At 64.2% G+C, this 57,671-nt stretch carries 53 protein-coding genes and 3 tRNA genes (2 of these 56 running past the window's edge); 30 read left to right on the top strand and 26 right to left on the bottom strand.

The features are described from left to right. The 3 genes from nusG to L1277_RS11975 form a co-directional block, all read right to left on the bottom strand. A protein-coding gene (gene nusG, locus L1277_RS11965) for a transcription termination/antitermination protein NusG (RefSeq protein ID WP_253376649.1) crosses the window boundary here: on the bottom strand, window positions 1–607 show its 5' portion. It extends 392 nt beyond the left edge of the window; 607 of the gene's 999 nt are visible here — the first part of the coding sequence; it begins with the start codon at window positions 605–607; the stop codon falls past the left edge of the window. Window positions 608–687: 80 nt separating this feature from the next. After that, a complete protein-coding gene (gene secE, locus L1277_RS11970) occupies window positions 688–963 on the bottom strand; it encodes a preprotein translocase subunit SecE (protein ID WP_253376650.1) in 276 nt (91 codons plus the stop codon). Window positions 964–1,005: 42 nt separating this feature from the next. After that, a tRNA-Trp gene (locus L1277_RS11975) sits at window positions 1,006–1,078 on the bottom strand. Window positions 1,079–1,473: 395 nt separating this feature from the next. On the opposite strand from L1277_RS11975, the gene L1277_RS11980 reads away from it, so the two are divergent. From L1277_RS11980 to L1277_RS11995, 4 genes are all read left to right on the top strand, one after another. Further along, complete coding sequence (locus tag L1277_RS11980; protein ID WP_253376651.1) at window positions 1,474–2,412, top strand: sugar phosphate isomerase/epimerase; 939 nt, start codon at window positions 1,474–1,476, stop codon at window positions 2,410–2,412. 9 nt (window positions 2,413–2,421) lie between these two features. Continuing rightward, entirely contained in the window at window positions 2,422–3,384 is a 963-nt protein-coding gene (locus tag L1277_RS11985) for a 3-hydroxyacyl-CoA dehydrogenase family protein (RefSeq protein WP_253376652.1), read from the top strand. A gap of 18 nt (window positions 3,385–3,402) precedes the next feature. Beyond that, window positions 3,403–4,173: an SDR family NAD(P)-dependent oxidoreductase gene (locus L1277_RS11990; protein ID WP_253376653.1), complete on the top strand. Its 771-nt coding sequence runs from the start codon at window positions 3,403–3,405 to the stop codon at window positions 4,171–4,173. Window positions 4,174–4,375: 202 nt separating this feature from the next. Continuing rightward, a complete protein-coding gene (locus L1277_RS11995) occupies window positions 4,376–5,746 on the top strand; it encodes an MFS transporter (protein WP_253376654.1) in 1,371 nt (456 codons plus the stop codon). A 479-nt stretch (window positions 5,747–6,225) separates the two neighbouring features. Here the strand turns inward: L1277_RS11995 and L1277_RS12000 are convergent, their stop codons facing one another. The 5 genes from L1277_RS12000 to L1277_RS12020 all read right to left on the bottom strand — a co-directional run bounded on the left by L1277_RS12000 (window position 6,226) and on the right by L1277_RS12020 (window position 10,991). Continuing rightward, entirely contained in the window at window positions 6,226–6,945 is a 720-nt protein-coding gene (locus L1277_RS12000; protein WP_253376655.1) for a GntR family transcriptional regulator, read from the bottom strand. Continuing rightward, window positions 6,938–7,771 carry a triose-phosphate isomerase family protein gene (locus tag L1277_RS12005; RefSeq protein WP_253376657.1) on the bottom strand — a complete coding sequence of 278 codons (834 nt, stop codon included), beginning with the start codon at window positions 7,769–7,771 and terminating at the stop codon, window positions 6,938–6,940. The genes L1277_RS12000 and L1277_RS12005 overlap by 8 nt, the downstream gene beginning before the upstream one ends. Next, entirely contained in the window at window positions 7,771–8,229 is a 459-nt protein-coding gene (locus tag L1277_RS12010) for a ribose-5-phosphate isomerase (protein ID WP_253376659.1), read from the bottom strand. Before L1277_RS12010 ends, L1277_RS12005 begins: the two co-directional genes overlap by 1 nt. A gap of 28 nt (window positions 8,230–8,257) precedes the next feature. Beyond that, entirely contained in the window at window positions 8,258–9,997 is a 1,740-nt protein-coding gene (locus L1277_RS12015; protein ID WP_253376661.1) for a dihydroxyacetone kinase family protein, read from the bottom strand. A 79-nt stretch (window positions 9,998–10,076) separates the two neighbouring features. After that, on the bottom strand, window positions 10,077–10,991 hold the full coding sequence (locus tag L1277_RS12020) for an NAD(P)-dependent oxidoreductase (protein ID WP_253376663.1): 915 nt from the start codon (window positions 10,989–10,991) through the stop codon (window positions 10,077–10,079). 122 nt (window positions 10,992–11,113) lie between these two features. Between L1277_RS12020 and L1277_RS12025 the strand changes: the two genes are divergently transcribed. The 7 genes from L1277_RS12025 to L1277_RS12055 all read left to right on the top strand — a co-directional run bounded on the left by L1277_RS12025 (window position 11,114) and on the right by L1277_RS12055 (window position 16,855). Further along, window positions 11,114–12,583 (top strand): four-carbon acid sugar kinase family protein, encoded by a 1,470-nt coding sequence (locus tag L1277_RS12025; RefSeq protein WP_253376666.1) that lies wholly within the window; start codon window positions 11,114–11,116, stop codon window positions 12,581–12,583. A gap of 120 nt (window positions 12,584–12,703) precedes the next feature. Beyond that, the gene (locus tag L1277_RS12030) at window positions 12,704–13,273 is read left to right on the top strand and encodes a TetR/AcrR family transcriptional regulator (protein ID WP_253376667.1); all 570 of its coding nucleotides are present in this window, start codon (window positions 12,704–12,706) and stop codon (window positions 13,271–13,273) included. 93 nt (window positions 13,274–13,366) lie between these two features. Then, a complete protein-coding gene (locus L1277_RS12035; protein ID WP_253376668.1) occupies window positions 13,367–14,206 on the top strand; it encodes an alpha/beta fold hydrolase in 840 nt (279 codons plus the stop codon). Between the two features lie 90 nt (window positions 14,207–14,296). Beyond that, window positions 14,297–14,740, top strand: coding sequence for a VOC family protein (locus L1277_RS12040; protein WP_253376669.1), 444 nt, complete (start codon window positions 14,297–14,299; stop codon window positions 14,738–14,740). A gap of 9 nt (window positions 14,741–14,749) precedes the next feature. Then, a complete protein-coding gene (locus tag L1277_RS12045) occupies window positions 14,750–14,950 on the top strand; it encodes a hypothetical protein (RefSeq protein ID WP_253376670.1) in 201 nt (66 codons plus the stop codon). A 94-nt stretch (window positions 14,951–15,044) separates the two neighbouring features. Then, complete coding sequence (locus L1277_RS12050; RefSeq protein ID WP_253376671.1) at window positions 15,045–16,496, top strand: NAD(P)/FAD-dependent oxidoreductase; 1,452 nt, start codon at window positions 15,045–15,047, stop codon at window positions 16,494–16,496. 41 nt (window positions 16,497–16,537) lie between these two features. Then, on the top strand, window positions 16,538–16,855 hold the full coding sequence (locus tag L1277_RS12055; RefSeq protein ID WP_253376672.1) for an EthD family reductase: 318 nt from the start codon (window positions 16,538–16,540) through the stop codon (window positions 16,853–16,855). 42 nt (window positions 16,856–16,897) lie between these two features. Here the strand turns inward: L1277_RS12055 and L1277_RS12060 are convergent, their stop codons facing one another. Further along, the gene (locus L1277_RS12060) at window positions 16,898–18,382 is read right to left on the bottom strand and encodes a helix-turn-helix transcriptional regulator (protein WP_253376673.1); all 1,485 of its coding nucleotides are present in this window, start codon (window positions 18,380–18,382) and stop codon (window positions 16,898–16,900) included. A 162-nt stretch (window positions 18,383–18,544) separates the two neighbouring features. Between L1277_RS12060 and aceA the strand changes: the two genes are divergently transcribed. The 5 genes from aceA to L1277_RS12085 all read left to right on the top strand — a co-directional run bounded on the left by aceA (window position 18,545) and on the right by L1277_RS12085 (window position 23,959). Next, a complete protein-coding gene (gene aceA, locus L1277_RS12065) occupies window positions 18,545–19,846 on the top strand; it encodes an isocitrate lyase (protein ID WP_253376674.1) in 1,302 nt (433 codons plus the stop codon). Window positions 19,847–19,873: 27 nt separating this feature from the next. Next, window positions 19,874–21,544, top strand: a complete 1,671-nt coding sequence (gene aceB, locus L1277_RS12070; protein WP_256481677.1) for a malate synthase A — start codon at window positions 19,874–19,876, stop codon at window positions 21,542–21,544. A gap of 168 nt (window positions 21,545–21,712) precedes the next feature. Next, on the top strand, window positions 21,713–22,153 hold the full coding sequence (locus L1277_RS12075; RefSeq protein WP_253376676.1) for a VOC family protein: 441 nt from the start codon (window positions 21,713–21,715) through the stop codon (window positions 22,151–22,153). A 55-nt stretch (window positions 22,154–22,208) separates the two neighbouring features. Beyond that, a complete protein-coding gene (locus L1277_RS12080) occupies window positions 22,209–23,408 on the top strand; it encodes a pyridoxal phosphate-dependent aminotransferase (RefSeq protein WP_253376677.1) in 1,200 nt (399 codons plus the stop codon). 92 nt (window positions 23,409–23,500) lie between these two features. Beyond that, the gene (locus L1277_RS12085) at window positions 23,501–23,959 is read left to right on the top strand and encodes a VOC family protein (protein WP_253376678.1); all 459 of its coding nucleotides are present in this window, start codon (window positions 23,501–23,503) and stop codon (window positions 23,957–23,959) included. Here L1277_RS12085 and L1277_RS12090 read toward each other — a convergent pair whose 3' ends face one another. The 5 genes from L1277_RS12090 to L1277_RS12110 all read right to left on the bottom strand — a co-directional run bounded on the left by L1277_RS12090 (window position 23,960) and on the right by L1277_RS12110 (window position 27,542). Next, window positions 23,960–25,081 (bottom strand): UDP-N-acetylmuramate dehydrogenase, encoded by a 1,122-nt coding sequence (locus L1277_RS12090; RefSeq protein ID WP_253376679.1) that lies wholly within the window; start codon window positions 25,079–25,081, stop codon window positions 23,960–23,962. Between the two features lie 6 nt (window positions 25,082–25,087). Then, window positions 25,088–25,507, bottom strand: a complete 420-nt coding sequence (locus L1277_RS12095) for a MaoC family dehydratase (protein WP_253376680.1) — start codon at window positions 25,505–25,507, stop codon at window positions 25,088–25,090. Continuing rightward, a complete protein-coding gene (locus tag L1277_RS12100; protein WP_253376681.1) occupies window positions 25,504–25,950 on the bottom strand; it encodes a MaoC family dehydratase N-terminal domain-containing protein in 447 nt (148 codons plus the stop codon). Before L1277_RS12100 ends, L1277_RS12095 begins: the two co-directional genes overlap by 4 nt. Before the next feature lie 44 nt (window positions 25,951–25,994). Then, window positions 25,995–26,654 carry a DUF937 domain-containing protein gene (locus L1277_RS12105; protein WP_253376682.1) on the bottom strand — a complete coding sequence of 220 codons (660 nt, stop codon included), beginning with the start codon at window positions 26,652–26,654 and terminating at the stop codon, window positions 25,995–25,997. 111 nt (window positions 26,655–26,765) lie between these two features. Continuing rightward, a complete protein-coding gene (locus tag L1277_RS12110) occupies window positions 26,766–27,542 on the bottom strand; it encodes a sulfite exporter TauE/SafE family protein (protein WP_253376683.1) in 777 nt (258 codons plus the stop codon). Window positions 27,543–27,689: 147 nt separating this feature from the next. Between L1277_RS12110 and L1277_RS12115 the strand changes: the two genes are divergently transcribed. From L1277_RS12115 to L1277_RS12125, 3 genes are all read left to right on the top strand, one after another. Further along, window positions 27,690–27,884 carry a ferredoxin gene (locus L1277_RS12115; RefSeq protein ID WP_253376684.1) on the top strand — a complete coding sequence of 65 codons (195 nt, stop codon included), beginning with the start codon at window positions 27,690–27,692 and terminating at the stop codon, window positions 27,882–27,884. Between the two features lie 2 nt (window positions 27,885–27,886). Next, window positions 27,887–29,089 carry an FAD-dependent oxidoreductase gene (locus tag L1277_RS12120; RefSeq protein ID WP_253376685.1) on the top strand — a complete coding sequence of 401 codons (1,203 nt, stop codon included), beginning with the start codon at window positions 27,887–27,889 and terminating at the stop codon, window positions 29,087–29,089. Between the two features lie 546 nt (window positions 29,090–29,635). Continuing rightward, window positions 29,636–29,809: a hypothetical protein gene (locus L1277_RS12125; RefSeq protein ID WP_253376687.1), complete on the top strand. Its 174-nt coding sequence runs from the start codon at window positions 29,636–29,638 to the stop codon at window positions 29,807–29,809. Here the strand turns inward: L1277_RS12125 and L1277_RS12130 are convergent. The 5 genes from L1277_RS12130 to L1277_RS12150 all read right to left on the bottom strand — a co-directional run bounded on the left by L1277_RS12130 (window position 29,800) and on the right by L1277_RS12150 (window position 34,825). After that, a complete protein-coding gene (locus L1277_RS12130) occupies window positions 29,800–30,771 on the bottom strand; it encodes an NAD(P)-dependent oxidoreductase (protein ID WP_253376688.1) in 972 nt (323 codons plus the stop codon). The two genes, L1277_RS12125 and L1277_RS12130, sit on opposite strands and share 10 nt — an antisense overlap. Beyond that, complete coding sequence (locus L1277_RS12135) at window positions 30,768–33,434, bottom strand: alpha/beta fold hydrolase (RefSeq protein ID WP_253376690.1); 2,667 nt, start codon at window positions 33,432–33,434, stop codon at window positions 30,768–30,770. The genes L1277_RS12130 and L1277_RS12135 overlap by 4 nt, the downstream gene beginning before the upstream one ends. Further along, on the bottom strand, window positions 33,431–34,495 hold the full coding sequence (locus tag L1277_RS12140; protein WP_253376692.1) for a 3-oxoacyl-ACP synthase III: 1,065 nt from the start codon (window positions 34,493–34,495) through the stop codon (window positions 33,431–33,433). Before L1277_RS12140 ends, L1277_RS12135 begins: the two co-directional genes overlap by 4 nt. Window positions 34,496–34,646: 151 nt before the next feature. After that, window positions 34,647–34,720 (bottom strand) — tRNA-Met (locus L1277_RS12145). A 33-nt stretch (window positions 34,721–34,753) separates the two neighbouring features. After that, window positions 34,754–34,825: transfer RNA gene (locus tag L1277_RS12150), tRNA-Thr, on the bottom strand. 108 nt (window positions 34,826–34,933) lie between these two features. Here L1277_RS12150 and L1277_RS12155 point away from each other — a divergent pair. Then, the gene (locus L1277_RS12155; protein ID WP_253376694.1) at window positions 34,934–36,205 is read left to right on the top strand and encodes a serine/threonine-protein kinase; all 1,272 of its coding nucleotides are present in this window, start codon (window positions 34,934–34,936) and stop codon (window positions 36,203–36,205) included. Then, entirely contained in the window at window positions 36,202–36,750 is a 549-nt protein-coding gene (locus L1277_RS12160) for a hypothetical protein (RefSeq protein ID WP_253376695.1), read from the top strand. The genes L1277_RS12155 and L1277_RS12160 overlap by 4 nt, the downstream gene beginning before the upstream one ends. A 6-nt stretch (window positions 36,751–36,756) precedes the next feature. Here L1277_RS12160 and L1277_RS12165 read toward each other — a convergent pair whose 3' ends face one another. Then, window positions 36,757–38,016, bottom strand: coding sequence for an acyl-CoA dehydrogenase family protein (locus L1277_RS12165; RefSeq protein ID WP_253376696.1), 1,260 nt, complete (start codon window positions 38,014–38,016; stop codon window positions 36,757–36,759). Between the two features lie 165 nt (window positions 38,017–38,181). Between L1277_RS12165 and L1277_RS12170 the strand changes: the two genes are divergently transcribed. From L1277_RS12170 to L1277_RS12190, 5 genes are read left to right on the top strand one after another with little or no spacing between them, the layout of a single operon-like run. Beyond that, window positions 38,182–39,825, top strand: coding sequence for an ABC transporter substrate-binding protein (locus tag L1277_RS12170; protein ID WP_253376697.1), 1,644 nt, complete (start codon window positions 38,182–38,184; stop codon window positions 39,823–39,825). Continuing rightward, window positions 39,803–40,810 (top strand): ABC transporter permease, encoded by a 1,008-nt coding sequence (locus L1277_RS12175; protein ID WP_253376698.1) that lies wholly within the window; start codon window positions 39,803–39,805, stop codon window positions 40,808–40,810. The genes L1277_RS12170 and L1277_RS12175 overlap by 23 nt, the downstream gene beginning before the upstream one ends. Next, window positions 40,807–41,661, top strand: a complete 855-nt coding sequence (locus L1277_RS12180; protein ID WP_253376699.1) for an ABC transporter permease — start codon at window positions 40,807–40,809, stop codon at window positions 41,659–41,661. The genes L1277_RS12175 and L1277_RS12180 overlap by 4 nt, the downstream gene beginning before the upstream one ends. After that, a complete protein-coding gene (locus L1277_RS12185; RefSeq protein WP_253376700.1) occupies window positions 41,658–43,409 on the top strand; it encodes an ABC transporter ATP-binding protein in 1,752 nt (583 codons plus the stop codon). The genes L1277_RS12180 and L1277_RS12185 overlap by 4 nt, the downstream gene beginning before the upstream one ends. Then, the gene (locus tag L1277_RS12190; protein WP_253376701.1) at window positions 43,406–44,848 is read left to right on the top strand and encodes an LLM class flavin-dependent oxidoreductase; all 1,443 of its coding nucleotides are present in this window, start codon (window positions 43,406–43,408) and stop codon (window positions 44,846–44,848) included. Before L1277_RS12185 ends, L1277_RS12190 begins: the two co-directional genes overlap by 4 nt. A 58-nt stretch (window positions 44,849–44,906) precedes the next feature. Here the strand turns inward: L1277_RS12190 and L1277_RS12195 are convergent, their stop codons facing one another. The 4 genes from L1277_RS12195 to L1277_RS12210 all read right to left on the bottom strand — a co-directional run bounded on the left by L1277_RS12195 (window position 44,907) and on the right by L1277_RS12210 (window position 50,602). After that, window positions 44,907–46,748, bottom strand: a complete 1,842-nt coding sequence (locus L1277_RS12195) for a glycoside hydrolase family 13 protein (RefSeq protein WP_253376703.1) — start codon at window positions 46,746–46,748, stop codon at window positions 44,907–44,909. Window positions 46,749–46,757: 9 nt separating this feature from the next. After that, window positions 46,758–47,678 (bottom strand): sugar ABC transporter permease, encoded by a 921-nt coding sequence (locus L1277_RS12200; RefSeq protein WP_253376705.1) that lies wholly within the window; start codon window positions 47,676–47,678, stop codon window positions 46,758–46,760. Beyond that, entirely contained in the window at window positions 47,678–49,300 is a 1,623-nt protein-coding gene (locus L1277_RS12205) for an ABC transporter permease subunit (RefSeq protein ID WP_253376707.1), read from the bottom strand. The genes L1277_RS12200 and L1277_RS12205 overlap by 1 nt, the downstream gene beginning before the upstream one ends. 81 nt (window positions 49,301–49,381) lie before the next feature. After that, a complete protein-coding gene (locus tag L1277_RS12210) occupies window positions 49,382–50,602 on the bottom strand; it encodes a maltose ABC transporter substrate-binding protein (protein ID WP_253376708.1) in 1,221 nt (406 codons plus the stop codon). 275 nt (window positions 50,603–50,877) lie between these two features. Here L1277_RS12210 and L1277_RS12215 point away from each other — a divergent pair, with 275 nt between their 5' ends. From L1277_RS12215 to L1277_RS12225, 3 genes are all read left to right on the top strand, one after another. Then, a complete protein-coding gene (locus L1277_RS12215; protein ID WP_253376709.1) occupies window positions 50,878–52,578 on the top strand; it encodes a glycoside hydrolase family 13 protein in 1,701 nt (566 codons plus the stop codon). Between the two features lie 97 nt (window positions 52,579–52,675). Beyond that, window positions 52,676–53,413: a VIT family protein gene (locus L1277_RS12220; protein WP_253376710.1), complete on the top strand. Its 738-nt coding sequence runs from the start codon at window positions 52,676–52,678 to the stop codon at window positions 53,411–53,413. Window positions 53,414–53,524: 111 nt separating this feature from the next. Beyond that, window positions 53,525–54,382, top strand: a complete 858-nt coding sequence (locus L1277_RS12225; protein ID WP_253376711.1) for an SDR family oxidoreductase — start codon at window positions 53,525–53,527, stop codon at window positions 54,380–54,382. Window positions 54,383–54,522: 140 nt separating this feature from the next. Here the strand turns inward: L1277_RS12225 and L1277_RS12230 are convergent, their stop codons facing one another. Then, window positions 54,523–55,857, bottom strand: coding sequence for an APC family permease (locus L1277_RS12230; RefSeq protein WP_253376712.1), 1,335 nt, complete (start codon window positions 55,855–55,857; stop codon window positions 54,523–54,525). A gap of 196 nt (window positions 55,858–56,053) precedes the next feature. Between L1277_RS12230 and rfbB the strand changes: the two genes are divergently transcribed. Beyond that, window positions 56,054–57,052 (top strand): dTDP-glucose 4,6-dehydratase, encoded by a 999-nt coding sequence (gene rfbB / locus L1277_RS12235; protein WP_253376713.1) that lies wholly within the window; start codon window positions 56,054–56,056, stop codon window positions 57,050–57,052. Between the two features lie 59 nt (window positions 57,053–57,111). On the opposite strand, the gene L1277_RS12240 is transcribed toward rfbB, so the two are convergent. Beyond that, window positions 57,112–57,671, bottom strand: the 3' portion of a protein-coding gene (locus L1277_RS12240) for an inositol monophosphatase family protein (RefSeq protein ID WP_253376714.1). The gene runs 256 nt beyond the window's last position; the window shows 560 of its 816 coding nt (coding positions 257–816); its start codon lies beyond the right edge, outside the window — the gene reads right to left on this strand; the stop codon is at window positions 57,112–57,114.

The following is a 57,671-nucleotide window of genomic DNA, read 5'->3' on the forward strand; positions in this document are numbered from 1 at the left end:
CGGGGATACGGACGCGCGTGACCATCTTGCGCTGGCCGTTCTTGATCTCGACAACATCTTCCATCGGCACTTCGACCTGGTAGATGAAGTCAGCGACGTCGAGCGATCCCTTGCGCTGCTCGATGTTCGCCTTGACCTTGCGCTCAAAGCCGGCGTAGGAGTGAATGACGTACCACTTGCCGGGCATGCTGCGCAGTTCGGCGCGGAATGCGTCGTACGGGTCAACGTCTGCGGGCTCCGCGTCGGGCTCTTCGCCCTCGTACGGAGCGACATCAGGCTCAAACTCGGCCTCTTCCTCGCGCTCGATGTCGACTGAGTCTTCGATAGCGAGTGCAGCAGCCTCAACTTCAGCGGCTTCATCAATCTCGAGTGCATCGTCAACGACGGCGTCGGCCTCGGGGTCAACGGCATCGGTCAGAGCCTCGACCTCCTCGTCCACGTCTTCTTCGTCGCTTGCAACGTCCTCGATGTGGAGTGCCGTGTGCTCAGCAGCGTCGACGGAATTCTCCTCGGCGGCGAGTACGTTGCCCTCCTGGGCCTCGTCGGGTTCGCTCGACTGCTCAGCCGCTGTTGCCCAGTCGACGTCGTCTAGATTTCTCTCCGACACTTAAATCTCTTTTCTTTGGCTCTCGTCTGGCCGTGCGCTCGGCCACGTTGCGCTTGTTGAAGTTCGAAGGATGCCGGTGGCTAAGCCGCAGGCGTGCCGAACGTAAAGATCACAGCCCAGCTGAAGACCTGGTCCAGACCCCATACCAGCGCCATCATGATCACGACGAACACGAGCACAACGCCGGTGTAGCTGAACAGCTCTTTGCGGGTCGGGGTGACGACCTTCTTGAGCTCAGCAACAACCTGCTTCAAAAACAGAATGATCCCGGCGAAGGGTCCGCGCTTGGCAGCACGTTCCTTCTTCGCTGCTGCGACGATTTCCTCGCTCGGTTCGTCGATAACTTTTCGGGCCACCTGGATACACCTTTCATGTGCCGGGGTGTGAACACCGACGCGCAGGGCGGACAGGACTCGAACCTGCAACCTGCGGTTTTGGAGACCGCTGCTCTACCAATTGAGCCACCGCCCTATGACCGGATCCCCGGTCACAGGAGGAGAAATCTGACGAACTGATGAGAACCGCACTCCCCCAGCGACTGACTACTCAGCACTCGGGAAAATTGGCGCAAAAAAGCTTGGCAGATTTCAACTACCTCTTCCAAGTGTACAGGCCGATTCACTCAGCGCCAACCTGAGCCCTGAGGGCCGTTTCGAGTACTTGTCAGCCAGTCCTTGCAACCCCGTTGACAGCCACGTCGTCGCCGGGTTGGCTGCCCGGGACGGCCCACGTGGCCGCCTACTCGCGTCGGTCGACAGCGGAAGGTGGGTCTTTACATCGATCGGAACCACGCGTACTCTTTCCTATAGGATATTTGGTAGCTGCGAACGATGCAGCGACACCCCGAGAAAATGCAATGGAGCAACATGCCGATTGAGAAGCCCAAGTACACGGCTGAGACCTGGCCCATCGCCACCTGTCTTCACGCCTTCCCGCCGGTGAGCAAAGAGGGTGTCGCTCTGCACGACGCTCCCGCTGAGGTTTGGGACGACATGTTCGCTCAGATCGAAGACGTCGGATTCAACCTCGCCGAGCTCGCCGACAGCCATGTGCGCCCCGCGGACCTCGAGCCGTCGCGTCGCGATGAATTCCTGTCAATCGCCAAGTCACACGGCGTCGGAATTCCCTCGGTGCACCTTCAACGCCAGAGCGTCATCATGCCGGGCCACGAGGAGAAGAACCTCGCTTATGCCCACCGCACGATCGACGCCGCTGCCGAATGGGGCATGGAGGTCTTCTCGACCGGCCTGCACCAACCGTTCAGTGACGCGCAGAAGAAGGCCCTGTGGTTCTGGACCGCCGAGGGTCCCAAGGATCCCGATGACCGCGACGTGTGGGACACGGCCGTCAAGCGCATCCGCGAACTCGGTGAGCACGCCGCATCGGTCGGCCTGCCGCTCTCGCTCGAAATGTACGAGGACACCTATGTCGGCACGGCCGACAGTGCCGTCCGGTTCGTTCAGGACGTCGGACTCGACAACGTCGGCATCAACCCCGACGTCGCCAACCTCATCCGCCTGCACCGTCCGGTTGAAGACTGGCGCGAACTCTTCGCCAAGACGCTCCCCTACGCCAACTACTGGCACGTCAAGAACTACACCCGCGACGAGGCCGCGGACGGCAGCTGGTACACCTCGGTCCCGTCGACCATGGAAGCCGGCCTCATCAATTACCGCCAGGTGTTCCGCGACGCGATGGAGCTCGGCTACAACGGCATCATCCTCGCCGAGCACTACGGCGGAGACAGCCTCGGCATGTGTGCCACCAACCAGAAGTACATCCGCTCGCTTCTTCCCAAGGCCTAGGAGACAAATATGACCAACCGCATCATCGCCATCGTCGGCTCCGGATACATGGGTGGCGGCATCGCACAGGTGCTCGCCCTCTCCGGCGCCACCGTCCGTCTCGCTGACATCTCGGAAGAGATTGCCACGAAGAACTACGAGCGCCTCATCGAGGAAGCCCGGCAGTTCGTTGCAGACGACCTGTTCCCCGCTGACGCCGTCGAGCGCATCCAGAAGAACGTCTCGCCCGCAGCGTCCATCGAAGAGGCCGTTGCCGACGCCGACTTCATCGAGGAAGCCGTTCCCGAGAAGATCGAGATCAAGCACGCCACTCTGAAGCGCATCAGCGAGGCGGCCCGTCCGGACGCAATCATCGGATCGAACACGTCGACCATCCTGATCAGCTCGCTCGCCGAAGCGGTCACGAACCCCTCGCGTTTCCTCGGTGTTCACTTCTCGAACCCCGCACCATTCATCCCGGGTGTTGAGCTGATTCCGCACGAGGGAACCGACTCCGCGGCCATCGAGGTCGTTGAGGAGATCGTTCGGGCAACCGGCAAGGAAACCGCTCGCGTCAAGGACGCCACCGGCTTTGTGCTCAATCGTCTGCAGTATGCGCTCTTCCACGAGGCAACCCAGCTCGTCGAAGAAGGCGTCGCAACTCCTGAGGACATCGACACGATCGTCCGCACGACCTTCGGATTCCGGCTGCCAGTCTTCGGACCGTTCGCTATCGCTGACATGGCGGGTCTCGACGTCTACTCGTTCTGCTATGCCTCGCTGCAGACCCGCTGGCCCGAGCGCTTTGCCACTCCGGATTCCCTCAAGGAACTCGTGGACGCCGGCAAGTTCGGCACCAAGAGCGGCGCCGGTTACCTCGATGTTCCCGCCGACCGCACGGCCGAGCTCATCGCTTACCGCAACAAGGCGTACGTGGCCATCAAGAAGCTCATGGATGAGCTTGGCCCAGCACCCATCCACTCCTCCAACTGAACGATCGGATCAGAAGCCATGGCAACACCTTTCCCTGAATCCCGTTCCGTCATCCTGACGGGCGCTGCGTCGCCCCGCGGAATTGGCCGTGCGTCAGCTCACTACCTTGCTGAGCAGGGCTGGAACATCGGCATCATCGACCTGGACGCTGACGCCGCGGCAGCTGTCGCTTCGGAAATCGCTGAGCAGCACGGCGTCGTCGCCGCGGGCGCTGGCGCTAACGTTGCGGACGAAGCTCAGGTTCGTGCCGCTTTCGACCAGCTTGAAGCCGCACTGCCCCAGGTCGTCGCGCTTGTGAACCTCGCTGGCGTTTCCTCCCCCGTCCCCTACCTCGAAGTGACCGCGGAGGAATGGAACCGGGTTATGGGTATCAACATGAACGGCGTCCACTTCGCGACCCGTCGCGCCGTCGAGTCAATGGTCAAGAACGGAGTGGGCCGCGTTGTCAGCTTGTCGTCCGTTTCCGCCCAGCGTGGCGGCGGCACCTTCAGCAAGACCGTTTACTCGGCGGCCAAGGCTGGCGTCATCGGGTTCTCCCGCAGTGTCGCTCGTGAGCTTGGCAAGGACGGCATCACCGTCAATGTCATCTCCCCTGGCCCCATCGACACCGACATCATGGGTGGAACGCTGACCGACGAGCGTAAGGAAGCCATGGCCGCAGATGGCGTGCTTCCCCGCATCGGAACTCCGCGGGACATCGCAGCGGCCATCGCCTACCTCATCAGCGAGGACTCCGGATTCGTGACGGGCCAGACCCTGAACGTTGACGGTGGCCTCTACATGCACTGAGGTCGGTGACATGACTGGAGCAACGGGTCCGTGGTCCAAGGGCCGCATCCTTTTCCTCGTGCTGGGCATCGTCTGTGTGGGCATCGGCATTTGGCTGATCGCCCCGAGCGTCATCGGCTGATTCTCCGTCCTATTTCTTCCACCCCACCCGGTTTTTCTGCCGGGCTCCCCCTGTTGATCATTTCCTCAAAGGAGAGAAACATTGTCCGCATCCACCCCCTCTGTCGGTGTTGACCCCAACGCCCACAGCCCGGCTCTGAAGTCGGCGATCGCGAAGGCATCGAAGCACCTGATGCCGATGCTCGTGATCCTCTACTTCGTGGCCTTCCTTGACCGGACGAACATCGGCTTTGCCGAGGACGCCCTGGCAATGGACCGAGGTATCTCGCAGGGCGCATTCGCGCTCGGCGCCGGTATCTTCTTCATCGGCTACGCGATCTTCGAAATCCCCAGCAACCTGTTGCTGAAGAAGTTCGGCGCTCGGTTCTGGCTGGCTCGCATCGCCATCACCTGGGGCATTGTCGCAGCAGCCTTTGCCTTCACAACGAACGACACGATGTTCATCATCCTGCGGTTCCTCCTCGGTGTCACCGAGGCCGGACTGTTCCCCGGTGTCATCATGTTCCTGGCGGAGTGGTTCCCCAACAAGGTGCGCGTGCAGATGTTCGCGATCTTCTACCTGGCCCAGCCCTTCTCACAGATGATCGGCGCCCCGCTCAGCGGTGGGCTGATCAGCTTCGGTGACACTGTGACGCCGTGGCACGGCTGGCAGGTCATGTTCTTCACCGAGGGCATGCTGGCGATCCTCGCCGGCATCGCCGCACTCTTCTTCCTTGTGAACAGTCCGCAGAAGGCGAAGTTCCTCAACCAGGAAGAAAAGGATGCCTTAACAGATGTCATGGCCAGGGAAGACACCGTCCGTACCGAAGACGGCCCGTCAGGCATCTGGCGCGCGATGTCGAGCTGGAAGGTGTGGTACTTCACCATCATCTACTTCTGCCTCCAGATCGCCGTTTACGGCACCACGTTCTACCTCCCGCAGCAGGTCTCCGGCCTGATCGGTCAGGACGTCGGCTGGCAGGTTGGACTTGTCTCGGCCATCCCGTGGCTCGTCGGCCTCTTCGCCTGCTACATCGTCGGGAGGAACGCATCGACCATCAGGTTCCGTCGCAACTGGGGATCGCTGTTCTACATCTTCACCGGTCTCTCGATCTTCGGTTCGGCTTGGGCTGGCGCGAACAACCTGCCTTTCGTCGGCATCCTGTTCATCACCCTCGCGGTCGCCAGCTTCCTCTCGGTTGGTCCGATCACCTGGTCGTACCCGACGGCGTTCCTCACCGGAACTGCCGCGGCCGCCGGAATCGGTCTCATCAACTCGCTGGGAAACCTGGGTGGCTTCGTCGCACCGATCATGCGCACGAGCTTCAATGAGACAGCGCCCACCGAGAGTGGCATCTGGGGCATCGTCTCGCTCGGTGTCTTCGCGTTCCTCGCCGCCGCGATGATGTACTGCACCCGGTTCTTCAAGGCACGCGCTGACGCGCTGCTCGAGGAGGCTCCGCCGGTTCATTAATCGAAGAAGCTACAGAGAAAGCGGGCCGGTTCCATCGGGAACCGGCCCGCTTTGTCATTTATGAAGAGCGGATGCCACGGGGCACCTCGTCCTCCAACGCGACTTCCTGTGGTCGAGGCAGCCAATGCAGCGAAGTGCCGTCAGGAATCCGTTGTGCACGTGGCAAATACCGACGCTATCGACCAGTGTCGCGTCCGTGAGCAAAATGTCCTATTCCCAGAACGACGAGCCCTACCACCACTCCGAACATCGCTGTGGTCATCACCACTGCGTCCGCCGGGAGCATTGCACAGGCCGCCGGCGAATCGTCATACGGACAAGTCCGCCACGGCTGGAAGAAGTAGATGACGCTCATGATCGGCGAAACAAGTGCGATACCGGTCCCCACCAGTGTGACAAGGGTCTTCCGAGTTTGCGTCAGAGGTGCATCGTATGCGGCCGACAAAATCCGTCGGGTACGCCGTCCCGTGACCGTTTGGTTAGTGAGAGTGAGCGTCAGAGCGTGAGCGGAAGCGCACCTTCTCGATGTGGTCGCGCATCGCGGCAGCGGCCTCTTCGGGCTGTCCGCTCCGGAACGCGTCGATGATGCGCGTGTGCTCGACCACGGCGTCCTCGGCGTCGGTCACACCGCTGAGGACCGTCTGCCGCATCCGGTGCACTCGGGTGGAGATGACCTCAGACATGTCGATGAGGAACGGGTTGTTCGTCCCCTCGAAGATCAGGTGGTGGAAAGTCCAGTCCACCGTGAAGTATTCGCGAAGGAGGGCAACCGAGAGGGTTCCTGCTGCCGCGGCGGCACGCACCTTCTCAGTGACGGCCCGGTGCTGCTCAAGTGCCGCTTCGAGCCGGGGCACGAGACTGTCCGAGTGCCGCGCTGCGAGCTCCGCAGCACCACCCTCGAGCACGATACGCGTGTCGAAGAGCGACTCGAGCTGGCTGTCGGTGATTTGTGGGGCGACCCGGTACCCCTTGAGCGGTTCGCGGGTGACGAGCCCGGTGCGCTCGAGCTGAACCAGTGCTTCGCGCACCGGGGTCGGCGATACCTTGAGGTCACGGGCGATGGCGTCGATCGACAACCGGGTCCCGGGGGCGACGGCCTGGCCGACGAGCATATCGAGGACGAGGTCGTAGACGCGATCACGCAGCCCTTTGCGCTCGATCGTGACGGTTTCACCGAGTGGGTACGTGGTTTCAGACATTCGTTCTCCTCGGGACGTCGTTACCGAGGGTATCAGCGCGCCCAAGTGCGTTTGCCGCCGTGACCGCCTCATCGAGGATCACCGACACCGCTTGGGGGTCGTGCGCGAATCGGCCCAGGAAGATCCCGTCGACGCTGTCGGCGATCTGGCTGAGGAGACCGGGTCCGGCGCTGCCACCGTAGATGACCGCGGACGCCGGAAAGTCGGTGAGGGAGCGAACGTGCTCGCGCAGTGCTGAGCACACGGTTCGAATGTAGTCGGGAGAGGCGGGCTCGGGAGCGCCGATGGCCCAGTGTGGCTCGTAGGCGACGATCACCCGGCCGCTGACGCCGGAGCGCCGACTCGGTTCAAGTGCTGACTCGATTTGCCCGATGCAGTCGGCGATAGCGGCGTCGGTCGTGGTGCGTTCAGCCTCGCCGATGCAGAGCACCGGGTCGAGACCATTGCGCAGGGCTGCCGTGGTCTTGGCCGCGACGACCTCGGGCGTCTCGCCGAACAGGCGGCGACGCTCGGCGTGGCCCACTTCGACCACCCGACAGCCAAGCTCGGCGATCTCCGCTCCGCTGACCTCACCGGTCAATGCACCGGAGTCTTCGGTGCTCAAATCCTGCGCGCCGACAAGCGCAAGGGAACCGAGGGTCTCCACCGCCGCTGGCACCGAGAGATAGGTGGGGATGACAAACAGCTCCACCGTGCCGCCGGAGATCGCCGGGTGGGTCCCGGCGATCTCGGCGACGCTCCGGCACCACTCGACGGTGCGAGCGTGGCTGAAGTACATCTTGTGGCTCGTCCCGATCAGGAACCGGGGCGAGCCGGGCGTTGACATCAGACGCCTTCGTAGCTGCAGATCTCCTGCACCTTGTCGTTCGAGGCGCTCGACTCGTCAAAGGTGTAGGTGAGCCACTCGCGCACGAGGCGACGAGCGAGTTCGATACCGACCACGCGCTGGCCCATGCAGAGCACCTGCGCGTTGTTCGACAGCACGGCACGCTCGACCGAGAAGCCGTCGTGAGCCGTGACGGCACGAACGCCGGCGACCTTGTTGGCGGCAATGGCGACGCCGAGACCGGTACCGCAGATCAGCAGCGCACGGTCAGCTTCGCCGCGGGCAACCATTTCGGCGGCGGCGATCGCAATTGTCGGGTAGTTGGTGTGCCCGTCGGCGTTGACGCCGACGTCGGTCACGGATGCAACGAGGTCGTTGGCCTCGAGGTCAGCCTTCAGGCGTTCCTTGTATTCGTATCCTGCGTCGTCACAGCCGACGACAATGCGTAGTGCACTCATTGTGTTGCTCCTTTAGTGGGATAAAGATTTATGACTCGGATGCTGCGCGCAGCACCTCGAGGACGGCCGCCGCAATCAGCGACAGCGAGATCGCACCCGGGTCAGCGACGCCGAGGGCCTTTTCGCCGTGCGAGCGAGCCCGGCCCATACCCGGCATCATGTCCGCGGTGCCGTCCGCTGCGGTTTTCGCGGCTGAACTGGCGGCCGACCATGCCTCAATCAGGCTATCTCCGGCGCCGACACGTTCGCTGAGAGTCTCGGCGAACGGTACGAGCGAGTCGACCATGGTCTTGTCGCCGACCTTGGCCTTGCCGAAGTCCATCACGGCCTGCTTGGCCGCATCGAGCCCCTCGGCAACGGCTGTCGCGTCGACGGCTGCCGTGTTGTCGAGCCGCTCACCAATGGTGCGGAGGATGACGCCCCAGATCGCTCCGGAGGTGCCACCGCCCTTGTTCGACCAGGCGTCAGCCGCTGAAGCGAGCACACTCTGCGCACCGGCGTCCTTGGCCAGGGTGGCGCGTGCAGCCTCGGCTCCGGCGTGCGAGCCGCGCTTCATGCCGATGCCGTGGTCTCCGTCTCCAGCAATGGCGTCGATGCGGCCCAGTTCATCGGCGCTCTCGTCGATGACGGCCATGACGGCGTCGAGCGCCTTCACAATTGTGCTGGCCGCACGCCGGGACTCGTCGCTTGCTTCAGGGATGACCTCTTCGGCAACCGAATCGTCGATCTCGCCGCGCTGGACGAGGGAAGCGGTGTCCACCGATCCAGTGCGGAAGGCGGGGGTGTCGGCCGGGGCGTTCCAGAGGGTTTCAAGTTCGTCGTCAAGCCAGAGCAGGGTGAGCGACACACCGGCCATGTCGAAGCTCGTGCAGAACTCGCCCACCTGCGGGTCGACGATCTCGACGCCGGCGTTCTCGAGCAGCTCGGCGACCCGGGCGAAGACGATGTAGAGCTCCTCGTTTTTGACCGAACCCAGTCCGTTGAGGATCGGGACGACGCGAGAGCCCTGGACGGTGACGCCCTCGGGGATCTCCTGCTCGACGAGCAGCCGCTCGATGAAGAGGTCGGCGAGGCCGTCAGCGCTCGGGATGTCGACCTCGTCGATACCCGGCTCGCCGTGGATACCCAGGCCGATGGCCATCCGTCCCTCCGGGACAGAGAAGAGGGGCTCCTCGGCGCCGGGGAGGGTGCAGCCGGTGAAGGCAACGCCCATCGACCGGGTGCGGTCGTTTGCGAGGATCGCCGCGCGCTCGACGCCGTCGATGTCGTAACCGGCGGCCGCAGCGGCTCCGGCCACCTTGAACACGGTGAGGTCACCGGCGATGCCGCGGCGGCGTTCCTTCTCGGTCGCCGGAGCGCTGAAGATGTCATCGGTCACCGTGACCGTGCGGCAGTCAATGCCCTCGGCACGGAGCTTGTCCTGCGCCTCGGTGAAGTGCAGCACATCTCCGGCGTAGTTCCCGTAGCTGAGCAGGATGCCCCGGCCCTGGTCACTGGCGCGGGCGACAGACTCAACCTGCTGGGCGGATGGCGATGCGAAGAGGTTTCCCATCGCGGCGCCGTGCGCGAGTCCGTGGCCGACCAGTCCGCCGAACGCGGGGTAGTGACCGGATCCGCCGCCGATGACGAGCGACACAGTGGGTTCTTCGGAGCGCGTCGAGCGGGTGACACCGCCGGCGACCTTCCGGACCCATCGTCCGTTCGCGCGGACGAAGCCGTCCGTCATCTCGTCTGCAAAGTTCTCGGGTTCGTTCCAGAGTCGGGTCATAGCATTCTTCCTCGCCGTTGAGTACGTCGGTGGTCGAACACAATCCTATAGGAAATACGACCCGAGCGCGAGGAAAACTTTAGGAGGCGCGAGAGGGTGCGACCACCCGGATGACCGACGAGTCGTCGGCCGCGCCCAGTCCCTGCGCCTGGCCGAGCAGGAAGAGCTGTTCAGCGGCAGCCGCAACCGGTGACGGCAGCCCGGCGGCCCGCGCCGCCTTGGAGACGATGCCCATGTCCTTAACGAAAATATCGAGGCGACTCAGCACCTCTGCGCCCTCCTCGTCGTAGGCCTGGAGCATCCGCGGTCCTCGGTTGGAGAGCATGAACGAGCCCGCGGCGCCGGCCTCGAGGGCGGGCAGCGCGCTGGCCGGATCGAGACCGAGTGACTCGGCGAGCGCGAGCGCTTCGGCTGCCGCGGCAATGTGCACACCGCAGAGCAACTGGTTGACAGTCTTCATGGCCTGGCCGTCACCGGGCTTACCGCCAACGACGGTGAGTGTAGAGGCAAGGAGATCAAGAACAGGACGTGCTCGCTCCAGCGGTCCGGATTCAGCCCCGACGACGATGAGCAAATCGCCCTCTCCCGCGCGGACGGGCCCGCCGGAGAGGGGCGCATCGACCAGGTCGACACCGTATTCCGCAAGACGTTTGACCGTCGACGGAATGGCATCCGCTCCAATGGTGCTGGTGAGGATCACGACGCTTCCCGAAGCGAGAACGGAGGCCACGCCGTTCGGGCCGAAGAGTGCGTCGTCGAGCTGTGCGCTGTTGCGGACAGCCACCAGGAGGATGTCGGCCGACGAGGCGGCGTCGCGTGCGGAGTCGAAGCACTCGACGCCCTGATCAACGGCGAGCGCCATGCGTTTCTCGTCGAAGTCATAGGCGCGAACGGACAATTTCGTGGCGAGGCGGGTGGCCATGGGAAGCCCCATGGCGCCGAGGCCGAGGATGGCGACGACGGGAGATTCCGTCGCTGCAGGTGTCGTAGTCATTCCTGATCTCCAGTTCCGCGTTGCCGCCCGGGTGGATCAGCGGCGATGGAGGCCATCTTATATATTTGCCCTTACCCAACATCCAGAATCGGCGCCAGGTGACGCGGAGCGGGGAAGAAATCATGAGCCCAGTACAGGACGCGTCCTCCGGTCGCAGCCGATCGGAACTTGCAGCCGGGCTTCCCCCGGTACTCACGGTGCCCAACGCGCGGCAGAAAATCACCGACGCGAACGCCGCCGGGAACCGCTGGGTCATCGTTCTCGACGACGACCCGACCGGGAGCCAGACGGTTCACAACACTCCCGTGCTCACCAGTTGGAGCGCCGAGGACCTGGCGTGGGCGTTCGACCAGCCGGGCCGCGGATTCTTCATCCTCACGAACACCCGCGGTTTCAACGATGCTGAGGCGCGCGAGCGCGTGTCGGAGGTGGCCGAAGCGATTGAGCGGGCCGCTGAGCTGCGCGGCGCTGAGGTCGCGCTGATCGCCCGCGGTGACTCGACCCTGCGCGGGCACTACCCGCTCGAGACGGACGTGCTCGTGGACCGGGCGCGGGAGGCAGGCACGCCGTTCAACGCGCTGCTGTTGGCCCCCGCATACTTCGCGGCTGGACGTGTGACCGTGGACGACGTGCACTACGTCGGCACAGGCGACACCTTCGTGCCAGTGGGCGAGTCGAACTATGCCAGGGACGCGACCTTCGGGTTCTCGGCCTCGACGCTTCCCGCCTACATCGAGGAGAAGACGAAGGGCAGGATCCGGGCAACCGACGTGCTGAGCATCACCCTTGACGACATCCGAACCGGTGGACCTGAGCGGGTCAGGGATCTCCTGCTCGGCTGCAGCGATGCGCAACCCGTTGCGGTCAACCTGCTCGACGAGGCTGACCTCGACGTCGTCGTGCTTGGTGTCCTGGCGGCCGAGGCGCAGGGCGGTCGGTTCCTCGTCCGCGGCGGCCCCTCGTTCCCTGGGGCAAGACTCGGCATCGCCGCTCGTGGACCGCTCAACCACGACGAGATCTTCTCGGCAGGTGCCCGACCCGGTCATGGCCTGATCGTCGTGGGATCGCACGTGGAGCTCACCACCCGGCAGGTCTCGCACCTCCACGCCACGGTGGCTGATGTCGAAACCATCGTGCTCGACGTGCCGCGACTTCTCGACGCGACGACGGCCGACGACGAGTTCGACCGTTGTGCGGCAGCTCTGATCGATGCGCTCGGGCGCACGGACACCCTGCTCGCCTCGAGTCGTGAACAGATCATCGGGGATTCAGGCCACTCGAGCCTCGTCATCGCCCAAACGGTGTCATCGGCACTCGTTCGGTTGACCGCCCGCGCGGTGAGTGACGCACCGCCGGCGTGGGTTATTGCGAAGGGCGGCATCACCTCAAGCGACGTCGCGACAGATGGGCTGCGGATCCGTCGGGCGAAAGTCGCCGGCCAGCTCTTCCCGGGCATCGTGTCGGTATGGCTTCACGCTGGCGAGGACGACCCGGCACTCAGCGGACTGCCGTACATCGTGTTCGCCGGAAACGTCGGTTCAGACGAGTCCCTGGCCGATGCGGTGACCATCCTCCGCGGCCGTGTCCGTTAGCCGCACGAATTAGTCCCCCAAAAATAAATCGACGAACCTGGAATAGCCACGATGGCTGCTCGGTTCCATCCTTCAAGACGACCGGTCTAATCCAACCCGGTCTCAGAAAAGGACTGCACCATGACTCGGGACACTCGCCAGGTGATCAAGGACACAGCGCTCGACCTCTTCCACCGAAAAGGCTACACAGCGACGGGAGTCCTCGACATTACGAAGACCGCGGGCGTCCCCAAAGGGTCGTTTTATCACTTCTTCGACAGCAAGGAGTCGCTCGCACGCGAAGTAGTGGAGCAATACTCGGCAACCACACGGCTGGACATCCTTTCGGCATCAGACCCGTCGCCGCTGCAACGAATCAAGAACCACCTTGAGCACATCATGACGACCTCGGCAGAGGCCAGTTACCGACGTGGATGCCTTCTCGGTAACTTCTCAACCGAAATGCCCCCTCAAAGTTCCTTGGTGGCTAGCGCGGTCGATCAAGCGCTGTCAGACTGGGCCCAGCGGCTTGCGGCGACCATCGCCGAAGCCCAGTCGGCAGGCGAAATATCGACAACAAGCGATGCGAATCAGCTTGCCCAATTCCTCGTGGCGGGGCTCGAGGGGTCACTAGCTCGCGCCAAAGTGTCCGGGTCGCAAGAACCGCTGGATACGTTTCGCGACGTTGCCTTTTCACTCCTCCTCGCCTGATTGACACTACGGCGCCGGCTATCCATCACCCTCCCTCCCGCTCTTGCTTGTCGTCGTCGATAGACGACCGGTCTACTGACATTAGGAACCACCATGTCTCAATACACAGCTCCCAACCTTCGGATTTCTGCGCCTAATGGCGTTGAGTATGCCTACCGGCGGTTCGGTACACCGCACGGGATCCCCCTGCTTTTCCTTCAACATTTTCGAGGCAATCTCGACAACTGGGATCCCGAACTTACCGACACGATCGCTTCCGAGCGTGAGGTGATCCTCTTTGACGCCGCAGGAATCGGGGCATCCACCGGACCCACTCCACGAACGTTCCGCGACTTCGGCCGTGATGCATTGTCATTTGTCGATGCCCTCGGGCTCACGGAAATCGACGTTCTCGGATTCTCCATCGGGGGCTTCGCTGCACAGGAACTGGCCCTCATGCGTCCGGGCTTGGTGCGCCGCCTCATCCTCGCTGGCACGGGCCCTCAGGGAGGGCGAGGGATGCACGGATGGAGCCGAGAAACCAGCGATCACGCCATGAAAGACGCACAGGATGCCAGCGACATGCTGTACCTTTTCTTCACTCCGACCGAAAGCAGCCAGGCTCGCGGTCGGGACTTCGTGGAACGCATCTTTTCCCGGATCGAAGGTCGAGACGACGACGTAACTTTGAGCGCCCGCGATGCGCAGGCTGAAGCCATCTCCGACTGGGGCATTCGTGACTTCTCGAAGCTCGCGCGACTCGCAAGCATCACCGCACCGACGCTCGTCATCAACGGTGACAACGACATCATGGTGCCGACTGTCAACTCCTACCTCCTTGCCGGCCACCTGCCCGATGCGCGATTGAAAATCTACCCAAACGCCAACCACGGCTTCCTGTTTGAGTATCCGCTTGACGTCGCGCGCGACGTCAACGACTTCCTTGCCGCTTAGGCACTGACTTCGGGGCCCGGTCATTCGTCGCCAGGCATCGAGTTACAACCTCAGGCGAATCCATCGCAGATATATAAGGAAAGTCACACCATGGACATGAAACTTGAAGTACTGGTCATCCCAGTGTCGGACGTCGACCGCTCGAAAGCGTTCTACGAAAAAGCCGGATTTCGACTGGACGCGGATTTCAACATCAGCGACGATCTCCGCATCGTGCAGGTGACCCCTCCGGGCTCCGAGATGTCAGTAATCTTCGGGACCGGCCTCACCGACTCTCGCCCCGGATCAACCCAGAACCTGCACCTCACAGTGACCGATGTCGTCGCAGCTCAAGAGGAACTCACGCAAAGAGGGATCGACGTCAGCAATGTGTGGCACGATGCTGACGGTTTGTTCCACCGCCCCGGCGGCAGAAACCGCATCGATGGCCTTGACCCCGAGCGCCGCGACTATAACTCCTTCGCCTCCTTCGACGATCCTGATGGCAATGGATGGTTCCTCCAGGAGATTGTTACCCGGGCGCCCGGCCGTTAGGCGATCACCATGGACAGGACAACGAAGGACATTTTGCTCGAGCTACTGACGCAGGCAGCAGCCGCTCACGGAATACACGAAGCCGAGGAACTCGGCGGTGTCTTCGACGAAGAGTGGCCCGACTGGTACGCCGACCACATGGTGAAGACGCTTGCTGATGCCGGCTACGAGATCTCCCCCAGCCCGACGGTGGGCAACTCGCTCCACTAACTCCTCTGAGCGCCGCATTCCGGCTCCCCGACGGATGCGGCGCACAACTCCGCCAGTCGCTGGCACACACGGTTTCAATCATCGGAAAAAGATTATGACAACGAAAGAGTACGACCTCATTGTTCTCGGCGCAGGAGCAACAGGAGAGAACCTCGCGGATCGCGCCGTTCAGGGTGGGTTAAGCGCCGTCCTCATCGAAAACGAACTCGTCGGAGGCGAATGCTCTTACTGGGCATGCATGCCTTCGAAGGCACTGCTGCGTTCTGCTCAGGCACTTCGTGCGGCTCAGAACGTGTCCGGAGCTTCTCAGGCAGTTACCGGAAAGTTGGACGTCGGGGCCGTGCTTGCACGACGTGACTCGTTCACGAGCAACTGGTCGGACGCCGGACAGGTCCGCTGGGTTCAGGGGGCCGGCATTTCACTCCTCAGAGGCAGCGGTCGAATCACGGGCCGTAAGCAAGTCACGGTGACGGCATGGAACGGTACGACGACGATTGTCACTGCGCGCCACGCGGTGGCCATCGCCACGGGCTCAGCCGCTCTGATCCCGAACATTCCTGGACTGAGGGAAAGCAAACCGTGGACAAGCCGTGAAGCGACAAGCGCGAAGAACGTCCCGCCAAGCCTGGCGATCATTGGTGGTGGTGTCGTCGCTGTCGAGATGGCGACCGCTTACGCCGGATTTGGCTCGGTGGTAACCCTCATCTCGCGAGGGAAACTCCTCGGCAACATGGAACCCTTCGCGGGCGAGATGGTGAGCACGTCACTCGCAAACGACGGTGTTCACGTAGTTACGAATACCGAGACAACGAACGTGTCCCGTTCCGCTGATGGCGTGGTCCTCACTCTCAACAACGGAACGACGGTTTCCGCCTCTGAGGTGCTCGTGGCGACCGGTCGAACCCCGAACACCAGCGACATTGGTCTCGAGACGATTGGACTCACCCCAGGTGCCTGGCTCGAGACTGACGACACCATGCTCGTTCAGGGATCAGACTGGCTCTACGCCGCCGGGGACGTGACTCACCGTGCGTTGCTCACCCACAGTGGCAAATATCAGGCAAGAGCGGCCGGCGACGTGATCGCCGCTCGTGCATCGGGAAGCCCGGTCTCGGACCTTCCATGGGGAGCACACGTAGCGACAGCCGACCATGAAGCGGTACCTCAAGTGACCTTCACGACCCCGGAGATTGCGTCGGTCGGCCTGACGAGCACGGCCGCCCGGGCGGCTGGCTACCATGTGCGCGCTGTCGACTACGAAATCGGCTATGTCGCAGGGGCGAGTGTCAAAGAGGACGGCTACCGCGGAACAGCGCGGATGGTCGTCGACGAGTCGCGACAGGTCGTGCTCGGCGTCACATTCGTCGGTCCCGACGTTAGTGAACTCCTCCATGCGGCAACCGTCGCCATCGTCGGTGAAATACCGCTCGACCGGCTCTGGCATGCGGTCCCCGCCTACCCGACCGTCAACGAAATTTGGTTGCGACTACTTGAGACCTATGGACGCGAGAGCGCACTGCCTCTTCGCCCCGCAGCAGCCGCTTAAACCTCCATCGACAACCCACAAAACCGAACGGCGAAAACATCATGCAAACCAAAATCACACTGATCATCGACAACCCGGAGGATCCAGGGGCGTTCGAGTCGAGCTATCCCGAGCTTCTGTCCCTCGGCTTGGCTCTGCCAAGACTTGTCCGGACGGAATCTGCTCTTGTGTTCCCCAAGGAGGACGGCACGCCGACTCCGGCACACCGTACGCTCGATTTCTACTTCGAAACCTACGAAGATGCGTCGAACGCCGTCACGACACCTGAAGCCGGGGCATTCTTTCAAAAACTCGGCGAACTCGGCACCGGATTCACCGGCTTGTTCTCAGAGGTGGAAGAGCCGCTGCCCAGCACCTAGGGCCGGAGTTGGAACTGAGCCGGCGCCCGTCGCGGTGCCGGCTCACACCGGCGCGTGCGCCTCGAGGAAGCGATAGACCTCAACCTGGTCGACGCCCGGGAAAGTTCCGGTCGGCAGGGCCGCGAGCAGGCTCGTGGGCGTGCGAGCGGCTGGCCAGGACTGGTGCGCCCACTTGTCGGCAAGGTCGCTCGGCGCGCTCTTGCAGCAGCTTTCGTCGGGGCAGCTCGACTGCGATCGATTGCTGGTTTCCCGACCCCGGAACCACTTCACGTGCTCGAACGGCACCCCGACGGTGATGGAGTACTCGCCCTCCTTCGCCTTCTCGATCCGTGACGTGCACCAATACGTCCCGTTCGGGTTATCGGTGTATTGGTACCAGGGGCTGAACCGGTCCTCGGCGGCGAACACCGTAAACGCCGTCCACTTGCGACAGACGGTTGTCCCCTCAACAGCGCCCAAGGCATCCGTCGGATGCTTCACACCGTCGTTCGAATAGGCCTTCACGATCGTGCCTGACTCATGGACCTTCGTGAAATGCACCGGAATGCCCAGACGTGCGGTCGCCAGGTTGGTGAATCGGTGCGCCGCCGTCTCGTAGGAGACCGCGAACGCGTCGCGCAGGTCCTCGAGAGAGATTCGGCGGAAGTTCTTCGCCTCGGTGAGGAACCGCACGGCGTCGGATTCCGGCAGCAGAATCGCCGCCGTGAGGTAGTTCGTCTCCACACGCTGGCGCAGGAAATCGGCGTAGCTCGTCGGCTCAGAGTGCCCGAGAACGGAGCTGGCGAACGCCTGCACCACCGGCGAGCGCGAGTCGCGCGACGCGGACTGCTGGGTCGGCAGGTAGATGCGTCCGTTGCGGGAGTCGGTCACCGAGCGGGTCGAGTGCGGCAGGTCACCCACATAGTGCAGGGTGAAGCCGAGGTGATTGGCCATATCGCTGACGAGTTGCTGCGACACGGGGCCGCCGGTGTGTCCAACGGCGACGAGAAGTTCTTTCGCCTGAGCCTCCAGTTCAGGAAAGTAGTTGTCTCGAGCGCGCATGGTCGCCCGCAGTGAGGCGTTGGCCCGACGCGCCTCTTCCGGCGTCGCCGCGCGCTCCCGGTGCAGCCGCTCCACCTCGGCGTGCAGCGCCAGGATCGTGCGCAGCGTCTCGTCACTGTGCGCTTTCGACACCCGGATCGGCCCGATGCCCAGCGCCGAAAACACCGCCCCGCGCTGCGCGCGTTCCACCGCGATCTCCAACCCAGCCCGCTCGTTCGGTACCTCGTCGACCAGAAGATTGTCGGTTGTTGTGCCGAGTGCCGAGGCGATGCGCCGCAGCATCGAGAGCCGCGGCTCACGCTTGCCGTTCTCAATTGTCGAGACCTGCGACGGCGCCCGGTCGATTGCCGCCCCCAATTGCTCAAGCGTCATTCCGCGGGCGATTCGCAGGGAACGGATGCGACGCCCCAACAGCAAGGCGTCAACCGTTGGCACATCGGCCGCGCCGGTCGGTGGCATCTGGGGTTCAGCAGCGGTGCTGGTCATGGCACCATCGTGACATCCGCTCGCCTTTTCAACAAACAGAAGAATCGATCTTTTTCTGCTCACTTTTTCGGATCGGATGTTCGCTGGCACGCCCACACTCGGTTTACGACCTCAGAACCGCGGCGTCAGAACCCGGTTCGATCCGACCGAAGGAGCACGACGATGAGCACCGAAACCACCCGTACCGGAGACGCGACGCAGACCGCAGCCGAATTGCAGCTCGAGTGGGACGCGAACCCCCGCTGGGAAGGTGTCCGCCGGGACTACACCGCCGATGAGGTCGTCGCGCTGCGGGGCAGCGTTCGGGAAGATGCGACCCTCGCCCGTCGGGGTGCCGAGAACCTGTGGAATCTCATTCACTCCGAGGAGTGGGTGCCCGCGCTCGGTGCCCTCACCGGCAACCAGGCCGTGCAGCAGGTGCGCGCCGGGCTCAAGGCCATCTACCTCTCGGGCTGGCAGGTTGCCGCCGATGCCAACCTTTCCGGGCAGACCTACCCCGACCAGTCGCTGTACCCCGCCAACTCGGTGCCGTCCGTGGTGCGCCGCATCAACAACGCGTTACTCCGCGCCGACCAAATCGAGTTCGCCGAGACCGGGTCAACGACCGTGGACTGGCTCGCACCGATCGTCGCCGACGCCGAGGCCGGGTTCGGCGGGCCGCTCAACGCGTACGAGCTCATGTCGTCGATGATCGCGGCTGGAGCGGCCGGAGTGCACTGGGAAGACCAGCTCGCCAGCGAAAAGAAGTGCGGCCACATGGGCGGCAAGGTCCTCATCCCGACCGGCCAGCACATCCGAACCCTCAACGCCGCCCGGCTGGCTGCCGACGTCGCCGGCGTGCCGAGTGTGATCATCGCCCGCACCGACGCCCTCGCCGCGACCCTGCTGACGAGCGACGTCGACGAGCGCGACCGCCCCTTCCTCACCGGAACCCGTACCGCCGAGGGTTTCTATGAGGTGCGCAGCGGCATCGACACCGTCATCTCCCGCGGCCTGGCTTATGCCGAATACGCCGACCTGCTCTGGGTCGAGTCGGCCGAACCCGACCTCGAACTCGCCCGGAGATTCGCCGAACGCATCCACCAGGACTTCCCGGGCAAGAAACTCGCCTACAACTGCTCGCCGTCGTTCAACTGGAAATCCCACCTCGACGACGCGCAGATCGCGAGCTTCCAGAAGGAACTCGCCGCCATGGGCTACGCCTTCCAGTTCATCACGCTGGCCGGCTTCCACGCGCTAAACCACTCCATGTTCACACTCGCCGCCGATTACAAGAACCGCGCCATGAGCGCCTACGTCGAACTGCAAGAAGCCGAATTCGCCTCGGAAGCGAACGGATACACCGCAACCAAGCACCAGCGCGAGGTCGGCACCGGCTACTTCGACCGGATCGCCACCGCGTTGAACCCGACGAGCGCCACCCTCGCGCTCGTTGGTTCGACCGAAGAAGACCAGTTCTCCTGACCCTCTCGACACACAAGGACTTTCCTCATGAACACTCTGATCGCCGAGCACCGCACGGCTCCCACCACCTTTGGCATCCCCACCTCCTTCCCCACTGGCCCGCGCATCGAAATTGTCGGCCACATGCATGACCGCTTCGACGAGATCCTCACGCCGGACGCGCTGCAGTTCCTCGCCGACCTGCACCAGCTCTTCGCGGGGCGCCGCCACGACCGACTGGCTGACCGCATGCGTCGACGTTTCGAAATCGGCAACGGCCGCGATCCGAAGTTCCGCGATGACACCGCTTCACTCCGAGCGGATGCCACGTGGCGCGTCGCCGGCGCCGGCCCCGGCCTCGAGGACCGTCGCGTTGAAATCACCGGGCCGACCGACCGCAAGATGACCATCAACGCCCTCAACTCGGGCGCCAAGGTGTGGCTCGCCGACCAGGAAGACGCCACAAGCCCGACCTGGACCAACGTCATCGGAGGCCAGATCTCCCTGTTCGATGCGATCCGTCGGCAGATCGATTTCACGAGCCCCGAGGGTAAGGTGTATCGCCTCACGACCGGCGAGACGCCCACCATCGTGATGCGGCCACGCGGCTGGCATCTCGTCGAGAAGCACCTGACGTTCACCGATTCCTCGGGCTCGGCGATGGCGGCATCGGGAAGCCTCGTCGACTTCGGCCTGTACTTCTTCCACAACGCGAAGGCCCTGATCGACGCCGGCCGTGGCCCCTACTTCTACCTGGCCAAGCTGGAGTCCAGCGAAGAAGCACGGCTCTGGGACGACGTCTTCAGCTTCGCAGAGGAGGAGCTGGGGATCGAGCACGGCACCATCCGCGCCACCGTGCTCATCGAAACCCTCCCGGCCGCGTTCGAGATGGAGGAGATCCTCTACGAGCTGCGCGACCACTGTACCGGGCTCAACGCTGGGCGCTGGGACTACATCTTCTCGATCATCAAGAACTACCGGGGCCGCGGCGCACGGTTCGTCCTCCCCGATCGCAGCGACGTGACGATGACCGTTCCGTTCATGCGGGCGTACACCGAGCTGCTCGTGAAGACCTGCCACAAGCGGGGTGCTCACGCCATCGGTGGAATGAGCGCATTCATTCCGAACCGGCGTGACCCTGAGGTCACCGCTCGCGCCATCGAGAAGGTATCTGCCGACAAGAAGCGGGAAGCGGGCGACGGCTTCGATGGCACCTGGGTGGCGCACCCCGACCTCATCGACACGGCCCGCGCCGAGTTCGACGCCGTGCTCGGCGACCGCCCCAACCAGATCGACCGCCAGCGCGACGACGTGACCGTGACGGCGGCCCAGCTGCTCGACGTTCACATCGGGCGGGCGGTGACCGACGCGGGGCTCCGCGACAACGTGTCGATCGGTGTGCGCTACCTCGAGTCGTGGCTCCGCGGCATCGGCGCTGCAGCGATCGACAATCTCATGGAAGACGCCGCAACGGCGGAGATCAGCCGGTCGCAGGTCTGGCAGTGGATCCATCAGGACGTTCGCACGGACGACGGGTCGCCGATCACCCGAGACCGGGTGGAGCGCATCCTCGGTGAGCTGCTCGCGACCGTCGATCGTTTCGACGGTGACCGGTTCGACGACGCCGCAGACGTGTTTCGCGACGTCGCGTTGAGAGACGAGTTTCCGACGTTCCTGACGGTGGGGGCGTACTCACGCTTCCTCGTCGACCTGGCATAGGCATCCGCTCGCCTGAGAGGTAGACACGGTCCCCGCATCTGGATGCGGGGACCGTGTCTACGCGCTCACGTATGGTCGAGCGCCATGGCTGCCCTTGACGCGCTTCACAAAAGTTGCGAGTCTCACATCGAGACGGTGACTGACACCGCCGGAGTCAAAGGAGACACTGTGACCGACATCTTCGTCAACCTCCCGATCACCGATCTGGAACGCACCAAATCCTTCTACACGGCCCTCGGCTGGGAGATCAACGAACTTTTCACGAACGAGGACGCCGCCTGCGTCATCGTGGATGACAACATCTATCTCATGCTCCTCACCCGGGACTTCCTGGCGACGTTCACCGATAAGCAGATCATCGACACCACAACATCGGTGCAGGCCATGACCGCGTTCAGCAGTGCGAGCAGCGAAGACGTCGACGCGCTCACCGAAAAGGGTCTGGCCGCCGGCGGATCCGAGCCGAGACCGGCCCAGGATCTCGGCTTCATGTACTCCCGCGACCTCGAAGATCCGGACGGAAACATTCTCGAGTTTGTCTACATGGATCCCGCTGCAGCTGAGCAGGGACCCGACGCGTATCTGGCGGAGCAAAGCACGGGAAGTTAAGACGCGTTACGCCGCGTCAGATGAGCGGCTTTCGACAGGCGGTACCCTGTTCAGGGTGAGCACAACACCGAGACTCTCCACCAAGATTTCCGCCATCGCCGAGTCAGCAACGCTGAAGGTCGATTCGAAGGCCAAGGCCCTGCAGGCTCAGGGACGGCCGGTGATCAGCTACGCCGCCGGCGAGCCCGACTTCGGTACGCCGCAGCATATTGTCGACGCCGCTATCGCCGCGGCGAGCGACACGAAGAACCACCGGTACACACCTGCTGCCGGTCTTCCTGACCTGCGCGAGGCCATCGCCGCGAAAACGTTGCGTGACTCGGGTCTCGAGGTTCCCGCCAGCTCGGTGCTCGTCACCAACGGCGGCAAACAGAGCGTCTACGAGGCGTTCCAAGTGCTGCTCAACCCGGGCGATGAGGTCATCGTGCCGACGCCATTCTGGACCACATATCCCGAGGTCATCGCTCTCGCCGACGGTGTCGCCGTTGAGGTCTTCGCCGACGCTGCGCAGGGCTATCAGGTCACCGTCGAGCAGCTCGAAGCTGCACGCACCGAGCGCACCAAGGTGCTGCTGTTTGTGTCACCGTCGAACCCGACGGGCGCCGTGTACTCCCCCGAGCAAACGAAGGCGATCGGCGAGTGGGCACTCGAGCACGGCCTCTGGGTGATCACCGACGAGATTTACCAGAACCTCACCTACGACGGCGTGAAGGCCGTGTCGATCGTCGAAGCGGTTCCCGCCCTCGCCGATCAGACCCTGCTCGTCAACGGCGTCGCGAAGACGTACGCGATGACCGGGTGGCGCGTCGGCTGGACCGTCGGGCCCGCCGACGCGATCAAGGCGCTGTCGAACCTGCAGTCGCACCTCTCTGGCAACGTCAACAACATCGCCCAGCGCGCGGCGATCGCTGCGCTGACCGGCCCACAGGACGACGTCGAGAGCATGCGACTGGCCTTCGACCGCCGTCGAAAGGTCATTGTCGAGGAACTCAATAAGATTGACGGCTTCTCCGTTCCAACTCCGCAGGGTGCGTTCTACGTCTACGCCGATGTGACCGCGCTGCTCGGCAAAGAGTTCGACGGTGTCACTCCGACGACGTCTCTCGAACTGGCTGACCTCATGCTCGATAAGGCGGAGGTGGCTGCCGTCCCCGGCGAGGCTTTCGGCCCGTCCGGCTACCTGCGGTTCAGCTACGCACTCGGCGACGAGGCCTTGCGTGAGGGCGCGCAGCGCCTGCAGAAGCTCTTCGGTTAACCCACGCGGTAGACGGAAATGGGCGCCCGTCGGGCGCCCATTTCGCTGTAGTTCGTGTGCTCGGAATCGGCCGACTCGCTACCATGCAGCCCATGGTTATCAAACTCGAGAATGTCGGAATCGCTGTTCGAGACATCGACGCAACGATTGCCTTTTTTACCGATCTCGGCCTCACCGTCCTCGGCCGCGATACCGTCAGCGGCGAATGGGCCGACACGGCCGTCGGTCTTGACGGCAATCACGCGCGCATTGCGGTGCTCCAGACGCCCGACGGCCAGGGGCAGCTCGAGCTCTTCGAATACATTCATCCCGACGCGATCGAGACCGAACCCACTCGTCCTCACCAGATCGGCATGCATCGCGTCGCTTTTTCGGTAGACAACCTCGACGACGCCCTGGCGATCGCTGCGAAACACGGCTGCTTTCCGCTTCGTGGCGTCGGCACCTACGAGGACGTCTACAAGCTGACGTATGTCCGCGGTCCAAGCGGCATCATCGTGATGCTCGCCGAACAACTGAGGGCGAGCGACGCGACGGCCACTCGGACTTAACTAGAACTCGAGGTTGACGTACACCGGCTCCGGCTGAAGGACCACACCAAACTCGGCCGCAACCCGCATCTGCACGTACCGGGCGAGCGACGCGATCTCATCCGCCGTCGAACCACCCGTGTTGGTGAGCGCGAGAGTGTGCTTGGTGGAGATCCCCGCGCGGGATCCTGGAAGCCGAAAACCCCGGGAGATGCCGGAGCGCTCGATCAGCCAGGCCGCGCTGAGCTTCACCTGCGCGCCGTGTTCGAACGACGGTCGGGGCACGTCGCCGGTCCACTGGCCGAGCGGGATGACGACGGCGTCTTCGTGGTCCTCCTCCATCGGCCAGCGCGGGGCATCGGCTGGCAGGGAGCGGGCGAACGACTCGGACACGATCGGGTTGGTGAAGAACGAGCCGGCACTCGACGTGTCGGGGTCTGCCGCGTCAAGGACCATGCCCTTCGAGCGGCGAAGCTCGAGCACGGTGCGCCGCACGTCCGCGATGGGCAACCGGGTCCCGAGGTCAACGCCCAGCGCCGAGGCGAGCTGCCCATAGGCAATCGGGGCACTGAGCCCCGCATCGTCGGTCAGTTCAAGGTCAATGGAGACGACGACGCCATCGCGCTCGGCCGCCTGCCCGCCGTGTCGTTTGAGCACCGACGTGCGGTAGCCGAGACCGAGCTCGGCGGCGGGCACGCGCACGAGGTCGCCGTGCTCCCGGTCGAGCAACTCAACGGCGACGAGGCTCGCCGACAACTCTTGTCCGTACGCGCCGATGTTCTGGATCGGGCTGGCTCCGCACGAACCCGGAATGCCGCTGAGCGCTTCGATACCGGCGAGTCCGCGCTCGACCGCGACCGCAACGAGGTCGTCCCAGGATTCACCAGCCTGCACCCGGACGATGACACGCCCGTTCTCTGAAGAAAGCACGTCGATTCCGCGTGTGGCCACTCGGATCAGTGTGCCGTCGTACCCCTCGTCCGCGACGAGCACGTTCGAGCCACCACCGAGGATGAAGGGGTCTTCGCCGCGGTTCCACACCTCGGCGACCGCGGCGACGAGCTCATCGCGCGTTGTTGCCGTGACCGCCTCAACGGCGGGCCCGCCCACCTGCAGGGTGGTGAGTTCAGAGAGCGTCGTCATCGTCGGCTATCCGAGCGCAACGCGCACCTGCGCCTTGCCCAGAACTGTCTTACCGTCGAAGCTCACGGTGAGGTCGATGCGAGCGACGGCGTCCTCGAGCGCGCCCACCGTGGCGACAACCGTGACGATGGCGCCGTCCTGCGGGTCAACGACGACGGGTCGGGTGAACTTCACCGAGTAGTCGACCACGCGGGCCGGGTCGCCGACCCAGTCGACAACCGGCTGTACCGCGAAGCCCATGGTGAGCATGCCGTGGGCCAGGACGCCGGGCAGCCCGACGGATGCCGCAACATCGTCACGGTAGTGAATGGGGTTGAAATCGCCGGATGCTCCGGCGTATCGGACGAGGGAATCGCGCGTCAGCGAAAACTCACGTTCGGCGATCACGTCACCGACGGTCAGCTCGTCAAGAATGGGCGTACTCATTCGTCACCTCGCACAACAAGGGTGGATGTCGCCGTGACGACGTGGGCTCCCGATGCGTCCACCATGGTGGACTCTGCGGTGACCATGGCGTGTGGTCCGAGGGTCTTCACACTCGTGACGGTGAGCGTTGCCGTCAGTTCGTCGCCGGCGACAATGGGCCGGGAGAACCGGAAACGCTGGTCTCCGTGCACGACTCGCGAAAAGTCGATGCCTGCATCGGGTTCGCTGAGGAGCTGAGCGAGGGTCTGCTCTTGCACAACGACGGCGAAGGTCGGAGGCGCAACAACGCCCGCATGACCGGCCGCAGCGGCGGCATCCGTCTCGAAATGAATCGGGTTCGTGGCGAAAACGGCACGCGAGAACTCGCGCACCTTCTCGAGCCCCACGAGGTAGGGCGGGGCCGACGGGAACACGCGACCCTGAAGTTCGGGGTTTACTGGCACCCGATTAGCCTACCCGGACGTGCCGCGAGCGCTGGCGGTGGGTGTCACCTGCGGCCGCCGCCGAGGAGGCTGCCGAGGACATGCCCGATGCTGTCGCTCGCTCGGCTGTCGCCACCGAGCAGACCGCCGAGGATCTCACCGATTCCGCCGCTACCGGCGGTGCTCTCGGCTTTTCCGCCACCGAGGAGGCCGCCGAGGATGCCACCAAGGCCGCCCTCCGGCTCCTTCTCCGGTTTCGGCACCCGTGACTGCATCGGCTCGGTCGGCTGCGCCGTTTCGGCGGACTGCTTGCGCTCGGAGAACTGTTTCGCCAGGTAGCTCAGCACGATGGGCGCGAGGATGGGAAGCAGTTTGCCGACGACGGAGCTCCCCGCGAACGACGCGGGCTGAGTGCTGCCGTCGGACAGTGTGGCGACGACCTGATCCTTGTGCTCGCCGAAGATGTGGCTGACGATTTTTTCCCCGTCGGCGGGGTCGACATCGTCGAGGTTCACCGTGCCGTCGACGAGGGTCGCAGAATGTTGGGACACCGCGCGCTCGAGCGACGCCGCGCCCGACGGGTCGAACGTATTGGCCTCGAGCCCGCTGACGAGGGCGGGGAGCGCCTGCTCAACAGCGGCAGCGGCCGTGGCTTCATCGACTCCGAGCCGAGTGGCGATGTCAGAAACCGGGATTCGACCGAGCAGGTCGTCGAGTGATGGCATGGTGTAAGTCCCTCCGAACCGCCCTCCGTTGGACGATCGCTGCCTCAAGCGTATCCAGCCCGGTGCTTTCAGGGGAGGGAGTAGCGGGAAGGACTCACCGCACGATAATGGCTATCTCGAGCGCAGCACCTTCACGGTCATCTGCACGGCGACCGCAGCCAGGAAGATGGCGAAGAGCACTGTCGACAAGGTGGGCGAGATGATGCCGGCGATCGCGGCGCCCGCGGCCGTCGTCGTGCAGGCGGAGACGCCGATCACCGCGGCAGCCGACAGGTCAACGTTGTGCCGACGAAGGTTTCCGAGGGTGCCGAACAGGGCGGTCGGAATGATCACGAGCAGCGATGTTCCCTTCGCAACGAGGTCGCTGGCACCGAAGAGCAGAATGAGCAGCGGCACGATCACGACGCCGCCGCCGATTCCGAGAAGGCCCGAGAGCACGCCAGTGCCGAGGCCAAGAACAACGAGCCCGGCGCCGCTCAGTACCGTGATATCGACGGACGCGTCTCGCGAGGGGATCGCCAGGAACAGGGTGCCGATGACGACGACCAGGAAGCCGATGAAGAACCACGAGAGCACTCGCCGCGGGATGCGGGCGAGCAGGGCGCTGCCGATCTGTGCACCAACGACACTGCCGATGACGAGAAGGAGTGCCACGATCCAGTCCACGGACCCGCCGAGCGCATAGCTCAGCACGCCCACCGTGGCCATCGGCACGATCGCGGCGAGGGAGGTGCCCGCGGCGATGCGCTGGTCAAGCGCCAGCAGGATCACGAGCGCCGGAACGATCAGGATGCCCCCACCGACGCCGAAGAGTCCGGACAGAAATCCTGCCGCGAGCCCGATCACGACCAACCAGGCCCAGTGTCCTCGCGTGGGTGGCTGTGGCATCCGCTCTCCTTTATCGATGTGGCAGACATCGAACTTATCAGCGGTGAATGCCCTGCGAGGTGTGCCCGATCGCGGTGCACGCACGCTATCGGCTGCCAGAATAAAGTCTGGCCCGCTCGATGGCGGGCATGAGGGAAGAGGTTTCTGATGAAGGTCATCGCCGATATCGAGGTGTGTGTCGCCGCTGGCGTCTGCGCAGCAATCGCTCCAGCCGTGTTCGACCAGGACGACGAGGTGGGCAAGGTCATCCTGCTGGATGCGAACCCGGGCGACGACCAGCTCGATGCTGTGCGGGACGCCGTGCTGAGCTGCCCGTCCGCTGCCCTGCGGCTCGTCGAATAGTCGTGGCGACTGCTGCCTCGAACATCGTCATTGTCGGAGCTTCGGCCGCCGGACTGACCACGGCCGCTGCACTCCGCCGCAACGGATACGACCGTGACCTGACGCTCGTGAATGCCGAGCGGCACGCACCATACGATCGCCCGCCGCTCTCCAAACACCTGCTCACCGGCGAGTGGGGCGTCGACCGCATCGCGTTGAAAACGCCGACCGACCTTGACGGCTTAGCCATCGACATCCGCTCAGGGGTGTCTGCTGAACGACTCAATCTCGCGCAGTCACGTCTGTTTTTGACGGATGCCACGGAGCTCACCTTTGATCGCCTCGTCGTTGCGACTGGCGTGACGCCGCGTGTCCTGCCGGACTCGGCGCACCTCGACGGTGTGCATACCCTGCGAACCGTCGATGACGCGCTCGCCCTCTCCGGTGAACTCGTCGCTGGGCGGCACCTCGTGGTGGTGGGCGGTGGGTTCCTCGGCACCGAGGTTGCCGCGGCAGCGTCCGGGCTGGGGCTCGACGTCACACTCGTCAATGCGTTGCCCACCCCGCTCGAGCGGAGCCTTGGGCCCGCAATCGGAGCCCAGGTTGCGGCGCTGCACCGACTGAACGGGGTCGACCTTCGCACGGGCCCGGCGAACGCTGTGCAGTCGCTGGTCTCCGCGAACGGCCGGGTCACCGGTGTGGCATTTGCGGATGGCTCGACTCTCGACGCGGACGTGGTGTTTGTGGCGATTGGCGCTGTGCCCGCTGTCGACTGGCTGGCGGGAAGTGGCCTGCCGGTCGGCGATGGCATCGAGTGTGCACCCGACCTCTCTGCGTCACCCGGCATCTACGCGGCTGGTGACGTTGCGCGCTGGGAGAATCCGGCGTTCGACGAGTCGATGCGTGTCGAGCACCGCACGAACGCAACCGAGCAGGCGATGCACGTGGCCGAGCGTCTCGTCGACGGCGCTCCGGATGCCTTCGCCTCGGTGCCCTACTTCTGGACCGATCAGTACGATCTCAAGCTGCAGGTACACGGCTGGATCAAGGGGTACGACGAGGTGCGCATCCTCGAGGGGTCCCTCGTCGACCGACGGATGATTGCCGTGTTCAGGCGCGGCGACCGGCTCGTTGGTGCGCTCGGCGTCGGCGCCGCCAAGGCGTTGCGCTCGTGGCGGCAGCTCGTCGTTGATGGCACCGCGTGGGCGGATGTCGTCAGCAGCTGAGCCCGCTTGGTTGTGGCTGACTCGTTGAGTCGTCGATAAGGGTCGCTGCGCAATCGAACCGTCGATAAGGGTCGCTGCGACGATCACACAGGACCCTTACCGACCGCTCATCCTCGCGAAGAGCCATTATCGACGGATCGCGTCCTCGGTGACCCGCGGCTCAGGCACAAACGGGCAGTCCGTCGGCGAGACAGTCACTGCTCGTGCACAAACGGTCACTCGGTCCGTCCGGTCACCCGCTGCTCAGGCACAAACTGTCACTCGCGCCTCGGCCAAGCAGTTACTCCGACGTTAACGGTCATTCGACCCTCGGCCAAGCAGTTGCTCCGACAGAAACGGTCGCTCAACCCGTCCGGTCACCCGCTGCTCCGACACAAACGGTCACTCGACCCTCGGCCAAGCAGTTGCTCCGGCAGAAACGGTCACCAGAGAGCGCTCTCAGCAGTTGCTCGGTCGGTTAGGGCGAAGAAATCGCGTAAACAGCAACCGTTAGAGCCGGAGCAGCGGGTGAATAACCATTGGTGACCGAGCAAAAATCAGAGATGAGTGCCTGGCATCACCGTTGGGCACTGTGGCCCATCATCGTCGCTGCGGTTCTTCGAGGCGGGCAACCCGGTGAATGGCGGACCCCACCTCACGACAGCACACGAGCAGCGGCACTCGAGCAGCCCGCACACCCCCGCGGCACGTCTCAGCGCCCGTCGCCGCGGCTACCCGTGACCGTACGACTCAGCCAGCCGCCGGAACCCTTCGTCGAGCGACACGGCCGGTGTCCACTCCAGGTCAGCCCGAGTGCGACGCTGGTCGAACCAGTGCGCCGTCGACAGCTGCTCGGCGAGGAACCGGGTCATCGGCGGCTCGTCGGCGCCCGGCTTGATGCGCCATGCCCGCTCGATCAGCGACCCGGCGCCGCGCGCGAGACCGGCCGGCACACTCCACGCCGGCGCCCGAACCCCCGCAGCCGCACAGATTCCGGCGAGCAACTCAGCCACCGGCCGCGGCTCCCCATTGGTCAGCACGTAGGAGTTGCCGTGCACGGCATCCACGCGCTCGAGCGCCGCCGCGATGCCCGACGCCGCATTGTCGATGTAAATGGTGTCGATGAGCGCGGCACCGGAGTCGAGGAGCGGCAACCGACCCGCACCAGCCCGCTCGACCACGCGAGCCACGAGCTGCGTGTCACCGGGACCCCAGACGAGGTGCGGCCGAACCGCGACAACCCGGAAGCTGGGTGAGTCGGCCGCAAGCGCCAGCAACTCGGCCTCCGCCTTCGTGCGCGCGTAGTCGCCACGGGCGTGCACGGGATCAGCCGGCAACGCGTCGTCACCGACGATCGAGCTGCCCGAGTGCGCCACCGACGGCGACGACACGAACACGAACTTGCCCACCCCGGCCGCAGTTGCCGCAGCCAACAGCGCGCGAGTGCCGCCCACGTTGACGCGGTCAAAATCTGCGGGGTCCCCGGCAAGCGACACCTTCGCGGCCAGGTGAACGACCGCATCAACGTTCTGCACGGCGCGCGTGACAGCATCCGCTTCGGTGATCGATCCGAGCACGTCGGTGACGCCATCGACACCGGATGCGCGCCGCTGAAACGTCGTCACCTCGTGCCCGGTCGCCGCGATTTCTCGAGCGACCGCTCGCCCGAGCAGCCCGCTCGCACCGGTGACGAGCACTCTCACGGCGTACGCATCCGTCCCCCGGACAGAATGTCACTGGCCCAGTCAGAGAGCATCGACCGATTGATTTTTGAATTGTGACGGATGTCTGTGGGCAACTTCGGCACCACCAGAACGGCCGCGATCGGAACGGTTACCACGCCACGAATGGCGTCGGCCAGCCCCGGCGTCGCGAGCGACACGCGGCGGGCAGGCGGCACGGTCTCGACGACGGCGACGACCTGGCGGGTGCCGTCGGGACCGACGCCGACAACGCCGGCGCGAGCGACTTCGTGCAACTGTTCGATGGCCTGCTCGGGACCGACCGGGGTGAGCACTCCGGTTGCCGTTGCGATGACGTGGGGCATGCGCCCCTCAACCCAGAGCCGACCGGCGGCGTCGAGGTGCCCGACGTCGCCGGTGCGGTGCCAGCGTTCGCCCGGCACTCCCCCGCGGCGGCTGGCCCGATGGGTGAGCCAGAGCCTGTCGTAGTGGTCTTCGACGTGTGGCGCCGAGACGACGATCTCGCCGGTGACATCGGGGGCCTCGGTGAGGTCTTCGGTGGCGCGGCCGGTGTCGTCAAGCGGCGCGATGCGCACGCGCGTGGTTCCGGTGGGCGAGCCGACGCAGACGCCGCCGGCCCCTGCCTCGCTCGCGGCCTCGCGAATGCCGTCCAGGGTGATGTCGGTCATCAACAGCCCCTCGGTCATGCCGTAGGGCGTGTGCGCTGTCGCGTTCGGCATGAGCGCCGAGATCGCGCTGAGCAAACGCTCCGAGACGGGAGCGCCGGCGGAGAGGAAGCGCTCGACGCCAGCGAGGGCCAAGCGGTCGTCGTCGGTGAGTTCGCCCGCTGTCGCCACAACGTTCGCGACCGCTGCCGGGGAAAGGAACACGACGGTGGCGTCGACAGCGGCAACCGCGGCCGCAACCGCCGTCGCGGTGAGCGTCTTTGGCGAGGTCACGTCCATGTCGGGAGTGACCGAGCGGGCGCCGAGCGCCGGGCCAAGCAGCGCAAACGGGGCGAATCCAGCGACGAGGCCCGTGCCAACCCCGACGCCGTATTGGGCGGCCAGGGCATCGCGAACCGCACACAACTGCGCGTGGGTGTAGACGACACCCTTCGCGGGCCCGGTCGAGCCCGATGTGAAAAGGATCGCCGCGGTGTCGGATGCAGAGGGAGCCGCGGGCATCCGTTCGTCCGAACCGAGTGCGATGATCTCGGCGAGCGAGTGCGAGACGCCGAGAGCGCGACGCACCGCAGCGGGGTAGCCCGCTGTGGAGATCTTCTGGCCGGGCCAGCCGAGGGCGCGCGCGGCGGAGAGCCCGGGCGCCGCACCAATGACGTGGTCGGGGCAGGCCCCGCGGACAGCTCGGGTCATGCCTTTCAGGCCGAGACCCGCGTCAACGACAACGACGATCGCGCCAATGCGAATGCACGCGTAGAGCACGGCGATGAGGTCCGCGCTCGGCGGAACGAGCAGCGACACCCGGTCGCCCTTCTTCACACCGACCGCGGCGAGCCCGGCGGTGATTTGCCGCACCCGGCGCGACATCAGTTTCCACGACACCACGCGTGGGGCGGTGCCGTTCGGCGTTACCATGTCGACCGCAACCGTCTCGTCGCTGTCGCGCATTTCGTCGAGGTAGTGCCAGAGCGGCGCCCGCTCGGTCTCGTCGGTCGGGGTACCCGAGACACTCTCTTCTGATGAGCGGATGCCATCGGCCAGCCAGGTCAGCACGGCACCGGCGTAGTCCACATCCTCGGCCACCAGATGACCCGCTCCCTCAAACCGGTGCACGTCGGCGTGCGGCAACCGGTCGATGAGGTCGTCGAGGTATCTGTCGCTGAAGATCGGGTCGCGGGGTCCCCAGAGCATGAGCGCCGGAACCGTGAGGTTCGCGACCCCGGTGGAAATTCGGGTCAGCTCGGCGAAGCTCTCGTGGCGCTCGTCGACGGGAATATCGGCCACGAACCCGCCGATGCCTCCCCGTCGTGCCGCGTCGAGGTACGGCGCACGGTATCCGGCCTTGATCGCCTTCGGCAGAGGGGGGTGCGCGAGTGCCAGCGTGGTCTCGAGGAACGCGGGTGTGGCGACCGTGGCGTTGCCGAGCAGCGCGGGCTTCAGCGCGAGCCGCAACGGAGCCGGAATTCGGTCGGACTCGGGCTGGTGCACGGCCGTATTGAGCAGCATCACACCGGCGAGCAGCTCGGGGTGGTCGACGGCCCAACCGAGCGACACGACGCCGCCCCAGTCGTGCCCAAGGGTGAAGACCTGTCCGTCCAGTTCGAGGGTGTCGGTGAGTGCGCCGAGGTCGCGCACCCGCTGCTCGAGCGGGCGGCGCACGCCGGTGCGTTCGGAAAATCCCATCTCCAACTGGTCAACAGCAATCACGCGCCAGGCCTCGCCGCCGTTCGCGGCAGCATCCGTCGCCTGGGACACGAGTTTGCGCCAGAGGTAGGACCAGGTCGGGTTGCCGTGGACACAGAGAATGGTGCCGACGGGCGTCACACCGAGGTCGGCGAGCCGACCGGCGTTGTCGAGCAGGTGCCACTCGACCGCGTCTGCAGCGGACTCCCCCGGCACCGACACGATGCGGGAGAAGACCGGATCCAGTCCGTCGAGGTCATGCGGAGGAAGGATCGCGGGCGAGCGAAGCTCGGCGGCGCGGGGCAGCCGGAGACTCACCAGGCGATCTCCATCATCGCGGTGTTGAGGCCCGAGCCAACGCCCATGAGCAGCACCCGGTCACCGCCCTTGAGGCTTTCCGCCTGCGAGGCGAGCGTGATGGGGATCGACGCCGGTCCGACGTTGCCGAGCTTCGGGTAGGTCAGTGGAACGCGAGTGCGGTCGATGCCGATTGCCTTGATGATGGCATTGGTGTGCACGTCAGATACCTGGTGCATGACGTAGCGGTCCATCGACGACCAGTTCCAGTCGTGTTTCGCGTCTTTCCAGGCACTGGTGACAAGCTGCATTCCCCCCTTGAGCAGGGCTTTGGCGTCGGTGAACATGCCGTCGACACTGCCGACGCAGAGTTCATTGAACTGGGTGGCCGCGCGCGTGACGCCTCCGAGGATGCGGTGCCCGTCCGGGTTTGCATCAGCGCGCCCGAGCACCGCGGCAGCGGCACCGGAGCCGAGGGTGAGACTGGCGAATTCGCTCATGAACTCCTTACGCCCAATGTCGGGGCGACCGAGTCGTTCAATCGTGTTGTCCTGGATCTCGTCGGCGTCTTCACCGTCGATGATCACCGCGTACTCGATCTGGCCGGCGTCGATGAGCTGTGACGCCAGGGTCATTCCGTTGACGAAGCCGAGGCACGCATTGGCGATGTCAAAGTTGATGGCCGATGACGGTAGGCCGAGGCCGTCGTGCATCTTTACGGCAACCGACGGCTCCAGGTGTTTGCGGGTGACCGAGGTGTTGATGAGCATCCCCACCTTGTCAGGGGTGATCCCCGCGGATGCCATGGCGCGCTTGCCCGCATCGATGGCCGCACTGTAGAAGGTTTGGCCCGGTTCCCAGTTGCGACGTTCGTGAACACCAGCGACACGCTGGAGCAGACGCTGAGGGAGCTTGAGTCGTTTGAGCACGGGCTTCAGACGGGCATCGATCTCGTCTGAGGTGGTGACTCGGGATGCCAGGGTCGACGTGACGGACAGCAACGAAACGTTGCGATGCGTGGTCGTTGCATTGCCGGTCAAAAAGAACTCCTTCTCGCCCTCGGGGCTGCGCCGAGTACCCATCGATTTTACGGTGCCGCTGGCTGAACGTTTACCGGGGTTGCGCTCCGCACGATGAGGTGCATCGACCGAAGATCACGCCCGAGAAAAGGAAAAGCCCCAAGGTGGCGAGACCTTGGGGCTGCGTGGGAACAGGCTTGAGGGCCTCTCCCCGTAGCAGGAGCGGGATTCGAACCCGCGACCTCACGATTATGAGTCGTGCGCTCTCACCAACTGAGCTACCCTGCCGCGATACTTCGCCGGCTCGCCGAGAAAGTAACGAGCCCCGGATCGGGGTTGAACCGACGACCTCTTCCTTACCAAGGAAGTGCTCTACCACTGAGCTACCGGAGCGTGGCCATACGAATTGGCACCAGTAGAGACTACCATCCCGCAAGGGGTGCTTTGAACCATACCCGCGCTCTGCGACCCCAACGTAGCATGGAGGGCGGGGAAGGACCCATGACCGAGACCACGCGTAGAGAATCGACCGACCTGATCCTGTCAGGCCGGTACCGGTTGTTGTCGATCGTCGGAACAGGCGGAATGGCTTCGGTCTATCGCGCTCGCGACGAATCTCTGAATCGTGACGTGGCCGTCAAGCTGTTCTCCGTGGCATCCGCTTCGCCGTCTGATTTTCGTCGGGCGCAGAGTGAAATTTCACTTCTCGCGAGCCTCACCCACCCGGGCCTGGTCATGCTCCTTGACGCCGGCACCGACGAGACCGACCCACTGAACCCGCGGTCCTACCTCGTGATGGAGCTGGTTCGCGGATCGGATCTTCGGGTGGCGCTCACCGCCGGTCAACTGAGCTCGGACGACACCCGGCACATCGGCGCCGACCTCGCCGACGCCCTGCACTACATTCACGAACGCGGAGTCGTGCACCGCGACGTCAAGCCCGCGAACATTCTGCTGGCGCACGAGGCCGGCACAGACACCCGGCCGCACCCCAAGCTCAGCGACTTCGGCATCGCGCGGCTGACCGACGGCACGCGGCTCACCGCCACGCACTTCACCGTTGGATCAGCCGGCTATCTGAGCCCTGAGCAGGCCCGCGGCGACGATGTCGGGCCGGCGAGCGACGTCTACTCGCTGGGTCTGGTGCTGCTCGAGTGCCTCACGGGGCGTCGCGTTTTCGGTGGCCCTGGGCAGGAAGCGGCTCTCGCTCCGCTCACGCGTGATCCCGAGATTCCTGCCGACATCGACCCGATTCTCAGCGAGACACTGGCCGCCATGACCGCGCGCGTTCCAGCCAATCGCCCGAGTGCCCACGAGGTGGCGCTGGCGCTGCGCGGCCTGCGCCGGCTGAACGACTTTCGGGCCAGCAGCGACCCCGAGAACGACTCGACCGCAGCCCTGGCCGTCGATACTGACGGCGGTGGGTCAACCGTAGCCATCGAGGTAACACGTGCTGATGACACCGCGGCCACCCGGCTCCTGCCCGCGGCTGAGTCGCTGAGCACCGCGTCGACCGCGCTGCTCGAGCCGGTGGATGTCGATCATTCAGCAACGGATGCCACTCCGTCACCGTCCCGCACGCCGCGCCGTCGCCGCCGGAGCCGGGTCACGGCGAGCATTGTGACTGCGGCGCTGGCCGTCGTGGTTGCGATTGTTGTGGCCGTTGTCGTCGCGGTGAGCACACCGGACGAGGTGAGCCCGGTCGAGTATCCCGCCGTACCGGGAACCATCGGCGAACACTTGACCGAGCTTCAGGACAGCGTGACACCATGACGCCCCAACGATCAGGCGCATTCAGCCGCCGATTCCTCCCGCTCGCCCTCGCCGGGCTCGTGGCGTCGAGCGCGCTGACCGGGTGCCAGGCGGCCCCATCGGACTATGACGCGGAGACGGCCACGGCGTTCCAGACGACGGTGTTGTCCGTCACGCAGGCGGTTGCCGACGGCGACCTCCAGGTTGCGCGCGACACCCTCGTTGCCTTCGACGCTGACCTCGATAAGGCCGCGGCCGACGGGACCGTGTCGTTCGCTCGGCACCAGCGCATCGACGTGGCGCTGGCAGCCGTACTGGCCGATGTCGATGCGGCCATTGCGGCCCAGGCACCCGCGCCCGAGCCCGAACCTGAAGCGACGCCCGAGGCCACCCCCGAGCCCGTGGCACCCACGGCGCCGGTCACCAACGACCCCGTCACCCCCGACAACACAGGGCCAGGGAACAACAACGGCAACAACGGCAATAACGGCAATAACGGCAATAACGGCAACGGAAGCAAGGACAAGGCGCCAAAGAAGGATAAGGAACCAAAGAAGGACAAGTAGGCCCTCTTACTCGGCGGGGGCGACACTCTTCTCTCGAGCCGACAGCACAGCACCCGTCCGTGCCGACGGGGCAACGCCATTGACGACATAGTCACCGACCGCCTGCTGCCGATAGATCGCCGGGTTGTGCGACGCCACAGTTCGGGCATTGCGCCACAGCCGATCAAGACGTCGTGACTCAGCAGTCGCCGACGCTCCGCCAACTTCGAAGATCCGACTGGCTAGCCGAAGTACGAGGTCGATCACGGTGGCCTGCACACCGTAGACGTGGGCTTCCGCACGAGCAAAGTCCGCATCGGTCACCTGCCCTGCCAGCTGACGCGTGCTCGCCCCGTCGACGGTAGCCGCTGCCGCCAGCACGCTGGCCTTCACCGTTTCGGCGGCACCATATGTCTCACCAATGATTTGCAGGGCGACGGGGTCTTCGGTCGGCGCGATGGTGAGGTTGAACAGGTTGCGCGTGCGTCCCTGGACAAACGTGGTGATTTCGGCGAGCGCCGCCTGGGCGATGCCCGCGAGCGTGGCCAAGTGTACGAGTTGGTACACGGCATGCAGGATGGTTCGCCCAGCGTCCTCCGCGCGCTGCGGGTGAACGAACCGCGCGTCGACCTCGACATCGACGAATTCAGTGGTCCCGGATCCGGTGAGCCTCTGCCCGAATCCGTCCCAGTCGTCGAGCACCGTCACGCCGGGCGCCCGAGTACTCACCTGCACGACTGCCCGCACAGGCTCCGGTTCGTCGGCATTGTCGAGCGCCGCGCTCACCAGGATCCAGTCCGCGTACAGCGACCCGGTCGTGTAGTACTTCGTCCCACTCAGCCGCCAGCCATCGTCGGTTTTACGCACCGTCGTGGAGAGATTGCCGAAGGTACCGGTCCTCTCACTTTCGGCATTGCCCACGAGGGCGCCATCGACGAGGCGTTCAAACCAGATGCGGCGATACTCCGGATCCGGATGAGCGAGCACATATTCGGTGAAGCCGATGTGGCCACGCAGAGCCTGCGGCAGGTTGGAGTCCGCAGCGCCGAGCTCAATGAGCAGGGCGGCGAGCTCAGCGATGGAGACTCCGAAGCCGCCGAACTCGGTTGGCACGCGCAGGCGGCCAAAGCCGGATTCCCGAAGCTCTTCGATCTCCTGAATGGGTAGAGAACGCTCACTCTCCCGCTCGATTGCCCCGGATCGAATTCGGTCAAAAACGGGCTGAAATCGGTCGATTAGCGCGTCGAACCGCTCTGATCCCGTGGTGAAGTATCTTTCATCAGTCATCCGTGTTCTCCTTTGCACCCGCACTTCCGGCGGCTGTCTCCCTATTCAAATGAAGATGCTGCACAACCGGACGTTTATTTCCTTCTGTGTCAGGAGCCATGGTGCGTCAGGCGACACCGCCCATAAGCTCCCATCAATCCCCCGGCAGAGAAAGGCATGACGCTCATGCACACACACACCACGAAGACCGCCCCGCTCATCGCGGCAGGCATCGTCGCGATGCTCGCCCTCTCCGGCTGCTCCGCCGGAGGATCAATTGCGCCAGCCGCAGACGCCAAGCAACTCACGGGCGGCACGGTCTCATACGGTCACCAACAAGAGCCCGCGTGCGTCTACGGCGGCTGGATCGAACAGGCGTATCTCTCCTACCAGGTCCTCGATAACCTGCTCTCGCTCGATGAGAACCACAAGATCGTTCCCTGGCTTGCCGAGACCTGGCAAGCGTCCGACGATCAGCTCAGCTGGACGTTCACGCTGAAGGATGGCGTCTCATTCACCGACGGAACCCCGGTCAATGCTGAAGCGATCGCCTACAACTTCGACTACTGGGCAAACGGCGGCAACAGCACCGCAGCCGTCTGGCTTGGCGGCTACTACGAGTCAGCCGAGGCGATCGACGACCTCACCGTGAAGGTGAACCTCGCCAAGCCGTACCCGCTGTTCGCCGAGAACCTCACACAGTCCTACTTCGGCATCCAATCCAAGCAGGCGCTCGAGACCCGCACCGAAGAAGAGAACTGCGCAGCACCCATCGGCTCCGGCGCATTCACCGTCGGTGAGTGGAACCGGGGCGAGAACATCGAACTCATCCGCAACGACGACTACAACTCCGCACCGGCGAATGCCAAGCACGAGGGCCCGTCTTATGTCGAAAAGGTTGACTGGAAGTTCATCTCAGATGCGACCACACGCGTGTCCGCGCTCCGTGCCGGTGAGGCTGACGCCATCTACGACGTCCCGGCCATCGAGTGGGAGAGTGTCGGCGAGCAGGGCTACGAGCAGCTCAAGTACATCACCCCTGGTCGCCCCCAGCAGATCAGCTTCAACACGGCCAAGGGCATTTTCACCGATGAGAACCTGCGCAAGGCATTCGTCTACAGCCTCGACCGCGAGAGCATCGTCGACACCATCGGTAAGGGAGTGATCCCCTACGAGGGCAACGGCGCGGTCAGCCAGTCAACACCCGGCTACAGCGAGAAAGCAGCGGATGCCTACAGCTTCGATCTCGACAAGGCCAACAAACTCCTTGACGAGGCCGGCTGGACCGAGCGCGACGACGACGGCTATCGGGTCAAGGACGGCGAGACCCTCGACGTCCAGTTCCCCTACGCGGCAGGGCGCATCATCAACGCCGACGGCGCCGCGATTCTTCAGGGCGTTCAAGAGCAGGCGAAGGCCGCTGGATTCAAGGTCGACCTCATCCCGATTCCGGCGAGCGCGGCAGCGTCCGGAAAGTACTCGGGTGAAGACGGCTACGACATCTCCGTCGGTTACTGGACCAGCGTGAACGCGGGAATCCAGTACATTATCTGGCGCCAGAACCTCCAGGAAAGCCCCAACCCGTCGAACGCCGCGTTCTACAACGACCCCGCGCTCGAGGACCTCATCATCCGCGCCAACTCGGCGCTCGAGACGGACGAACAGAACGCGCTCTACGCCGAGGCACAGGAATACATCGCCGACCGGGCGCTGTCGGTCGGGCTCTATGACCGGCTCTCCACTCTGGCCGTGAACCCGAGCCTCAAGGACGTCTGGCAGGAAAGCTCGCAGGGAGGACCGGTGTTCCATGACGCATACTTTGTTGGCTAGAAAAGCGGATGCTCCGGCTCCAGCACGCGGACGCCTCACTGTCAGCCCCCGCACTCGTTCCGTTATCGACAAGCTCATCGGTGCCGTTGTTGTTCTGTGGGGCGCGGCAACCGCCGCGTTCCTGGCCCAGATCGCTCTGCCCGGCGATCGGGCAACCACCATCCTCAATGTCCGGTCGGGCCAGACTCAGTTGCGCACTCCGGAGGAACTCGCTCCGATCAACGCCGAGTACGGCCTGCAGAACCCGATCGTCGTGCAGTACCTCGACTACATCGGCGGCCTCCTGCGTGGCGACCTCGGGATCTCGTACCAGCAGCACCGCCCAGTGTGGGGCATCATCGCCGAGCAGGTGGGCGCAACGCTCACCCTGACCGCTGTGACGCTCGTCCTCGCCTGGCTGATCATGGTCTTCTGGGTCACGCTGACGGCCGGACGCAGCTCGAGGATCCGTGCGCTCGGGTCCGGAGTTGACACAGTAACCGCCGGCCTCCCGCCGTACTGGCTCGGCATCATCCTCCTGCTCGTGTTTGCGCTCGGGCTGGGATGGTTCCCGGTGATCGGCGGAGCTGGCGCCAACGGAATCGTGCTGCCGGCCCTCACCCTGGCCATCCCGCTCGCCGGGTTCATGGGCCAGGCGACTCGCACCGAGTTCGAACGGTCGCTCGACGCCCCGTTCATCGTCACCGCCAGGATGCGAGGAATGGGTGACCTCAGCATCCGTCTCCGTCACGTGCTTCGGCATGCCGTGCTTCCCGCGGTGACCTTGTCTGGGTGGGCTATTGGCTCGACGATTTCTGGTGCCGTAATCGCCGAGTCGCTCTTCACTCGGCCTGGAATTGGCCGCGTGCTCATTGCCGCTGTCGACTCCCAGGATCTTCCCGTCGTCACCGGGATCGTGGTGCTCGTGGCCGCCGCCTACGTCATCACGAACCTCCTGGTCGACCTCGCGTACATCGTCATCGACCCAAGGATGAAGAACTCATGACCGCAGTCAGCGAACGGACCGTCACAGCGGTCGCCCGCAAGCGACGGATTTCCGTCGGCTTCACCGCTTCGGCGATCACATTGGCCATCTTTGTGGTCGCCGCCCTGGCGCCAAACATCCTCAGCACCCAGGACCCGCTGGCCATGGACTTCACCCAGGCCTTGCAGTCCCCATCACTGGCGCACTGGTTCGGCACAGATGAATCCGGCAGAGACCTGTTCAGCCGCGTCGTTTACGGCACCAGGGAGTCACTGGCGATCGGTGTTGGTGCTGCAGGCCTCGCCATCCTCGTCGCCCTTGTGCTCGGGTCAATCGCTGCTCTCGCCGGTCGCATCCCCGCGGGAATCGTCAATCGGCTGATCGAGGTGCTCTTCGCATTCCCGACACTGCTCCTGGCATTGCTTCTCGTATCTGTTCTCGGGGCCTCACCGATCACGCTGGTCATCTCCGTTGGTCTTGGCTCGGCACCCGGCTACGCGCGAATGGTGCGCGGCCAGATTCTGTCGTCGAAGAATTCCGGTTATGTCGAGGCCGCCCGCGCCCTCGGGCACTCCCGGTTCACCATCTTCCGCCAGCACATTCTTCCCAATGCGCTTCGACCGCTCATCGCCATCTTCACCATGGGTGTTGGACAGTCGATTGTCTGGGCCTCGGGCATGGCATTCATCGGCCTCGGCGTCGCTCCACCGTCCTCAGAATGGGGCGCGCTGCTCGACGCCGGCCGGGCGTACATCACCCAGGCGAGCTGGCTGGTTGTTTTGCCCGGCTTCGTCATCGTGGTTCTCGCCCTCGCGGCAACCACTCTCGGAAAACACATCCAGTCCTCCCTCGAGAAAGGTGAGACAGCATGACGATCCTTGATATCGACACCGAACAGCGCACGAACCAGCTCGACTCCACACCGCCAGTGCGCCTGAGCGTTGACAATCTGAACGTTGGGTTCGAACGCCATGGTTCAGTGCGCCCCGTCGTGAAGAACGTTTCCTTCGACCTGCGCGAAGGCCAATGCGTCGCGATCGTCGGTGAGTCCGGATCAGGAAAGAGTGTCACAGCGCGCACCCTCGTTGGCCTGACCGGTGGCAACGCCGTAGTCGACGCCGACGCCCTCCGCCTCGGTGACGAGAACCTCACAGCGCTGTCACCCAAGCGGTGGCGGTCGATTCGAGGTCGGCGCATCGGCTTCATCCTGCAGGACGCCCTGGTGTCGCTCGATCCACTGCGCCCGGTCGGCAAAGAAATCGAGGAGGCGCTCAAGCTGCACGGTTGGGGCGATCGCACCAGCCGGAAACGCAAGGTCATCGACCTGCTCACCAGTGTCGGAGTGCCGTCGCCGGAAAATCGGTCTCGACAGCGACCCGATGAACTCTCCGGCGGGCTCCGACAACGAGCACTCATCGCGTCGGCACTCGCTTTGGATCCCGAGATCGTGATCGCCGATGAACCCACCACAGCACTCGACGTGACTGTGCAGGCCCAGGTCCTCCAGCTTCTTGAAGAGATGAAGCAGCGCGGAACCTCGATCATCCTGATCAGTCACGACCTGTCAGTGGTGGCGCACCTCGCTGACCACATCCTCGTGATGAGCGGTGGAGAAGTGGTGGAGCAGGGAAGCGCACATGAGATCCTGACCGCGCCGAAGCATCCGTACACACAAAGCCTCATCAACGCTGTGCCGTCCCGCGAGACCCGCGGCACCCGGTTGGCGCCCGCAACCGGGGTGGCGCCTGTACACACCGCTGCGCATGCCAATGACGAGCACGCCGGGTTTGACGGGCCCGTTCTCGAGGCCGAGGGGCTTGTGAAAAACTTCACGGCACCGGACGGGACGCTGACCACCGCGGTGAATAACGTGTCGTTTACCCTCGGGAGGGGCGAGACGCTCGGTATTGTCGGCGAATCCGGCTCAGGCAAGTCGACAACGGCCCGAATCGCGCTCGCGCTGGACACGGCGGATGCCGGAACGGTGCGGCTGCTCGGTCAGGACTGGTCGGCCGTTCCGGAGACGAAACGCCGTCGGCTACGGAAACAAATCTCGGTGGTCTACCAGGACCCGCTGAGCTCGTTCGACCCGCGCTGGAATGTCGAGCGCATCCTCCTCGACAGCCTGCCGGCCGGGGCGTTCGCGACAGCGACCGCTCGACGGGAGCGCGTACTCGCGCTGCTGGCCCAGGTGGGACTACCCGACTCGGTGGTGCACCGGTTCCCGCTGCAACTCTCCGGGGGGCAGCGCCAGCGCGTCGCGATCGCCCGCGCATTGGCCCCGTCACCCTCGATCGTCGTGCTCGACGAGGCGGTGTCAGCACTCGACGTTTCGATTCAGGCGCAGATCCTCGACCTGCTCGTCGACCTGCAGAAGGAGTTCGGCCTCAGTTACCTCTTTATCTCGCACGACCTCGGAGTCATCAGCCATCTCAGCGACCGGGTGCTCGTCATGAAGGACGGGGTGGTCGTTGAATCCGGTGATGCCGACCAGATCTTCACCCGCCCGGCGCACCCGTACACCCAGGAACTCCTTGGCGCGTTGCCAACGCTCGACGAAAGTCACACCGTCGCCGGAGCATCCGTCTCTCCCTCATCCAGCACAGAAGGACAAGAATGACCTCCCCGCGTAAACCCCTGCACTTCAACGCGTTCGTGATGAACACGAACTCGCACATCAATCACGGCCAGTGGCGTCGGCCAGACGCGCAGCAGACCGAATTCAACGACGTGAACACCTGGATCGAGCTGGCGCGCCTGCTCGAGGACGCGAAGTTCGACGCAATGTTCTTCGCCGACGTCTCCGGCCACTATGGCGATGCCGACGCCGACTACGAGGTGTACGTGCGTCATGGGCTGCAGATTCCGAGCAATGACCCGACCGTCCTGCTCGGAGCGTTGGCCGTGGTTACCGAGAACATCGGACTCGCGCTGACCTCGAACGTGATGCAGAACCACCCGTTCAACTTCGCCCGCCAGGTGTCGACGCTCGACCACATCTCGAACGGCCGGATCGCGTGGAACATCGTCACCGGAACGCAGGACAACGGCGCGCGCAACTACGGACTGCCGAAGCTCACCGACCACACCGAGCGGTATCGCTGGGCGGAAGAATACGTCGATGTGACCTACAAGCTGTGGGAGGGCTCGTGGGATGAGGGCGCCCTGCTCAAGGACAAGGAACAGGGGCTCTACTCCGACCCCAGCAAGGTGCACAAGATTTACCACGAGGGCGAGCGTTACCGGGTCGAGGGTCCGCACCTGCCGTCGCCGTCGCCCCAGCGCACGCCGCTGTTGTTCCAGGCCGGGTCGTCAGGCTCTGGGCTCGGCTTCGCGGCACGGAACGCCGAAGCCGTGTTCATCATCTCGCCGACCCCGGAGGCTGCGGGCGCCCAGATCGCGGAGACCCGCCGCCTGGCTGTCGAGGCCGGACGCAACCCCGACGACATCAAGTTCTTCCCCGGGCTGAGCTTCATCATCGGCGACACGGAGGAAGAGGCGCAGCAGAAGGCGCGCGAATACGACGGGTACGTGAGCGTCGAGGGTTTCCTGGCGCACGCCGCCATGGTCGACAGCGAAGGCCGCGTCTACGACCCGGAGACGCCGATCAAGGATGTCGACACAAACACCACGAAGGGGTTCCTCGAGTGGGCGGCGATCGCCATCCCCGACCGTGAACCCACCCTTCGCGATCTGGTGCTACAGCGTGCGAACATCAACCGCGTCGTGGGAACGCCCGAGCAGATCGCTGACGAGCTTGAGCGCTGGCAGGACGCCGGAGTCGACGGCATCAACGTGATCAACTGGGTGATCCCCGGCTCGTTCGCCGAGTTCGCCGACAAGGTGCTACCCGTTCTGCGCGAGCGCGGACTGGCCCAGAAGGAGTACGCACCCGGCACCCTGCGCGAGAAACTCTTCGGGCAGCCGCGCCTCAACGACCGGCACCCGGCGGCCGCTTACCGCGGCGCGTTCGCGAACGGACCGACCACGTGGGACGAGGCCGACGAGAAGCGCCGGGCCGAGGCGTCGGCCGAGGCAGAAGCAGTCGTCGCCTCGTAGACAGGTGAAATAGACGAGCGGATGCCGTCCCTGCTGCGTGCGGGATGGCATCCGCTGGTCACAAAATGGGCGAGAGCGTCGTTCCCTCAAGCTGCCATGCAGCGAAAACGGGCCCCGAACCCGACAGGTGGATGCCGTCGCTCTCGGACGTGAGCGACGCCGAACCGAAGAGCCGGGCGGCGGAGGGGACGTCGGCGACGGCATCGGGGTGCAGGGTGACGTCGAAATCGGAGCGCGCGGCCACGATGAGGATACTCTCGAACGCGTCCTCGCGAACGTAAACGAGCACATCGTCGCCGACGTGCAACCAGCGCATGCCGCCGCCGTTGAGGGCCGAGTGCGCGCGGCGCAGTCCGATGAGCGTCGCGTAGAGGTCGATCCGCTCGCCTGCCTCATCAGCATGCGACCACGGCATCGGCGTTCGAGAGTGCTCACCGTCGATGCCCGTGAGCCCGAACTCGTCACCGGCAAAAACGACGGGGATACCGGGAAGGGTCATCGACATACCGAGCGCAACGGGGATGACGCCGTGCAGTGCGTGCGTGGCGAACCGCGGAGTGTCGTGGGTGTCGAGCGCGTTCATGGTGGCGAGGCGGGTTTGCCACGGGAATCCCGCTGAGAACTGCCGGTGCGCGCGGTAGAACTGGCTGCCCGTGTAGGTCGGCATCGTCGACATGTTCATGCCGAGGCCACCGCCTGCCGGAGTGTCCGGTTCGCTCAGCCAACCCCAGAGCGGCCGGGTGAAATTCGCGTAGGTCATGGCGCCGTGCCACGCGTCGCCCTGGAAGTCGGTCGATGCGTCGTTTGTCGATTCAGCAACAAGCAGGGTGTCGGCGTTCACGCCGATCATCGTGCGACGAATGGTGCGCCGCACGTCGGCGTTCAGGTCTTCGTCGGAGAACCGGCCCGTCATGTTGGCGACGTCGATGCGCCAGCCATCGAGCGCGAACGGCGGCTTCAGCCACTTCGCGACCACCGAGTCGTCGCCCTCGATGAAACGGCGGCGCAGCTCGGGCGAGCTCCAGTTGAACTTCGGCAGGCTCGGCACTCCGAGCCAGGACGCATAGGTCTCCTGCTCGTCATCGAGCCAGTAGTAGAAGTCGCTTTCGATCGCTTCCGGATGCCGGTGGGCGGCCGCGAACCAGTCATGGGCATCGCCGGAATGATTGCTGGTCAGGTCGCCAATGACGCGAAGTCCGCGAGCATGCGCCGCGTCAACCAGACGGACGAGCGCCTCATCTCCGCCGAGCAACGGGTCGACGGCGTCGAAGTTTGACGCGTCATACCGGTGATTGGAGCGCCCAGCGAACACCGGGGTGAGGTAGATCGCGCTGACACCCAGTTTCTCAAGGTGGTCGAGGTGCAGGGTGATGCCGTCGAGGTCGCCACCGAAGAACTGCTGGGACCGCGCCGGTTGCTCGAGGGCAACCTCGTCGTCCCACTGCGCCGGAATCGCCCAATCGGGTAGCTCCCGCCGATCGGCTGCCGCGCTCCGCGCGAACCGGTCGGGGAAAACCTGGTAGAGCACGGTGCCCGCCGCCCAGGTCGGCGGTGCGGGGTGGCTCGTGAGCTTGAAGTCTTCACTGTCGAGCGTCTCGGTGTCGAAGACGCCCCTGGCGGTGATCCACAGGTCGATGCCGTCGCCGGTTCGCACGACCCACCGGTAGCCGTGCACCGGGTTCTCGATGAGCATGTCAGCCTGCCACCAGTCCCAGCCGGCGATGCTCGAGACGAGTGAGGCTTCGGCGAATCGGGGCTCGCGGTCAGGATTTGAGCGCACGCGAACAGCGCGAGGTGTGCCGAGCGTGTGTGGCACCCGAAGACGGACCTGAACCCACTCACCGAGTTCGGGAGACGGGTTCGAGACGTAGAGGGGTGACCCGTCGTGGTGAGGTTCCATGTTCGACGATTATTTCACGGCACCGGCGGTGAGGCCGGACACGATGTACTTCTGCAGATAGAGGAACAACGCCATCACGGGGATGGCCGCCAACACAGCACCCGCGGCGAAGACGCCCCAGTTGGTGGTGAACTCGTCCGACACGAATTGGTACAGACCAACGGCGAGCGTCTGCCGCTCTGGCGTCACGAGCACGACGCTCGAGATGACAAAGTCGTTGGTGGTGGCGATGAAGCTCAGCAGGCCGACGACAGCAAGAATCGGCGCAACCAGACGCAGGATGATCGTGAAGAAAATCCGGGCGTGCCCCGCACCGTCAAGTTTCGCTGCCTCATCGAGCGAGGAGGGAACGGTATTGAAGAACCCGTACATCAGGTAGGTGTTCACCCCGAGCGCGCCACCGAGGTACACCATGATGAGCGCAATTTGATTGTCCAAACCGAGGATGGGAAAAATGTCACCCAGAGTCGTCAGCAACAGGAAGATCGCAACGACGGCGAGCAGTTGCGGAAAAATCTGCACGATCAACAGGGACAGCAGCCCGAAACGCCGACCGGCAAACCGCATCCGACTGAAACAGTATGCCGCGAGCGCACCAAGGAAAACGGTGCCAACGGCTGTGGTCAGGCCAATGACCAGGGTGTTGATGAACCACGCACCGTACGGCCGCTGCGAGTTGGTGAAGAGTGTGACGTAGTTGTCGAACCCGAGCGAAGAGAACAAACCGTTCGATTGCAAAAGCGTGCCGTTGGGGTTGAGTGATGCGCTCAGCACATAGAGCAGCGGGAATACCGAAAACACGATCATGGCGATTCCGACAAGGTGCCGCCAGCCCGTTGCACGGAACCAGCGGGAAAGCCTGAAGGGCCGCTTCGCCGCGGCCGACGCTGCGGTTCTCGTGTGCTGAAGGACGGGAGTCGAGGTACTCATTAGTTCAGATCCTCCAGGGCCTTGGTCTGTCGGAAGCTCACGATGGAGATAATCGCGACGATGAGGAAGATGATGATCGAGAAGGCGCTGGCTAGCCCGTAATCACGGTCGGCGCCTGAGAATGCCACCTTGTAGACCATCGAGATCAGGATGTCAGATGCTCCAACGTTGATGCCGGCAGATGCATCCCTCGGCCCACCGTTGGTCAGCATGTAGATGAGGTTGAAATTGTTGAAGTTGAACGCGAACGATGCGATAAGCAACGGGGCGATCGATACCAGGAGCAGCGGGAACTTGATCCGTCGGAACACCTGCCAGGGATTCGCGCCGTCCATCTTCGCCGCCTCCTGCAACTCGTCGGGTATCGATTGAAGAGCGCCGGTGCACACAAGGAACATATACGGGAAGCCGAGCCACAGGTTGACGAAGAGAATGCTGAACTTCGCCAGCCACTCGTTGGTCAGCCACGGTATCTCCGCCCCGCCGAGCAGGGCGACGTTTACAAAACCGAAGTCCTTATTGAGCATGCCGGCCCAGACCAGCGCCCCGAGGAATCCGGGGAACGCGTACGGCAAAATCATCAGCACCCGGTAGAACTTGCGTCCCCGCATTCGCATGTCATTGAACACGATGGCGAGAAACAGCCCCAGGATGAAGGTTGTCGCCACGCTGAGCAGCGCGAAAGCGAATGTCCACGCGGTGACGCTGAGCAACGGCCCGCGAATGCTCTCGTCGGTGAACGCTGTGACGTAGTTCTCCGCGCCGACAACGACACTCCAACCCGGCAGAATCTCTTCGCCATCTGGGGACGTGAAGGCACCGTTACCCGTGTCGGCGTAGACAACCCCGGTTTCGGTGTTCGTCATCGTGTCTGCCGCCTCATCGAAACTCAGAGTAGAGAGATAGAGGTAAGCACTTGATCCGTCCGGTGTACGCAGTGCGCCGTCATTCGGGTCGTCCGAGATTTGTACGGTCATGGCCGCGATGGCGTCCTGGTTAGCGACGATGTCGGTGAAGTCGACGCTGTTGTATCCGGAGAGACTGACAGCCTTGTCGCCGGACATCTCGGCGTTCGAAACCTCGGTCAGCGGTGTCTCGGTGTTTCCGATCGAAACGTCGCCATCCGGGTCCGTGACGAGGAAGTTGAATGCGCCACCCTGCTCGACAATTGTGAGGCCATACGTCGGAGAGTCCGGAACGCGGTACTGGGCTGACTGAATCAGCGCGGTGACGGCATCCTCTTTGGTGCTGTTATGTCCGGTGCCGTAGTTCGTGAAGGAGATGTAAGCGGTGTACCCGATCACGAAGACCTGGAAGATCAGAAGAAAAACGAGCCCGGGGGCGAGGTACTTCAGCGGGAGCAGGCCGCGCTTGAAATAGACGAGGTTGACCAATGCGGTGATGACCAGCACGACCGCAAAGATCACCCAGTCCTGTCTGAGGAACAGAATGAAGAGAGCGTAGACAGCGATCGCGTCAACGACGGCGAGCATGCCGATCTTGACCAACAGGGCGGTCACGCCGCCGGATGCGTGATCGGCGATACGGCCGGCACGCTTCTGTCTCTTGGACTCGACCACCTTCGGGGTGCTCTCGTTGGGGTTTTGCGTGCTCGTCTGCATTGTCGCCTCGGTTGTTTGTTGCGTGTTTCAGACGGATGCCGGACGGCCAGCGATCGCTGGCCATCCGGCATCCGTTCCGTGTTATTCGGCGATCGCAGCCTGGATGTCTGCCGTCATCTTGGTCCACAGCGCTGCCGGGTCTCCACCATCGATGATGGCGGCTTCGGTGACACCCCAGAACTGCCAGACCTTACCCATCTGAGGGATGGACGGCTGCGGGGCGCCGGTGGCTCCAACTTCACCAAATGCGGCAACGATTGGGTCCGACGCGGCCTTCTCGAAGGAGGCGGTCAGTGCTGGCGGGCGCTGACCCTTCTCGAACAGGGCGGTCTGAACGTCTTCAGTGCCGATGAAGTTCGTGAGGAACTCGTTGGCCGCGAGCGTGTTCTTGCTCTTCGCCGACACGAAGAAGCCCTGCACGCCGACGAACGGCTGGGCGACCTCGCCGCCAGCGGACGGGATCGGGTCGACGGCCACATCAATGCCGGCTTCCTGCGCCGGTCCGACGTTCCACGGACCGGTGATGAAGAACGGGCTTGCACCGGCGTTGAACTTTTCCTTGGCAATGTCCCCGGTGATCGAGGTGCTCAGCAGGCCCGCTGCGCCCTGCTCGGCGAGCCACGCGGCGAAACCGGTGCCCTCGCCGATCTGCAGGTCTTCCGGGTTGTAGCTGCCGTCTTCGTTGGTCCCGAAGACAGGAGCGCCAAACGAGGACTGGAACGGGTACATGTGGTACGGGTCGCCCTCGGCGGTCACCTGAATGAGGAACGGGAACTCGGTGCCTGCAGCCGTGCCGTCGGCGACCATGTCGTTGTAGTCGGTCGGTGCCTCAGCGGCGAGCGCCGTGTTGCGCAGCAGCGCGATGTTCTCGATGGCGTACGGCAGGCCGTAGGTCTTGCCTTCGTAGCTCATCGCCTGGATAGCCACATCTTCAAATTCGGATGCCTTGTCTCCAAGTTCGATCGGCTGCACGACCCCGTTGGTGACGAAGCCGCCGAGCCAGTCGTGGGCTCCGATGGTGATGTCAGGACCCTTGCCGGACGGAACCTGCGCGGTGAAATCCTCCTGAATCTTGCCGAAGTCCTTCTGGACGAGCTTGACCTTGACGCCCGATTCCTCGGTGAAGTCAGCGGCGGCCTCCTTGAGGACCGGAGCGCGGTCGGCGTCAACCCAGACGGTCAGTGTGGTGCCGGATTCGCTGTCCGCACTGTCATTCCCGCCCGCGGAGCAGCCCGCGAGCGCAAGCGCCGCAACGGTCGCCAGAGCGCCCGCCTTCAGAATCGAAGAGTTTGTCACCCTCATTGGTGTGTGCCTTTCGTGATTACGTGTGTGAGCGAGGCCTCGTTGCCCGTCATGGCTGCCGGCGGAGCCGCATACGCGGCGCCCGTGGGGGTTGCATGAGTGCGAAAGGCCATTCTCTCGGTGCCGACAAATGCTGCAAGCGTTTCCAGATATACCCGCTCGATTTCGAAAGCACAAGCTAGAAACCGACTCTTTCGCGACAGTTATGATCTCGTCACCTAAACCGGAAGAGCAAGCGCTTACAGCTTCACAAACCGATGCCCTAGAGTATCCGCATGACTACCCCCACGAGCCCCGAGTGGTGGCGCTCAGCCGTCATCTACCAGATCTACCCTCGTTCCTTCGCTGACGCCAACGGTGACGGCATGGGCGACCTGCCCGGCATCACCTCGCGGTTGCGGTCACTCGCCGACCTGGGGGTGGACGCCATTTGGCTCTCACCCTTTATGACGAGCCCCCAGAAGGACGCTGGCTACGACGTCGCGGACTACTGCGACGTCGACCCGCTGTTCGGAACCCTCGACGACTTCGACACCATGACCACCGAGGCGCACGCCCGCGGCATCCGCGTCATCGTCGACCTTGTTCCGAACCACTCCTCTGACGCCCACCCGTGGTTCCAGGCAGCTCTCGCTGCAGGGCCCGGCTCCCCCGAGCGCGCGCACTACATGTTCCGCGACGGCAAGGGCGAGAATGGCGATCTGCCTCCGAACAACTGGCAGAGCGTCTTCGGCGGCCCCGCGTGGTCCCGCATCACCAACCCAGACGGCACCCCTGGCCAGTGGTACCTGCACCTCTTTGACTCAAGCCAGCCCGACTTCGACTGGACCAACGAGGATGTCCGCGAAATGTTCCGCGGCGTGCTGCGGTTCTGGCTCGATCGCGGCGTTGACGGCTTCCGGGTCGACGTTGCCCACGGCATGATCAAGGCCGATGGCTTGCCCGACTACACCCCACCCGCCGAAGGCGGCAGCATGGGTGGCGGCGGCCCTCTCGGCCTTGAGCCGGAGATCGACGACATGACGGAGGTCGACGGAGCTCCGTACTGGGGCCAGGAGGGTGTCCACGACATCTACCGCGACTGGCACCGGGTGCTCGAGGAGTACGAGGGCGACCGCGTGCTCTGCGCCGAAGCCTGGGTCGACCCGCTGTCCAAGATGGCGAAGTGGGTACGCCCCGACGAAATGCAGCAGGCATTCAACTTCCCGTACCTCGAAACGCCGTGGGAAGCATCCGCTCTCCGTGCCGTGATCGACGAGTCACTCGAGGCCTTCAGCGCGGTCGGCGCGCCCAGCACCTGGGTGCTCTCCAACCACGACGTCGTTCGCCACGCATCACGACTCGCGCTGACCGCCGAGAATCCGCAGGGTCACGGCATCGGTCCGAAGAGCCCTGGGCAGCCGGTTCGTGAAGTTGGGCTGCAGCGTGCCCGCGCGGCGTCGGCGCTCATGCTGGCGCTCCCCGGCGGCGCGTACATCTACCAGGGCGAGGAACTCGGCCTGCCCGAGGTCATCGACCTCCCCGATGACGCCCGGCAGGACCCGACCTGGTTCCGCACGAACGGCGAACGATACGGTCGAGACGGATGCCGCGTGCCGATTCCCTGGGAATCGAACGCCCCTGCATACGGCTTCAACTCCACCGGTGCCGCCTGGTTGCCCCAGCCCGACGACTGGGCTCCGTACGCGCGTGCCGCTCAGGTCGGCGTCGCCGGCTCAACGCTTGAGCTCTATCGCGAAGCCCTGCGCGTGCGCCGTTCGGAATCGCTCGGCCTCGGTTCCATCGAATGGATTGATGGCATCGGTGACGACGTAATTGCGTTCACGAACGGAACCGTGACCGTGGTCGCGAACGCTGGCTCCACGGATGTCGCGTTGCCTGAGAAACTCGCCGGAGCACAGCTCATTCTCTCCAGCGGTGCATTCGACGGCGCGACACTTGGCGCAGACACGACGGTCTGGCTGCGCTCCGCGTAAGCACTGCGCACAAGACAGGCGGGTTGCTTCGGCAACCCGCCTGTCTTGTTTCTCGGTGGTTCTCGTGCGGAGGGGCACAGGGTGCTTAGCTGGGCTCATGAGCGTTCCGTTTAGCACCTCCGCCTCCGGGCAGCACCCCAACGAACCGCACTCGTCGATCGGCTTAGCTGGCCGCTTGAACTGGCTTCGAGCCGGCGTGTTGGGCGCTAACGACGGCATTGTGTCTGTCGCGGCCATCGTCGTGGGAGTTGCGGGCGCGACATCCGCTTTTCTTCCGATCCTCACCGCCGGCATGGCTGGCCTCGTCGGTGGTGCGATCTCGATGGCGCTTGGCGAATACGTGTCGGTGTCGAGCCAGCGTGACAGCGAACGTGCTCTCATCGCCAAGGAACGATCCGAACTGCGCGACATGCCCGAGCAGGAGCTCGATGAACTGACCGGGCTCCTGACGAACCGCGGGCTGTCCGAAACCACCGCCCGCCAGGTCGCCGCCGAACTCACCGAGCATGACGCCCTCGCCGCGCACCTCGCTCTCGAGCTCAACATCACCGAAAACGACATCGCTAACCCCTGGCACGCCGCCATCGCCTCGGCCATTGCGTTCACGATCGGCGCCATCCTTCCGATGCTCGCCATCCTGCTTCCACCGCCCGAAATTCGAATTCCCGTGACGTTTGTGGCCGTGCTCATTGCTTTGGCGCTCACCGGTGCGATGGGAGCGAAACTCGGCGGCAGCCCGGCGCTTCGCCCCACTGTCCGGGTTGTCGTCGGTGGCGCGCTCGCGCTGGCCGCTACCTTTGCGATCGGCAGCCTCTTGGGGACGACCGTCGCCTGACACTGGGCGCAAAACAAATGTGAGAGACGGATGCCGTCAATCGGGAAGCGAATTGGCTCACGGACGGTTCTCTCCACGTGAGCGCGCAAACGCGCGTCAGGAAAGGAAGACATGTCAGTAGTCGTCACCGGAGCAACAGGGCACCTCGGTCGCCTCATCATCCAGCACCTCCTCGAACGCGGAATGCAGGCAAGCGAGATCGTCGCGACCGGCCGCTCAGCGGAAAAGCTCGCTGAACTTGCCGCCGCGTCCGGCGTTGCTACCGCTGTGATCGACTACGCCGAGCCGGAGACTTTGGACGCCGCTTTCGCCGGGGCCCGCACGCTCATGTTCGTCTCCGGCAGCGAAGCTGGCCAGCGCATCGAGCAGCACAGGAATGTCATCGATGCGGCCGTGCGGGCAGGGATCTCGCGCATTGTCTACACGAGCGCTCCGCACGCCGACACGACGACACTCATCCTGGCGCCCGAGCACAAGGCGACCGAGGAGATGATTCGGGCAACCGGGATCTCGTTCACCTTCTTGCGCAACAACTGGTACACCGAGAACTACGTCGGTGCGTTCAAGCAGTCGAGGGCGTCCGGAACCTACCTGGCGAGCGTCGGTGACGGCCGGGTCGCAAGCGCATCACGCACCGATTACGCAGAGGCCGCCGCGGTTGTGCTCACCGAAGAAGGCCACGAGAACGCCGTATATGAGCTGTCCGGTGACGTGGCGTGGAATGGCAACGAACTCGCCGCCGCGTTCAGCCGGCTCGCCGGCAGCGACATTCCTTATGCCCCAGTGACCCCGGAGGGGCACGCGGATGTACTCCGAAGCCTGGGGCTCGACGAGGACACCATCGGATTTGTCGTCCGGCTCGACGGCGACACACGCGAGGGCGCACTGGCGGGAACCTCGGGCGACCTGGCCCGGCTCATCGGTCGGCCGACGACACCGCTCCTCGAGGGACTGCGACAGGCCCTCTAGGTCACAGCCTCACAGCCGCTCGGGTGGCACTTTCTGCCGAGCTGCCATCTCGGGTGACACTTTCTGCGGGGTGCGCGAGCACCATACCCGCCGAGAGTGTCACCTGACAGATGCGCAAGCCTGCGCTGGGCACACGCGGGTCAGCTGTCGCGACGGCTCCTCACGGCCTTGGCGATGAAGTGCAGCACCACTCCGGCGGCGAGCATCAGCATCCCGAAGAGCCAGACCTGGCCATCCTGCTGGGTGAGCAGGAGGATGCAGGACAGCACACCGAGCACGGGCACGAAGGTCCACACCTTGAAGTGCTTGTGCTCGACCTTGTCCTTACGCAGCACGAGCACGGCTACGTTCGTCGAGATGAAGACGAACAGCAGCAGCAGCACAACGGTTTCGGCGAGCGTCGACACGTCGCCGATCAGGGTGAGGGCCATGGCAACGAGGGTGGTCGCCACGATGGCCGCCCACGGCGTCTTGCGCTTGGGCAGCACCTTGCCGAGGACGCTCGGGAGCAGGCCGTGTTCGGCCATTCCGTAGGTGAGGCGGCTCGACATGATCATGGTGAGCAGTGCGCCGTTCGCGACAGCGACGAGCGCGATGAGGCTGAAGATCCACTCGGGGATGCCAACGCCGGTTGCGGCGACGACCGCCAGCAGCGGCCCGGAGGACTTCGAGAGCTCGTCGGCGGGCAACGCGATCGAACTGGCGATTCCAACGAGGATGTAGACGACACCGGCCGTGGCGAGTGAGCCGAACAGGGCCATCGGGTACACCTTGCTCGGGTTCTTGATCTCCTCGGCAACGTTGGCGCTCGTCTCAAAGCCGACGAACGAGTAGTAGGCGATGATAGCGGCGCTCAGCGTGGCGATCGCCGGAACGGCGTCGGTCGGGAACTGGCCGATGCGCGAGACGTCACCACCGCCGTTCGCCACCATGACCGCGACCACAACGATCACGATGATGAGACCGGAGAGCTCAATAACCGTCATGACGAAGTTGCTCTTCATCGACTCGCTGATGCCGCGCGCGTTGAGGCATCCGACGAGCGCCAGGAAGACGATGGCGGCCGGGATCGGCGGCACATCAATGAATGTGCCGAGGTACTCTCCCGCGAAAGCGAGCGACAGGCCCGCTGCGCTCACCACGCCGGCGGCGAGCATGCTGAACCCGACGAGGAACGAGATGATCGGCTTTCCGAATGCCCGCTCCGCGAAGACAGCCGCACCGCCAGCCTTCGGATACTTGGTTACGAGTTCGGCGTATGACCCCGCAGTCAGCAGGGCGAGGAGCAGCGCGAGGATCAGCGGGGCCCACAGTGCACCACCGACCTCGGCGGAAAGCGCGCCCATAAGCGCATAGATTCCGGCACCCAGCACATCGCCGAGGATAAAGAGGAAGAGGAGAGGACCGGTGATCCCCTTTTTTAGCTTGGACGCGGATTCAGATTCCGACGAGTTCGCCGGTGTCGTTGTAGTCATGAGCGTCTTTCTCTCTGGCGGCGACTGTGCTCCGCGCCGAATACCGCAGGGGTGCCTGCGCCACAAGGGTAGGAGCGGACGCCCGGCAGCCCCAACTTGTCGACAAGGGCTTGCGGATGCGCGAAAATCGTGCCAGCGCGGGCCGGCAGTTGCGTGGAAAAACGGCTGAGAGCATCCGTCTGGGTAAACTGTCCGGGTGTCCAGACTTCTCGTAACCGGCGGCGCCGGATTCATCGGCTCGAACTTCGTCCACTATGTTCTCGCGAACACCGACCACACGGTGACCGTGCTCGACAAGCTCACCTACGCGGGTAACCTCGCGTCACTCGACGGCTTGACTGACGACCGCTTTACCTTCGTGAAGGGTGACATTCAGGATGCGGCCCTCGTCGACTCACTGTTTGCCGAGGTCGACGCCGTCGTGCACTTCGCGGCCGAGAGCCACAACGACAACTCGCTGAACGACCCACGTCCGTTCCTCGACACCAACATCATCGGCACGTACACGCTGCTCGAGGCGGCACGGAAGCACGACATCCGCTTCCACCACATCTCCACCGACGAGGTGTACGGAGACCTCGAACTCGACGACCCGAACCGGTTCACCGAGAGCACGCCGTACAACCCCTCGAGCCCGTACTCCTCGACCAAGGCCGGCAGCGACCTTCTCGTTCGAGCCTGGGTTCGCTCGTTCGGTGTGAAGGCCACGATCTCGAACTGCTCGAACAACTACGGTCCGTACCAGCACGTCGAGAAGTTCATTCCGCGTCAGATCACCAACGTCCTCCGCGGCGAGCGGCCCAAGCTGTACGGCTCGGGCGAGAACGTGCGCGACTGGATCCACGCCAACGACCACTCCTCCGCCGTGCTCACGATCCTCGACAAGGGCGCGATTGGTGAGACCTACCTCATCGGCGCCGACGGCGAGAAGAACAACAAGGACGTCGTCGAGCTCATCCTCACCCAGCTCGGCCAGCCCGCTGACGCCTACGACCACGTCATCGACCGCCCGGGCCATGACCTCCGGTACGCCATCGACTCGTCGCGCCTGCGCACCGAGCTCGGCTGGGCTCCGCAGTTCTCCGACTTCGAGGCTGGCCTGAAGGACACCATCAATTGGTACCGCGACAACGAAGCGTGGTGGGCACCACAGAAGGACGCCACCGAGGCACGCTACAAGGAGCAGGGCCAGTAACCCTCACCTCACCATGACCGAAGCCGGGCTCTCGAGCCCGGCTTCGGTCATTCAGGCAATTATCCGAGAACGGATGCCTCCGCACCCGCCTCGATCAGCAGCTGATGCAGCGGATCGAAGAGCCCACCCGCCGTCGCGAGGGTGAAGTCGCGGCTCGCCCGCGCTCCGTTCAGCCCGCCGACCTGAGCGCCCGCTTCTTCGGCGATCAATGCACCGGCGGCGTGGTCCCACGGGTTGAGGCCACGCTCGTAATAGGCGTCAAGCCGACCACAGGCCACCGAGCATAGGTCAAGTTCTGCCGAGCCCATCCGGCGGATATCGCGAACCTGACCAATCAGCTGCTGGACGATTCCGGCCTGCCACACGCGACGCTCGGCGGAATAGGCAAAGCCAGTGCCCACCATGGCCAGCGACGGAACCACATCCGTGTTCGCAAAAATGGCGGTTCCGTTAAGAGTCGCGCCTGTCCCGCGTGCCGCGCTGAAGGTCTCGCCGGCGGCAGGGTTGGTCACGGTGGCGGCAAGGGCGGTCCAGGTGAGCGGGTCAGGATCGCCCTCGATCACCGCGATGCTGACCGCGTAGTTGGGGATGTCGTAGAGGTAGTTGACCGTGCCATCGA

The sequence above is a fragment of the Okibacterium sp. HSC-33S16 genome, assembly GCF_024171565.1.
Classification (GTDB): Bacteria; Actinomycetota; Actinomycetes; order Actinomycetales; family Microbacteriaceae; genus Mycetocola_A.

Coding starts and splice junctions, on each gene's coding strand:
- L1277_RS12055 (WP_253376672.1), top strand. CDS start 16,538: ATGCAAACCAAAATCACACTGATCATCGACAACCCGGAGGATCCAGGG.
- L1277_RS12045 (WP_253376670.1), top strand. CDS start 14,750: ATGGACAGGACAACGAAGGACATTTTGCTCGAGCTACTGACGCAGGCA.
- L1277_RS12180 (WP_253376699.1), top strand. CDS start 40,807: ATGACCGCAGTCAGCGAACGGACCGTCACAGCGGTCGCCCGCAAGCGA.
- L1277_RS12155 (WP_253376694.1), top strand. CDS start 34,934: ATGACCGAGACCACGCGTAGAGAATCGACCGACCTGATCCTGTCAGGC.
- L1277_RS12230 (WP_253376712.1), bottom strand. CDS start 55,857: ATGACTACAACGACACCGGCGAACTCGTCGGAATCTGAATCCGCGTCC.
- aceA (WP_253376674.1), top strand. CDS start 18,545: ATGAGCACCGAAACCACCCGTACCGGAGACGCGACGCAGACCGCAGCC.
- L1277_RS12090 (WP_253376679.1), bottom strand. CDS start 25,081: ATGACGACGCTCTCTGAACTCACCACCCTGCAGGTGGGCGGGCCCGCC.
- L1277_RS12220 (WP_253376710.1), top strand. CDS start 52,676: ATGAGCGTTCCGTTTAGCACCTCCGCCTCCGGGCAGCACCCCAACGAA.
- aceB (WP_256481677.1), top strand. CDS start 19,874: ATGAACACTCTGATCGCCGAGCACCGCACGGCTCCCACCACCTTTGGC.
- L1277_RS12040 (WP_253376669.1), top strand. CDS start 14,297: ATGGACATGAAACTTGAAGTACTGGTCATCCCAGTGTCGGACGTCGAC.
- L1277_RS12205 (WP_253376707.1), bottom strand. CDS start 49,300: ATGCAGACGAGCACGCAAAACCCCAACGAGAGCACCCCGAAGGTGGTC.
- L1277_RS12175 (WP_253376698.1), top strand. CDS start 39,803: ATGACGCATACTTTGTTGGCTAGAAAAGCGGATGCTCCGGCTCCAGCA.
- L1277_RS11990 (WP_253376653.1), top strand. CDS start 3,403: ATGGCAACACCTTTCCCTGAATCCCGTTCCGTCATCCTGACGGGCGCT.
- L1277_RS12005 (WP_253376657.1), bottom strand. CDS start 7,771: ATGTCAACGCCCGGCTCGCCCCGGTTCCTGATCGGGACGAGCCACAAG.
- L1277_RS11985 (WP_253376652.1), top strand. CDS start 2,422: ATGACCAACCGCATCATCGCCATCGTCGGCTCCGGATACATGGGTGGC.
- L1277_RS12020 (WP_253376663.1), bottom strand. CDS start 10,991: ATGACTACGACACCTGCAGCGACGGAATCTCCCGTCGTCGCCATCCTC.
- L1277_RS12010 (WP_253376659.1), bottom strand. CDS start 8,229: ATGAGTGCACTACGCATTGTCGTCGGCTGTGACGACGCAGGATACGAA.
- L1277_RS12225 (WP_253376711.1), top strand. CDS start 53,525: ATGTCAGTAGTCGTCACCGGAGCAACAGGGCACCTCGGTCGCCTCATC.
- L1277_RS12060 (WP_253376673.1), bottom strand. CDS start 18,382: ATGACCAGCACCGCTGCTGAACCCCAGATGCCACCGACCGGCGCGGCC.
- L1277_RS12200 (WP_253376705.1), bottom strand. CDS start 47,678: ATGAGTACCTCGACTCCCGTCCTTCAGCACACGAGAACCGCAGCGTCG.
- L1277_RS12085 (WP_253376678.1), top strand. CDS start 23,501: ATGGTTATCAAACTCGAGAATGTCGGAATCGCTGTTCGAGACATCGAC.
- L1277_RS12210 (WP_253376708.1), bottom strand. CDS start 50,602: ATGAGGGTGACAAACTCTTCGATTCTGAAGGCGGGCGCTCTGGCGACC.
- L1277_RS12000 (WP_253376655.1), bottom strand. CDS start 6,945: ATGTCTGAAACCACGTACCCACTCGGTGAAACCGTCACGATCGAGCGC.
- L1277_RS12170 (WP_253376697.1), top strand. CDS start 38,182: ATGCACACACACACCACGAAGACCGCCCCGCTCATCGCGGCAGGCATC.
- L1277_RS12095 (WP_253376680.1), bottom strand. CDS start 25,507: ATGAGTACGCCCATTCTTGACGAGCTGACCGTCGGTGACGTGATCGCC.
- L1277_RS12110 (WP_253376683.1), bottom strand. CDS start 27,542: ATGCCACAGCCACCCACGCGAGGACACTGGGCCTGGTTGGTCGTGATC.
- L1277_RS12140 (WP_253376692.1), bottom strand. CDS start 34,495: ATGGGTACTCGGCGCAGCCCCGAGGGCGAGAAGGAGTTCTTTTTGACC.
- L1277_RS12030 (WP_253376667.1), top strand. CDS start 12,704: ATGACTCGGGACACTCGCCAGGTGATCAAGGACACAGCGCTCGACCTC.
- L1277_RS12105 (WP_253376682.1), bottom strand. CDS start 26,654: ATGCCATCACTCGACGACCTGCTCGGTCGAATCCCGGTTTCTGACATC.
- L1277_RS12195 (WP_253376703.1), bottom strand. CDS start 46,748: ATGGAACCTCACCACGACGGGTCACCCCTCTACGTCTCGAACCCGTCT.
- L1277_RS12185 (WP_253376700.1), top strand. CDS start 41,658: ATGACGATCCTTGATATCGACACCGAACAGCGCACGAACCAGCTCGAC.
- L1277_RS12025 (WP_253376666.1), top strand. CDS start 11,114: ATGAGCCCAGTACAGGACGCGTCCTCCGGTCGCAGCCGATCGGAACTT.
- L1277_RS12115 (WP_253376684.1), top strand. CDS start 27,690: ATGAAGGTCATCGCCGATATCGAGGTGTGTGTCGCCGCTGGCGTCTGC.
- L1277_RS12165 (WP_253376696.1), bottom strand. CDS start 38,016: ATGACTGATGAAAGATACTTCACCACGGGATCAGAGCGGTTCGACGCG.
- L1277_RS12050 (WP_253376671.1), top strand. CDS start 15,045: ATGACAACGAAAGAGTACGACCTCATTGTTCTCGGCGCAGGAGCAACA.
- L1277_RS12190 (WP_253376701.1), top strand. CDS start 43,406: ATGACCTCCCCGCGTAAACCCCTGCACTTCAACGCGTTCGTGATGAAC.
- L1277_RS12015 (WP_253376661.1), bottom strand. CDS start 9,997: ATGACCCGACTCTGGAACGAACCCGAGAACTTTGCAGACGAGATGACG.
- L1277_RS11980 (WP_253376651.1), top strand. CDS start 1,474: ATGCCGATTGAGAAGCCCAAGTACACGGCTGAGACCTGGCCCATCGCC.
- L1277_RS12035 (WP_253376668.1), top strand. CDS start 13,367: ATGTCTCAATACACAGCTCCCAACCTTCGGATTTCTGCGCCTAATGGC.
- L1277_RS12160 (WP_253376695.1), top strand. CDS start 36,202: ATGACGCCCCAACGATCAGGCGCATTCAGCCGCCGATTCCTCCCGCTC.
- L1277_RS12215 (WP_253376709.1), top strand. CDS start 50,878: ATGACTACCCCCACGAGCCCCGAGTGGTGGCGCTCAGCCGTCATCTAC.